General features: G+C 25.0%; 43 protein-coding genes, 3 tRNA genes and 1 pseudogene (1 of these 47 running past the window's edge). 19 read left to right on the plus strand and 28 right to left on the minus strand.

The features are described from left to right. Positions 1-355: 355 nt before the first annotated feature. The 8 genes and pseudogenes from AUT07_RS00005 to rluD all read right to left on the minus strand — a co-directional run bounded on the left by AUT07_RS00005 (position 356) and on the right by rluD (position 9,975). Positions 356-751, minus strand: a complete 396-nt coding sequence (locus AUT07_RS00005; RefSeq protein ID WP_066282482.1) for a YbgF trimerization domain-containing protein — start codon at positions 749-751, stop codon at positions 356-358. A 14-nt stretch (positions 752-765) separates the two neighbouring features. After that, entirely contained in the window at positions 766-1,239 is a 474-nt protein-coding gene (gene pal, locus AUT07_RS00010; RefSeq protein ID WP_066282488.1) for a peptidoglycan-associated lipoprotein Pal, read from the minus strand. Between the two features lie 47 nt (positions 1,240-1,286). Then, positions 1,287-2,579, minus strand: a complete 1,293-nt coding sequence (gene tolB / locus AUT07_RS00015) for a Tol-Pal system beta propeller repeat protein TolB (RefSeq protein ID WP_066282491.1) — start codon at positions 2,577-2,579, stop codon at positions 1,287-1,289. Positions 2,580-3,169: 590 nt separating this feature from the next. Next, entirely contained in the window at positions 3,170-3,280 is a 111-nt protein-coding gene (gene cydX, locus AUT07_RS00020; RefSeq protein WP_066282494.1) for a cytochrome bd-I oxidase subunit CydX, read from the minus strand. 15 nt (positions 3,281-3,295) lie between these two features. Then, entirely contained in the window at positions 3,296-4,435 is a 1,140-nt protein-coding gene (cydB, locus tag AUT07_RS00025) for a cytochrome d ubiquinol oxidase subunit II (protein ID WP_066282497.1), read from the minus strand. Positions 4,436-4,483: 48 nt separating this feature from the next. Beyond that, positions 4,484-5,995: a cytochrome ubiquinol oxidase subunit I gene (locus tag AUT07_RS00030; protein ID WP_066282502.1), complete on the minus strand. Its 1,512-nt coding sequence runs from the start codon at positions 5,993-5,995 to the stop codon at positions 4,484-4,486. Between the two features lie 489 nt (positions 5,996-6,484). Continuing rightward, positions 6,485-8,656, minus strand: a pseudogene (gene clpB, locus AUT07_RS00035) (ATP-dependent chaperone ClpB); the annotation flags it as partial. A 368-nt stretch (positions 8,657-9,024) separates the two neighbouring features. Then, entirely contained in the window at positions 9,025-9,975 is a 951-nt protein-coding gene (rluD, locus tag AUT07_RS00040; protein ID WP_066282504.1) for a 23S rRNA pseudouridine(1911/1915/1917) synthase RluD, read from the minus strand. Between the two features lie 132 nt (positions 9,976-10,107). On the opposite strand from rluD, the gene bamD reads away from it, so the two are divergent. Beyond that, on the plus strand, positions 10,108-10,857 hold the full coding sequence (bamD, locus tag AUT07_RS00045) for an outer membrane protein assembly factor BamD (protein WP_066282506.1): 750 nt from the start codon (positions 10,108-10,110) through the stop codon (positions 10,855-10,857). Positions 10,858-11,216: 359 nt separating this feature from the next. Here bamD and tilS read toward each other — a convergent pair whose 3' ends face one another. The 17 genes from tilS to rpsB form a co-directional block, all read right to left on the minus strand. Next, entirely contained in the window at positions 11,217-12,557 is a 1,341-nt protein-coding gene (tilS, locus tag AUT07_RS00050; RefSeq protein ID WP_066282510.1) for a tRNA lysidine(34) synthetase TilS, read from the minus strand. Positions 12,558-12,668: 111 nt separating this feature from the next. Next, entirely contained in the window at positions 12,669-13,628 is a 960-nt protein-coding gene (gene accA / locus AUT07_RS00055; RefSeq protein WP_066282512.1) for an acetyl-CoA carboxylase carboxyl transferase subunit alpha, read from the minus strand. Positions 13,629-13,639: 11 nt separating this feature from the next. Further along, on the minus strand, positions 13,640-17,122 hold the full coding sequence (gene dnaE, locus AUT07_RS00060; RefSeq protein WP_066282514.1) for a DNA polymerase III subunit alpha: 3,483 nt from the start codon (positions 17,120-17,122) through the stop codon (positions 13,640-13,642). A 371-nt stretch (positions 17,123-17,493) separates the two neighbouring features. Further along, positions 17,494-18,645, minus strand: coding sequence for a lipid-A-disaccharide synthase (gene lpxB, locus AUT07_RS00065; protein ID WP_066284130.1), 1,152 nt, complete (start codon positions 18,643-18,645; stop codon positions 17,494-17,496). Between the two features lie 50 nt (positions 18,646-18,695). Next, positions 18,696-19,493 (minus strand): acyl-ACP--UDP-N-acetylglucosamine O-acyltransferase, encoded by a 798-nt coding sequence (gene lpxA / locus AUT07_RS00070; protein WP_066284132.1) that lies wholly within the window; start codon positions 19,491-19,493, stop codon positions 18,696-18,698. A 14-nt stretch (positions 19,494-19,507) separates the two neighbouring features. Then, positions 19,508-19,960, minus strand: a complete 453-nt coding sequence (gene fabZ / locus AUT07_RS00075) for a 3-hydroxyacyl-ACP dehydratase FabZ (RefSeq protein ID WP_066282516.1) — start codon at positions 19,958-19,960, stop codon at positions 19,508-19,510. 112 nt (positions 19,961-20,072) lie between these two features. Next, a complete protein-coding gene (gene lpxD / locus AUT07_RS00080) occupies positions 20,073-21,104 on the minus strand; it encodes a UDP-3-O-(3-hydroxymyristoyl)glucosamine N-acyltransferase (protein ID WP_066282519.1) in 1,032 nt (343 codons plus the stop codon). A gap of 3 nt (positions 21,105-21,107) precedes the next feature. Next, on the minus strand, positions 21,108-21,599 hold the full coding sequence (locus AUT07_RS00085) for an OmpH family outer membrane protein (RefSeq protein WP_066282521.1): 492 nt from the start codon (positions 21,597-21,599) through the stop codon (positions 21,108-21,110). Positions 21,600-21,670: 71 nt separating this feature from the next. After that, on the minus strand, positions 21,671-24,079 hold the full coding sequence (gene bamA / locus AUT07_RS00090; protein WP_066282524.1) for an outer membrane protein assembly factor BamA: 2,409 nt from the start codon (positions 24,077-24,079) through the stop codon (positions 21,671-21,673). Between the two features lie 42 nt (positions 24,080-24,121). Beyond that, the gene (rseP, locus tag AUT07_RS00095) at positions 24,122-25,474 is read right to left on the minus strand and encodes a sigma E protease regulator RseP (RefSeq protein ID WP_204200687.1); all 1,353 of its coding nucleotides are present in this window, start codon (positions 25,472-25,474) and stop codon (positions 24,122-24,124) included. 13 nt (positions 25,475-25,487) lie between these two features. Then, on the minus strand, positions 25,488-26,360 hold the full coding sequence (locus AUT07_RS00100; RefSeq protein ID WP_066282528.1) for a phosphatidate cytidylyltransferase: 873 nt from the start codon (positions 26,358-26,360) through the stop codon (positions 25,488-25,490). Continuing rightward, the gene (gene uppS, locus AUT07_RS00105; protein WP_066282530.1) at positions 26,353-27,102 is read right to left on the minus strand and encodes a polyprenyl diphosphate synthase; all 750 of its coding nucleotides are present in this window, start codon (positions 27,100-27,102) and stop codon (positions 26,353-26,355) included. Before uppS ends, AUT07_RS00100 begins: the two co-directional genes overlap by 8 nt. 188 nt (positions 27,103-27,290) lie before the next feature. Beyond that, on the minus strand, positions 27,291-28,493 hold the full coding sequence (ispC, locus tag AUT07_RS00110) for a 1-deoxy-D-xylulose-5-phosphate reductoisomerase (protein WP_066282532.1): 1,203 nt from the start codon (positions 28,491-28,493) through the stop codon (positions 27,291-27,293). A 93-nt stretch (positions 28,494-28,586) separates the two neighbouring features. Beyond that, positions 28,587-29,144, minus strand: coding sequence for a ribosome recycling factor (gene frr, locus AUT07_RS00115; RefSeq protein WP_066282534.1), 558 nt, complete (start codon positions 29,142-29,144; stop codon positions 28,587-28,589). A gap of 173 nt (positions 29,145-29,317) precedes the next feature. Then, entirely contained in the window at positions 29,318-30,046 is a 729-nt protein-coding gene (pyrH, locus tag AUT07_RS00120) for a UMP kinase (protein ID WP_066282536.1), read from the minus strand. Positions 30,047-30,175: 129 nt separating this feature from the next. Beyond that, positions 30,176-30,991, minus strand: coding sequence for a translation elongation factor Ts (gene tsf, locus AUT07_RS00125; RefSeq protein ID WP_066282542.1), 816 nt, complete (start codon positions 30,989-30,991; stop codon positions 30,176-30,178). Between the two features lie 163 nt (positions 30,992-31,154). After that, entirely contained in the window at positions 31,155-31,838 is a 684-nt protein-coding gene (rpsB, locus tag AUT07_RS00130) for a 30S ribosomal protein S2 (protein ID WP_066282544.1), read from the minus strand. A gap of 471 nt (positions 31,839-32,309) precedes the next feature. Here rpsB and map point away from each other — a divergent pair, with 471 nt between their 5' ends. Both map and gpmA read left to right on the plus strand, forming a co-directional pair. After that, entirely contained in the window at positions 32,310-33,107 is a 798-nt protein-coding gene (gene map / locus AUT07_RS00135) for a type I methionyl aminopeptidase (RefSeq protein WP_066282547.1), read from the plus strand. A gap of 671 nt (positions 33,108-33,778) precedes the next feature. Next, positions 33,779-34,474 (plus strand): 2,3-diphosphoglycerate-dependent phosphoglycerate mutase, encoded by a 696-nt coding sequence (gene gpmA, locus AUT07_RS00140; protein WP_066282548.1) that lies wholly within the window; start codon positions 33,779-33,781, stop codon positions 34,472-34,474. Positions 34,475-34,859: 385 nt separating this feature from the next. On the opposite strand, the gene AUT07_RS00145 is transcribed toward gpmA, so the two are convergent. Beyond that, positions 34,860-34,932 (minus strand) — tRNA-Lys (locus AUT07_RS00145). 36 nt (positions 34,933-34,968) lie between these two features. Continuing rightward, a tRNA-Val gene (locus AUT07_RS00150) sits at positions 34,969-35,041 on the minus strand. 268 nt (positions 35,042-35,309) lie between these two features. Here AUT07_RS00150 and gltX point away from each other — a divergent pair. Then, positions 35,310-36,731, plus strand: a complete 1,422-nt coding sequence (gene gltX / locus AUT07_RS00155) for a glutamate--tRNA ligase (protein WP_066282551.1) — start codon at positions 35,310-35,312, stop codon at positions 36,729-36,731. Positions 36,732-36,879: 148 nt separating this feature from the next. Further along, positions 36,880-36,952: transfer RNA gene (locus AUT07_RS00160), tRNA-Ala, on the plus strand. A 621-nt stretch (positions 36,953-37,573) separates the two neighbouring features. Here the strand turns inward: AUT07_RS00160 and ligA are convergent. Further along, on the minus strand, positions 37,574-39,580 hold the full coding sequence (gene ligA, locus AUT07_RS00165) for an NAD-dependent DNA ligase LigA (RefSeq protein WP_066282553.1): 2,007 nt from the start codon (positions 39,578-39,580) through the stop codon (positions 37,574-37,576). Positions 39,581-41,529: 1,949 nt separating this feature from the next. Here ligA and ptsH point away from each other — a divergent pair. From ptsH to rsxC, 14 genes are all read left to right on the plus strand, one after another. After that, positions 41,530-41,793, plus strand: coding sequence for a phosphocarrier protein Hpr (gene ptsH / locus AUT07_RS00170; RefSeq protein WP_066282555.1), 264 nt, complete (start codon positions 41,530-41,532; stop codon positions 41,791-41,793). Between the two features lie 141 nt (positions 41,794-41,934). Next, complete coding sequence (gene ptsI, locus AUT07_RS00175) at positions 41,935-43,674, plus strand: phosphoenolpyruvate-protein phosphotransferase PtsI (protein ID WP_066282557.1); 1,740 nt, start codon at positions 41,935-41,937, stop codon at positions 43,672-43,674. A 39-nt stretch (positions 43,675-43,713) separates the two neighbouring features. Then, positions 43,714-44,223 carry a PTS glucose transporter subunit IIA gene (gene crr, locus AUT07_RS00180; protein WP_066282559.1) on the plus strand — a complete coding sequence of 170 codons (510 nt, stop codon included), beginning with the start codon at positions 43,714-43,716 and terminating at the stop codon, positions 44,221-44,223. A gap of 350 nt (positions 44,224-44,573) precedes the next feature. After that, positions 44,574-45,203 carry a pyridoxamine 5'-phosphate oxidase gene (pdxH, locus tag AUT07_RS00185; RefSeq protein WP_066282560.1) on the plus strand — a complete coding sequence of 210 codons (630 nt, stop codon included), beginning with the start codon at positions 44,574-44,576 and terminating at the stop codon, positions 45,201-45,203. A gap of 131 nt (positions 45,204-45,334) precedes the next feature. Beyond that, a complete protein-coding gene (tyrS, locus tag AUT07_RS00190) occupies positions 45,335-46,612 on the plus strand; it encodes a tyrosine--tRNA ligase (RefSeq protein ID WP_066282561.1) in 1,278 nt (425 codons plus the stop codon). Between the two features lie 259 nt (positions 46,613-46,871). Continuing rightward, positions 46,872-47,396, plus strand: coding sequence for a single-stranded DNA-binding protein (locus tag AUT07_RS00195; protein WP_066282566.1), 525 nt, complete (start codon positions 46,872-46,874; stop codon positions 47,394-47,396). A 146-nt stretch (positions 47,397-47,542) separates the two neighbouring features. After that, positions 47,543-48,901 (plus strand): NCS2 family permease, encoded by a 1,359-nt coding sequence (locus tag AUT07_RS00200; RefSeq protein ID WP_066282570.1) that lies wholly within the window; start codon positions 47,543-47,545, stop codon positions 48,899-48,901. Between the two features lie 1,948 nt (positions 48,902-50,849). Continuing rightward, the gene (locus AUT07_RS00205) at positions 50,850-52,079 is read left to right on the plus strand and encodes an MFS transporter (protein WP_066282572.1); all 1,230 of its coding nucleotides are present in this window, start codon (positions 50,850-50,852) and stop codon (positions 52,077-52,079) included. 521 nt (positions 52,080-52,600) lie between these two features. Further along, the gene (gene lolC / locus AUT07_RS00210; RefSeq protein WP_066282575.1) at positions 52,601-53,803 is read left to right on the plus strand and encodes a lipoprotein-releasing ABC transporter permease subunit LolC; all 1,203 of its coding nucleotides are present in this window, start codon (positions 52,601-52,603) and stop codon (positions 53,801-53,803) included. Further along, positions 53,796-54,476 carry a lipoprotein-releasing ABC transporter ATP-binding protein LolD gene (gene lolD, locus AUT07_RS00215; protein WP_066282579.1) on the plus strand — a complete coding sequence of 227 codons (681 nt, stop codon included), beginning with the start codon at positions 53,796-53,798 and terminating at the stop codon, positions 54,474-54,476. The genes lolC and lolD overlap by 8 nt, the downstream gene beginning before the upstream one ends. 30 nt (positions 54,477-54,506) lie before the next feature. Further along, positions 54,507-55,769 carry a lipoprotein-releasing ABC transporter permease subunit LolE gene (gene lolE / locus AUT07_RS00220; RefSeq protein WP_066282582.1) on the plus strand — a complete coding sequence of 421 codons (1,263 nt, stop codon included), beginning with the start codon at positions 54,507-54,509 and terminating at the stop codon, positions 55,767-55,769. Positions 55,770-55,978: 209 nt separating this feature from the next. Then, the gene (rsxA, locus tag AUT07_RS00225; RefSeq protein ID WP_066282585.1) at positions 55,979-56,563 is read left to right on the plus strand and encodes an electron transport complex subunit RsxA; all 585 of its coding nucleotides are present in this window, start codon (positions 55,979-55,981) and stop codon (positions 56,561-56,563) included. Then, complete coding sequence (gene rsxB, locus AUT07_RS00230; protein WP_066282588.1) at positions 56,560-57,126, plus strand: electron transport complex subunit RsxB; 567 nt, start codon at positions 56,560-56,562, stop codon at positions 57,124-57,126. The genes rsxA and rsxB overlap by 4 nt, the downstream gene beginning before the upstream one ends. Positions 57,127-57,166: 40 nt before the next feature. Continuing rightward, positions 57,167-57,671, plus strand: partial view of an electron transport complex subunit RsxC gene (gene rsxC / locus AUT07_RS00235; RefSeq protein WP_066282590.1) — the 5' portion only. The gene runs 1,115 nt beyond the window's last position; 505 of the gene's 1,620 nt are visible here — the first part of the coding sequence; it begins with the start codon at positions 57,167-57,169; its stop codon lies beyond the right edge, outside the window.

Raw genomic sequence — 57,671 nt, forward strand, 5'->3', positions numbered from 1 at the left:
ATATGTTTAAATTTTTACATAAAAAACTACTAATTATTTATTTGTTAATCAATCAATTTAAATATATTTAAATTGATTGATTATAGATTATAATTAGTTTATCAGTTTTTTCTTTTTATTATATTATTAAATATCTTTATAAAAGTTATTTAATAACTTTATTTAAGTTATGATAGTTTTTAATAAATTGCAAAATATAATTTTTTCTTATCTTTGTTTTCTATAATTATAATTTTTTTATCTAAAATAATAATTAGTAATTACTATTATCTTGGCAATTAAGATGTAGATAATCTTTCATAAAATTCTATGTGTCGCAAATCACAAATTTAATTGTTTGGTCATATTTCTTTTTTTATTTTTTTGATAACTTAGCAGTAGTATTATTAATCTCAATATTATTAGTTATAATATTATCTATTGTTTTATTTAAACGTATAGTTAGAGATTCCAATTCTATAGAAAATTCTTTTTGTTTATTAATAATTTTACTTAATTGATATTTATTTTCCTGAATATGACCACGTAATATGTCTATATCATGTTGAACGTCTAATAAATTTTGGTGCATTTGATATAATAAATTGCTTTTAAAATCAATTAGAGTTTTATTATTAATAATATAGAAATTTGTAATTTCTGAATTAATATTAGCAATTGATATTTGTTTTGTATCTACTATTAATTCAATTATAGCGATTGATAAAGTCAAAATCATTTTTAAACAAAGATTGTGAAATATATTATTCATTTTATATAATACCATTATAGTATTTGTAGTACTACGCGACGATTTTTTGCATATGATGTTTCATTATGCCCTAATACTGCTGGTTTTTCTTTGCCATAAGAAATAATAAAAATTTGATCACTATCCACACCATGGCATTGGAAGTATAATTTCACAATAGTAGCGCGTCGTTCACCAAGTGCAATATTATACTCTGGTGAACCTAGTTCATCAGTATGCCCCTGAATTTTAATATGAATAAAAGGGTGTTGTCTTAAAAAAAAGACATATCTATCTAATAGATTTATGTATTCTTGAGAAATATAATAATTATTAAAATCAAAGTAAATAATATTTTTATTTACTATTTCTTTTATATTATTATTTAATATTTCTCTTGAAATAAACGAACCATTATCTACAATATTTTTTTTATTAATTTTTTTAAAATTACATGCTGTAATAGTAATAATAGATAGTATAATAGTTATTATTTTATTTAATTGCATCTAATTATATTCCTTTTTTTAAATAAAAATTTTTTGAATATTTATGATTACAAATAAGGTGACCATGACGGGAAATATACTTGTTTTTCACTAGATACTAAATGTGCTTTAAAACATCCATCAGTTGAAACTAATTTCAATTCACTGCCTATACCTTGTAAAGTGCTATAAATTACCATAGTGCCATTAGGTGATATACTAGGTGTTTCATCTAAAAAGGTATCTGTTAAAAATTCAATTTTACCTGTTTCTAAATCTTGCTTAACAATTTGTTGTTTACCATTATTAGAGTTAACCATTATAATAAATTTACCATCTGGACTAACACTTGGATCCTGATTTTGAACACCAAACCAAGTAATACGTTCTGGTATACCATTATTAATATTTACTTTATATATTTGTGGACTACCAGATTGATCAGAAGTATATACAATGGTATTGTTATCTGGCATCCAATTTGGTTCAGTATTATTATTACGATTATTTGTTATTTGTTTAATTTTACCACTTAATAAATTTTTTATATAAATATTTAAACTACCTGTTTTTGATAAAACAAAAGCAAGTTGTGTTCCATCAGGGGAAAATATAGGTGCACCATTATGACAAGGAAAATTAATAATTTCACTTATATCACCTGTTGATAATGTTTGAATAACTATAGTTGCAGTCCCATTTTCAAATGTTACATAGGCTAATTGTTCCCCGTTAGCTGACCAAGCCGGAGACATAAGAGGTTCCGGTGAGCGATGAATAGTAAATTGATTATAACCATCATAATCTGAAACTCTTAATTCATAAGGATTTTTTTTATCACTTGTTTTTACTATGTAAGCTATTCTTGTACGAAATGCCCCTTTAATACCAGTTAATTTAGCAAAAACTTCATCACTAATAGTGTGTGCAGCATAACGTAACCATTTAGCTGTTACTTTTAATTTATTTTGAGTTAATACCATTCCAGGAGATTTAATTAAATCAACTAGTTGATATTTAATTATATACTGACCATCAGAAGCAGGTTGTATTTGACCCACAACAACTGAATTAACATTTAATATAGACCAAATACTTGGCGTAATTTCTGATGCAGTAGTCGGTTGTTGAGGCATATCTTTTATATTAATTGGATTAAATTTACCACTATTTCTTAAATCAGAAGAAGTAATTTGTCCTATATCGTAAGGTAATGTTCCTATTCCAATCCATTTAAAAGGTACTATAGCAATAGGTTGTGCTGTACTATTACTATAAGTAATTTCAATGCTAATTTCTGCATTAACATATGTCATTGACATCATAAGAAAAATTTTTAATAAATAAAACATTTGTTTCATTTTTATCTCCTATCATTAAGATAATTAATATATATATTAATTATTTAATTTTAAAATTAATAAATATACAAAACTATGTAATTAAAAATTTTATTTATTTTTTACATATTATAATTATATAATTTTAGAAAATATATTTAGTTATATTAATAATTAATATAATACCTGTGTTTATAACACATATCTAGCTTGCTTATTTTTTAGTAAAGTATACTCTCTGTATCAATATCAAAAAAATAGCTTGTAGTTTTGTTATATGTGTTTACAAGAAAATACTTGCAGTGTAGTTGTTTTAACATTAGAATAGAATTTAGGTTAATAGAAATATTAGTAATGTTTTTTATAGAAAGATCAATGATGTTTTGTATTTTTAAATGCAGAGTAAAAATTATTATTTTTTGTTAACTGAATATTAATACTTATGACTTATGAATTAATAAATATTGTCATTAAAAATAAGTAATGAATTAATAATAATATTATATAATAAATAAATTAATACAAAGTTTTCTACTAAATTTTATTATATTATATATAATTATATTATATATAAAACAATTTTTGTTGTTTTATCTTGATAATCTTTATTTTTAATCATCAGAATTATTTTTTCTGACTTCAATTTGATCAAGAGCTAATACTGTAATTATAGAAAAACTACAAGCAAATAGTGTTCCTAAAATCCAAGCAAGATACCACATATTAATTATTATTCCTTAATATAATGAATGACTATTATTTTGGATTTGTATTTTATCAATTTTACTAAACATTTTACGATAACACCAAATTGTATAAGTTAATATAATTGGCATAAAAATAATAACAATAACAGTCATTACTTTTAATGTTAACAAACTTGCAGTAGCATCCCAAACAGTCAAACTAGCATTAAATTGTATACTTGAAGGGAGAATGAATGGAAACATACTGACACCAAAGGTTAAAATAATACAAGAAATTGTTAATGATGAAAATAAAAATGCTAATCCTGATTTATTAATTTTAGTCATGAATATTATAAATATTGGAAATATTAAAGCTAATATAGGTAAAATTAATAATACCGGATTTTTATAAAAATTAGTTAACCATGCAAAAGATTCCCTTATTACAATTTTATGCAGTGGATTAGAAACTCCATTAGTATTAATTATACTTTTAATTACATAACCATCTATTCCATAAATTAACCACCAAATAGCTATAAAGAAACTAATAGAAGTACAAACTGCAGTAATATAAGTGATATTACATGTGCGTGTATATAGTTCTTCTGTAGTACGCATTTGTAAATATGTAGCTCCATGAGTAATAATTACTATTATAGAAATAATACCTATTAATATACTATAAGGATTAAGTATATTTAAAATTGATCCTGTATAATTTATAAAAAATTGATTATTAATTGTAAAAGAAATTCCCTGTAATAAATTACCAAAGATAATCCCACCCAGTAATGGAGGTGTAAAGCTCCCGATAAATATACCATAATCCCAAATTTTACGCCACTTTAGATTATCTAATTTAGAACGATAGTCAAAACCTACTGGTCTAAAAAAAAGAGACGATAAAATTAATATTATAATAATATAAAATCCTGATAATGCTGCTGCATAAACAATAGGCCAAGCGGCAAAAAGTGCTCCAACAGCAGTGACTAACCAGACTTGATTACCATCCCAATGTGGGGCTATTGCATTAATCATAATCCTACGTTCGATATTTGTTTTTCCTATAAATGGTAATAAAATACCTACCCCCATATCAAAACCATCAGTAATAGCAAAAATGATTATCAATAATCCAATAATTGACCACCAAATAAATCTCATAACTTCGTAATTAAACATTAATACATCCCTGGTTACTTAATTTAACTTATAACTATTTTTAATTTTTTAATAAATAGGCCCTTTACGTACAAATTTAAACATCAATAATAACTCAATAATGAAAAATATAGTATATAGACCACATATTAATATCATAGAAAAAATCAAATTTGAAATACTTAGTGATGAATGCGCTATTGCAGTAGGTAAAATTTCACCAATTGCCCATGGTTGTCTACCATATTCAGAAACAAACCAACCAGATTCCATAGCAATCCATGGTAAAGGAATACTAAACATAGCTAATTTTAATACCCATTTTTTTTCATTTATTTGATTACGAATAACTGACCAAAATGATAAACTGAAAATAAGTAACATTAATAAGCCACAAGCAACCATAATACGAAATGCATAAAATATAGGTCCAACTTTAGGAATACTATCTTTTACGGCTGCTTTAATATGTTCATCTTTTGCATCGATTATATTATTTGTATAATATTTTAGCAATAATCCATAACCAAGATCTTTTTTATACTTGTCAAAATTTTTTTGTATATCAGGATTGTTATCACCTGTCTGTAATTTTCTTAAAAAATAATAAGCTTTAATACCATTACGGATGCGTACTTCATGTTGTGCCATTAAATCCTTTAATCCTAAAACAGGTGTATCTATAGAACGTGTAGTAATAATACCCATTATCCATGGAATAGATATTACGAATTTATTTTCCATTTTTTCACTATTTGGTATTGCAATAAGATTTAATGATGCAGGAGGTGGTTGGGTTTCCCATTCTGCTTCAATAGCAGCTAATTTTGTTTTCTGAACATCCCCCATTGTATAACCAGATTCATCACCTAGCACAATTACAGAAAGTACTGAAGCTATTCCAAAACTTGCTGCTATTGCAAATGAACGTTTCGCAAAATCATATTCACGATTTTTAAGTAAATAATAACTGCTAATACCTAAAACAAACATAGAACCAGTACAATAACCAGCAGCAATAGTATGAACAAATTTAACTTGTGCTACTGGATTAAATATTAATTCTAAAAAACTACGCATTTCCATACGCATAGTTTCAAAATTAAAATCAGCTGCAATTGGATTTTGCATCCAACTATTAGCAATCAAAATCCATAAAGCAGAAAAATTAGAGCCTAAAGCAACTAACCATGTAGTAGTTAAATGTTGAATTTTATTAAGACGATCCCAACCAAAAAGAAATAAACCAACAAATGTTGATTCAAGAAAAAAAGCCATTAATCCCTCAATTGCTAATGGAGCACCAAAAATATCGCCTACATAATGTGAATAATATGACCAGTTAGTTCCAAATTGAAATTCCATGGTTAACCCTGTTGCAATACCTAAAGCAAAATTAATAGCAAATAACTTTCCCCAAAATTTTGTCATATTTTTATATATTTGATTACCAGAAATAACGTATACTGTTTCTATGATAGCTAACAAAAAAGACATTCCAAGTGTCAAGGGTACAAATAAGAAATGATACATTGCAGTTAATGCAAACTGTAATCTAGATAATTCGACAATATCAAACATCTTAACTCCTTTATAACAGTCAAGAACTAATTGACTATTATTTAACTTATACAGAAACTTAAAAAAATAATTCATTTTAATTAAATCATAATCACTGTATTAATAAAAATGTTAATAGTCTTTAACATTAAGATAATAATACAATACAACTAATTACTATTAAATTTTAATAATAATTATTTAAAAAATTATTATTTAATTATATATTATTGATTTTTAATATTTATTATAATTATAATGAAATTATTATATCAATTTTTTATTCTTAAAAAATTTTACTTTAACAATAAATTAGTAAAATAAAATCATGATTAATTAAATAGTTGAAAATTATTTAGTATTTACATACTAAATAATCATATACTACTATATAATTTATGATTATGGTATTAATGTTTACTTATATAATATTTACCATTATAGATTTATAAGTGAAATTTAATTTCAGCAATAAAAATTTATAAGTGATTTTTTCGAATAAATAATAATTTATTGTTCAGCAACAATAACACCGTTTTTAATGTCTAAAATTACTAGCTTACCAGGAACTAACTCACCTGATAATATTTTTTTAGCTAATAAATTTTCTATTTCTTTTTGAATTATACGTTTTAAAGGCCGTGCACCAAATACAGGATCAAATCCGATTTCACTAAGTTGTGTCAATATTGCTTTTTTTATTATTATTTGATAACCTTGATCTTCCATACGTTTATATAAACGTAACAATTGGATTTGTGTAATTTCTACAATTTGTTCCTTGTTAAGTGGATGAAATACTACAACATCATCAATACGATTAATAAATTCTGGCCTAAAATTACTATTTACAACATCCATAACTATCCCTTTTATATTATTATAATCAAAATTATCAAAACTAGCTTGGATTAAATCAGATCCTAAATTTGAGGTCATAATAATAACTGTATTACAAAAATTTACTGTTCTTCCATGACCATCAGTTAAACGACCATCATCTAAAACTTGTAATAAAATATTGAAAATGTCATGATGTGCTTTTTCAATTTCATCAAGAAGAATAACAGAATAAGGATGACGGCGAACTTCCTCAGTTAAATAACCACCTTCTTCATATCCGACATAACCTGGTGGGGCTCCTATTAATCTAGAAACAGTATGTTTCTCCATAAATTCAGACATATCAATACGTATCATAGCATTATCACTATCAAATAAAAAATTAGCTACAGCTTTAGAAAGTTCAGTTTTACCTACACCTGTAGGACCTAAAAATAAAAATGAACCAATAGGTCTATTAGGATCAGATAATCCAGCACGATTACGTCTAATAGCATTTGATACTGCATTAACAGCTTTATCTTGACCAATTACACGTTTATGAATATCTTGTTCCATATGAAGTAATTTTTCACGTTCGCTTTTCAGCATTTTTGAAACAGGTATACCTGTCCAACGAGACAATATCTCAGCAATTTCAATATCAGTGACTTTATTACGTAATAAATTCATATTGTTATTATTTATTTTAGTAGATATTTCAAGTTTTTTTTCTAATTCTGGAATTTTTCCATATTGTAATTCTGACATTTTAGCTAAATCGCCACTACGCCTAGCTTGTTCTAAACTAATACGTGCAGTTTCTAATTTAGCTTTTATATTTTGAGTACCTATTAGCTTTGTTTTTTCTGATTTCCATTTTTCTTCTAATTCTAAATATTCCCGTTCTTTTTCTATTAATTCCTCTTTTAATATTTCAAGACGTTTTTTACTTGCTGCATCAGATTCCTTTATAAGAGCTTGTTTTTCAAGTTTTAATTGAATAATTCGTCTTTCTAAACGATCTAGCGATTCTGGTTTAGAATCAATTTGTAGTCGTAAGCTAGCACCTGCTTCATCAATTAAATCTATAGCTTTATCCGGTAACATACGATCAGAGATATAACGGTTTGCTAAACTAGCGGCAGCAACAATAGCAGGATCAGTTATCTGTACATGATGATGTAGTTCATAACGTTCTTTAAGTCCTCTTAATATAGCTATTGTAGCTTCTACAGTAGGTTCAGCAACATAAACTTTTTGAAAACGACGTTCTAATGCTGCATCTTTTTCTATGTATTTACGATACTCATCTAGAGTTGTTGCACCAACACAATGTAATTCACCTCTAGCAAGTGCTGGTTTTAACATATTACCAGCATCTATTGCACCTTCAACTTTGCCAGCTCCAACAATAGTATGTAATTCATCAATAAATAAAATTATATTACCTTTTTGTTTAGTTAAATTATTCAAAAGTAATTTTAAACGTTCTTCAAAATCACCTCTATATTTTGCACCAGCTAATAAAGCACCAATATCTAAAGAAAGAACATGTTTATTTTTCAATCCTTCTGGTACTTCACCATTAACAATTCTTTGAGCTAAACCTTCTATAATAGCTGTTTTACCTACTCCTGGTTCTCCTATTAAAACTGGATTATTTTTTGTTCTTCTTTGTAAAACTTGTATTGTTCTACGAATTTCTTCATCTCTTCCAATAACAGGATCAAGTTTACCTTCTTCTGCTCTTTCAATTAAATTAACTGTATACTTTTTCAGTACCTGATTTTGTTCTTCAGCACTTTGATTATTAATATTGCTACTGGCACTCATTTGTTTTATCGCCTTTTCCTTATTTTTTATTTACTTATATTGCTTCAGTAGATAAAAATACTAAAATATTCTAGAAATATTTTAGTATTAGAAATTTACCTTTTAAAAATTAAAAAAAATATTTTTATAAAAAATTTAATTTAATAATTATACATATACATCACTATTATTATTTTTTTAAATTAATATTTACAATATTTTAAAATGCATATTTAGTTTAGATATATATAACTATATGATTATTTTAAATATTTAAAAATTTTTGTTATAGTAAATAAAATTTATCTTAAATTAAAGTATTATTAATATTGTACTTATATCAATATATATAATTTTAATTAATTATTATTTAATATATATAATTATTAATTAATATTCTATTATATATATCTTTATACATTATATTTAAGTACATTTATTAATGTTATCATATCTTCAGGAAGATCTATACACCATTCCATTTTTATTCCTGTACTCGGATGATATAAACTTAACATTTTAGCATGAAGTGCCTGACGATTAAATTGACTAATAATATAATTCAATTTTTTAGAAATATATTTTGATTTATTTAATCGTCTACCATATACAGGATCACCAATTAAAGGATGATTAATATATGCCATATGAACACGAATTTGATGTGTTCTACCTGATTCTAAACGTAATTTAAGTCTAGTATAATATTGAAAATTTTCAATAACTTTATAATGTGTAATAGCTGGCTTTCCAGTATGATGAATAATCATATGTGTTCTCTTGGTCGGATGACGAGCAATAGGTTTATCTATTTTGCCATTAATAGTTATGCAACCATTAACTAATGCTTCATATTCACGTATAATTTTTTTTGTTTTAAAAGCTTCCAATAAATAACGCTGTGCATTTATTGTTTTTACAATAACCATTAATCCTGTAGTATCTTTATCAAGACGATGGATAATGCCTGCACGAGGGATATTAATATTTTTTGGATAATGATATAAAATTGCATTTAGAATTGTTCCTTGAGGATTACCATAACCTGGATGAACTACTAAATTTGATGATTTATTTATAACTAATATTTCATCATCCTCATAAACAATATTTAATGGAATATTCTGAGGTCTCCACGATATCTCTTCTTTAATCAAAATATTAATATCAATTTGCTCATTGCCGAATACTTTTTTTTTAGGAATATTTATAATCTTATCATTTAATTTTACTCTGTCATCTAAGATCCATTTTTTTATTTGTGAACGAGAATAATTAGGAAACAGTTCAGCTAATACCTTATCTAAGCGAGTGCCTAGTTGTGATTTTAGAATTTTTGATTTAAGTTTTAATTGTTGATCCATAAAATTATTTATTAAAAAAATAATATTTTATATTATCAAAGTGATATTTTGATTTAAATATTTGTTATTGTAATTTTCATACTATTTAATATTTTTATAGATAAAAATATACAGTTTAAAGGAATTATTTACATGATTCGATTTATAAAATATTTATTAACAATATTTATATTTAGTTTATTTATTAATGGATGTTCAAGTCAGAAACTTTCTATATCAAAAAACTCTCCATCTATTCTATATATTAATAGTCAAAAAAAATTACAGAATGGCAATTACAAAGGAGCAATAACATTATTAGAAATTCTTAATAATGATTATCCCTTTGGACCTTATCATCATCAAGCTCAGCTAGATATGATTTTTGCTTATTATAAATCATCAGAACTAAAATTAGCAATAACATCTATTAATAGATTTATTCGTATGAATCCAACACATCCAAATATTGATTATGTGTTATATATAAGGGGTATTACAACACAAGAATTAGATGATGATATTTTGCAAAAATTTTTTTGTATCGATCGTTCAGATCGTGATCCTCAATATGCTATTATGGCTTTTAAAGATTTTAGCAATTTAGTTCGGTTTTACCCAAATAGTATCTATGCAACAGATGCTATTAAACGTTTATTTTTTTTAAAAGAACGTTTAGCAAAATATGAGTTAGCTATTATTAAATATTATAATAAACGTGGTGCTTATATTTCTGTTATTAATCATACAGAACAAATGTTAAAAAAATATCCAGATACTCAGTCTACATTTAAAGCACTAAAATATATGGCAAGGGCTTATAATGAATTAGGTTTAATTAAAGAAAAAAATAAGGTTACAAAATTAATATTATATAATCTCAGAATAACTAAAAGTAATTAATAGAAATAAATATAAAATTATACTAAGATAATAGTATTTTAATCTATTTAAACAGATAATCTAATTTGTTGATAATTTGAATTATAAATAAATAAAATTTTTATCTATAAATAGATACTATAATTATTATTATCAAATATTTATAAAAACTTAGAAATCACTTGAAAATATGATTTTAATCATACCAGATTATTTTAGTTGTTAAAATTCAGTAAAAATATTTTTTAAAATAAACCATATAGTTAGTTATTAATAGAAAAATATTTAATAAATATTAAATCTACTAATTTCCTTAAACAAAAATAAAATTTTCTATTTTTATTAAAATTAATTAACTATAAAAAATTTTATTTTTTATACTAAAAAAGTCTTTTATTTTTTGTCCATTTTATGCTTAATTCAGCGTGATCTTTGATACATCTTGCGGAATCTGTAATAAATACATCAACTGCTGTAATAAGTTCATTGTTATAATAAATCAAAGGAATTCTATTTCTTAACCATGGAGCAATACCTAATTCTTGCCAAATTTTTTTACTTCTTTTAGTATATTTATGTCCAATAATTTTAATATTTCCTTTTAATCCAAAACGAATAGTCACCTCTTCATTCGGAAGAGGAGCTCGGATTTTTTTCCCATGATTTACATTTGTAATCATCAGAGTACCTAGATTATCAGGTAATTTAATTTTTTTAGATAAATGCCATTGCAAACAAATTTTAGTGATATCATTAAATTTAGGTAACAACCACAGTTCTTTTTTATAACGCCTAATGACATTATCGGCCAAAATAAATTTTGGTTCTGCATCTGATCTTGCACAAATTACATCTTGCCAAATTTGTTTTAATTGCACTCTGGTAGGCATTAAAATTTTATATAACCTAAACCAACTACGTAATATTGCATTACGTTTTTTTTCAGAAAATTCTACTAAAGGATCAAGTTTTAAAGATCCATCAGTAGTTAATAACTTAGATAAATAATCTTCTAATAATTCATTTACTAATTTTTCTTGTTCTGCGCATAAATTGGCACTTCTAGCTACTGATTTTAAAAAATAAGGCCATCTTATATTAAAACAGGGCATGATAGTCAATCTTAAAAAATTACGATCATATATTTGATTATAGTTACTATCATCATCTATCCAAGTTAGATTGTTTTTTTGAGCATACATAGTCAATTCTTGACGACTAAATAATAATAGTGGTCTAACTAAATAGGTATGCCCAAATTCAATAGAAACAGGCATAGCAGATAACCCTGCTGGCCCACTGCCTCTTTTTAAAGCTAATAAAAAAGTTTCCGCTTGATCATTTAAATGTTGAGCAGTGACAATTATTTCATTCTGTAATAGAATTCTACGAAGTGTTTTATACCTTGCATCACGAGCAGCAGCCTCAATACCTTTTTTGGATTTATATATATGTATATCATAAGAACAAAATGCTACTTTTAAATTTAAACAAATATGCTTACAGTGTACCCCCCAGCTATTAGACTTATTATTAAGTCCGTGATTAATATAAGCTGCTCTAATGTTAAGATTTGGAATTGTTGTGTTCCGTAATACGGTTAGAGCATGTAACAAGACAGTTGAATCTAATCCACCACTAAAAGCTACTAATATCTTAAGGTTAGAACCAATTATTTTTGTAATTTGATTTAATATAACTGATTCATTAATATGTGTCATTATTTTAATACTGTTATAATTTATAAATTAGATTATTTTATTATTAATCATTAATATCATTTTTATTTAATTTATTATTTATTTTTTTGTTTTTAATTTTTTGTAATAAAATTAACAATAACCACAATCCATTAAACGTTGATAACGACGGTTTCTTAACTCTTCTGGATTAAATGAATCTATATCACTTAAATCATTTAAAATACGTTGTTTAAGATTATACGCAATTTGTTCATAATTTCGATGTGCCCCACCTAAAGGTTCTTCGACGATATTATCAATTAAGTTAAGTGATTTTAACCGTGCTGCTGTAATACCCATAGCTTCAGCAGCTAACGGTGCTTTATCTGTACTTTTCCACAGAATAGAAGCACATCCTTCTGGTGAAATAACAGAATAAGTACTATATTGCAACATATTAATTTTATCTCCAACTCCTATTGCTAACGCTCCTCCTGATCCCCCTTCGCCAATTATTGTACAAATAATAGGTACAGAGAGTCTAGACATTTCAAGTAAATTACGAGCAATTGCTGCAGCTTGCCCACTTTCTTCTGCCCCAATACCTGGATAAGCCCCTGGTGTATCGATAAAAGTAATAATAGGTAACTTAAAACGTTCAGCAATCTCCATTAATCGTAAAGCCTTACGATATCCCTCTGGCGATGGCATTCCAAAGTTACGATGGATTTTTTCTTTTGTTTCTCGTCCTTTTTGATGACCTATGATCATTACTGGTCTTCCATCTAATCTAGCTAATCCACTAACAATAGCCTTATCATCAGCATAAACACGATCACCTGATAATTCTTGAAAATGAGTAAAAATACGTTGTGTATAATCTAAAGTATAGGGTCGCATAGGATGACGGGCTAGTTGTGCTATTTGCCAAGCACCTAAGTTAGAAAAAATTTTTCTTGTTAAATCTAAACTCTTTTCGCGAAGTTTATTAACTTCTTCATCTAAATCAATATCTAATTTTGTATCTTGACGATTTACTGCTATTAATGAATCTATTTTTGCTTCTAATTCCGCAATTGGCTGCTCAAAATCTAAAAAACTATAACTCATAATATTCCTATTTAATCAAATTTTAAATTTACTTGATTATCACTTAATAAATTTCGTAATTCAGTTAAAAGACTATCTTTAGGAGTAACTCTCCAATCTACACTTAATTGTAATTTCGTTAAAGCAGATTTTTTTTGATAGTATAAATTAATTGGGACTATCCCTGAACTATAAGGTTTTAATATCCTACAAATATTATTTAATAATTGTTTATTAATTTGATTATTTGTCAATGTTATAGCAATACTTTTTACATATTTTTCACGAGCTTCATTAAGATCCATTAATTTAAAAACAGACATTCTATTATAACCATTAAAATTATTAAATATCATTGAACCTATGGCAATTAATATTTTATCTTTTTTTAATAAATGCTGATATTTTTCTATTGTATTAGAAAATAATATTATATCTAATCTTCCAGATCGATCATCTAAGGTACATATAATTATTTTGTTACCTTTTCTAGTTGTTATTGATTTAATAGTCAGTACTAAACCAACTGCAGTTATTATTTTTCCATTAACTGTAGTATTTATATCCTTTAATTGTAATCCATTAGAATAATGTTTAATTTCAGATAAATAAGTATTAATAGGATGACTGGTTAAATAAAGACCTAATGTTTCTCTTTCACCATCTAATAAAGTATTTTCAGGCCATATTTCTACATTAGCATAGGATTGTGCAATTTGTTCAGTAGTTTTTGTTAATACACCAAACATATCAGTTTGACCAATATATTTTGATTTAGCATATTGGGTTGCCGCTTTTAATGCATTATCTAATGAAACCATTAATGCTGCACGGTGAGGTGCTAAATAATCACAAGCACCAGACATAATTAATTTTTGCATCACTCTTCGATTTAATTTTTTTATATCTACTCTTAAACAAAGATCAAAAATATCTTTAAAATATCCACCTTTCTTACGCGATTCAATAATCGCATTTATTGATCCCTTACCAACACCTTTAATAGCACCAATACCATAAACAATTTCATTTTTATAATTAACGTGAAAATGATATAATCCACTATTAATATCTGGTGGTAATATTTTTAGACCTATACGGTAACATTCATCAACTAAACTAACCATTTTTTCAGTATTATCCATATCTGCTGTCATAACTGCTGCCATAAATTCAGCTGGATAATGAGTTTTTAACCAAAGAGTTTGATAAGAAACTAATGCGTAAGCAGTAGAATGTGATTTATTGAATCCATAACCAGCAAATTTTTCTACTAAGTCAAAAATTTTCATGCCTAATTTGCCGTTAATACCATTTTTAATAACTCCTGATTTAAAAACTGAGCGCTGTGCAGCCATTTCTTGCGTTTTTTTCTTACTCATTGCTATTCGTAATATATCTGCTTTACCTAGTGTATAACCAGCAAGTAATTGAGCAATTTTCATAACTTGCTCTTGATAAAGAATAATACCATAAGTTGATTCTAAAACTGACTTTAAAGATTCATGTTGCCATTCAACATCAGGATAAGAAATAATTTCACGACCATGTTTACGATCAATAAAGTTATCTACCATTCCTGACTGTAATGGTCCAGGACGGAAAAGTGCTATCAAAGCAACTATATCTTCAAAGCAATCAGGACGTAATCTCTTAATTAGATCCTTCATACCTCTAGATTCTAACTGAAATACCGCTGTCGTTTCTGATCTTTGCAATATATTAAAACATTTTTGATCATTCATAGGAATTGTTTTGATATCTATTGGAGCTAATTTTTTTTTTGCACGACGTTGATTAATCATATCTAATGCCAAATTAATGACTGTTAATGTCTTTAAGCCAAGAAAATCAAATTTTACTAAACCTATATATTCAACATCATTTTTATCAAGTTGAATTAGAGGATTTTTACCCTCATGATCACAATATAATGGTGCAAAATCTGTTATTTTTGTTGGTGCAATAACTACCCCACCAGAATGTTTACCTGGATTACGAATAACACCTTCTAATTTAAGAGCTATATCTATTAGTTCCTTAACTTCTTCATCAATATCATACATTTGTTTGAGTTGTGGTTCTATAATAAATACTTTTTTAAGTGTGATACCAGGATCCATTGGAATTAATTTTGAAATGCGATTAACAAATCCATATGGATGACCTAATACCCTTCCAACATCTCTAATAACAGCCCTTGCTGCCATAGTATTAAAGGTAATAATTTGTGATACTGTTTCACGACCATACATTTGAGTAACATGTTCAATAACCTGATCTCTTTTTTCCATACAAAAATCAATATCAAAATCAGGCATAGATACACGTTCAGGATTTAAAAACCGTTCAAATAGTAAATCAAATGCAAGCGGATCTAAATCAGTAATTTTTAATGCATAAGCAACTAAAGAACCAGCACCTGAACCTCGACCTGGTCCTACTGGAATATAGTTTTTTTTTGACCATTTAATAAATTCCATTACGATTAAAAAATAACCTGGGAAACCCATTTGATTGATCACTTGAAGTTCAGTATCTAATCGTTCATCATATTTTGCTCGATATTTATCTTTATCATTTTTATTTGGATAAATTATTTGTAAACGTTCTTCAAGACCATTTTTAGCGCATTTAATAAGAAAATTTTCTGTTGTCATATTCCCAGTAGGAAATTGCGGAAGAAAATATTCACCTAAACGAATCATTACATTACATCGTTTAGCTATTTCAACACTATTTTGAAGTGCTTCTGGAATATCAATAAATAATTTAACCATTTCCTGTTCATTTTTTAAATATTGTTGAGGAGTATAATGTTTAGGCCTTTTTGGATCAGAAAATGTAAAACCATTTTGAATTGCTACACGTATTTCGTGTGCTAAAAAATCTTTTTTATCAATAAAACGAACATTATTCGTAGCAACAACTGGTATATCTTTTACTTTTGCTAACTTAACTACTTTATTTATATAAATATTTTCATCAGAACTACCAGTTCTTACAAGTTCAAAATAATAGTTATCTAAAAAATGAGTTTGATAAAAATTCAGACATTTATCAGCTAATTGTTGATTTCCACGTAATAAAATTTTTCCTATATCTCCCATACAACCACCAGATAGTAGTAATAATCCATTTTTATGTGTTACTAACCATTCTTGTTTTATTGTTGGACCTATAGCACCGTAACCTTTTTTATAGGCTTTTGAAATAAGTAATATTAAATTATGATAACCTGCATTATTTTTAGCAAGTATTGTTAAATGTGCTATTTCGTTATTTAATAATTGATTTTCCAAATAAAAATCAGCACCAATGATAGGTTTTACACCTGCTGTATTGGCAGCATCATAAAATTTTATTAATCCATATAGATTAGTAAAATCAGTTATTGCTAATGCCGGCATACCTAATTCTATAATTTTATTAACTAATGTGTTAATCTTTGCCATGCCATCAATAACAGAATAATCACTATGTACACGCAAGTGTATAAAACGTGGTTCAGCCATTTTTTAATTATTCTCTTTCATATAATTTATTTAAATTAATTTATTAATAACAAAAATTATATTATATAAAATGTTTTTTGAATTAAACTTTATTAAATAATTTTATTATTTAGCTATTATTAAATGATATATGAATTTTTTTTAATATTTAAGAATGTATTATTTAAAGTATAATAAAATATGAAGTTATTACTAATAATAATAAAATTAAGACTGATCATTATCATAATGATAAGTATCATATTTATTATTTTCTATAATTATCAATATTTATTTGATATATTTAATAAATAATTAAAAAACTTTATTTTTTGTAATCTGAATTATTTTTTAATTTTTCAAAATAAATAATATAAATTATAGATTATAAATTATTTATTTTTATTAAATTTTAAGATCTCCTTTGCTGCCTTTTGATCAGCATTACAACGAATACTTTGATGTAATTGAAAAAAAATTTGTTTTAGATATTTAACTTTTTTTTTATTAGTTAATAAATCCTTCAGTGATTGTGCTAATTTTTTAGGTTGACAATCTTTCTGAATAAATTCATTGATTAATTTTTTATTTGCCAATAAATTTGGTAATGAAATAAAAGAAAGTTTTATAAAACGTTTAACTAACCAATAAGTTATTGGGTGAATTTTGTATCCAACTACCATAGGACATTTTGCTAACATACATTCTAATGTAGCTGTTCCTGAAGCCAATAAGGTTACATCAGCTGTTATCATTGCTGTAAGTGATTGCCTATCTAAAATTTTCAATGGCAAATTCAAAGAAATATCTTTATAAATCTTTTCAAATTGTTGTCTTCTTTTTTTATTAACTACAGGAACTAAAATTTGCAAATTTGGGAAATCTTTTGTTAAAATTTTTGCTGCTTGCAAAAATTTTACACTTAACATCTTAACTTCATAATAACGGCTACCAGGTAAAATAGTTAAACATTTAACATCATTATTGATATTCAGTTGTATTCTAGCAGCTTGTTTATTAGGTTTTAATGGTACAATATCTGCTATTGTATGACCTACAAAACGACATGAAATGTTATAGCTATCATATATTTTTTTTTCAAAAGGGTATAAAGTTAGTACTAAATCTGTAGCTGATCTTATTGTAAAAATACGATTTTGCCTCCATGCCCAAATAGAAGGACTTACATAATGAATAGTTTTTATACCTGTTTGTTTTAATTTTTTCTCAAGAAAAAGATTAAAATCAGGCGCATCTATACCAATAAATACATCAGGTTGCAATTTAGTAAATCTCTTTATCAAATTAAATCTAATTTGTAATAATCGTGGTAATTTTCTTAAAACTTCAATAATACCCATACAAGAGATTTCTTCTATATCATACAAAGTTTCACATCCTTCTTTTTTCATTAAAGGTCCAGTTACACCAATAAAATAAGCATTAGGGACTATTTGTTTTAGCGAACGAATAAGCCCTGCACCTAATATATCACCTGATGTTTCTCCAGCAACAAAACCGACCGTAAAAGGGCGTTGTTGAATTTTAATTTGATGATTATAAATCAAGTATTTTTCCTATTAAAATTATTTAATTATCTAATAATTCCACGATTAGATTTTGCTGATTTTTCTAAAAAATCACTTATTATTTTGATGTGTTGATTATTTTTGCCCAATGAAATTAATTCTTGTCTAGCCTCATTAAATGTTTTACCATAACGATAAAGAATTTTATATGCTTTTTTAATCATATCTAATGATTTTTTATTAAACCCACGTCGTTTTAATCCTTCAGTATTTACTCCATAAGCAGTAGCATGATTTCCTTGCGCAATAACATAAGGTGGGACATCTTTAGTTACCCCAGAACAACCTCCAACCATAACATGAGCACCTATCTGACAAAATTGATGTACCGCACTCATTCCGCCTATAATAGCATAATCATCTAATTTAACGTGTCCACCAAGTGTCCCATTATTAGCAATAATACAATAATTACCTAAAAAACAATCGTGTGCTATATGTGTATTAACCATTAATAAATTATCATTACCTATTTTTGTCAACCCACCACCTTGCCTAGTACCTCTATGAATAGTGCAACTTTCCCTAATAAGATTACGATCACCAATTTCAACTCTAGATTGTTCTCCTTTGTATTTAAGATCTTGATTTATTTCACCTATAGTGACAAACTGAAATATCTTATTATTACATCCAATTTTTGTTATACCATTTATTACCACATGGGATTTTAATGTGGTATCTGCACCAATTTCTACTTGAGAACCAATATAGCAAAATGGTCCTATACGAACATGAACATTGATAATCGCGCCTTCTTCAATAATAGAAGAAGGATGAATAATCGCTGTCTTATTAATCATTGATGCCCTCATTTTCAAGATTCTTGATTACGTGCACACATCATGGTAGCTTCACAAACAACTTTTTTATCTACTTTTGCACTACCCTTAAAACGTGTCAAACCTCGTTTAGTTTTAATAAATGTTATCTCAAAAATCATCTGATCTCCTGGTTTTACTGGATGTTTAAATCTAGCTTCATCAATACCAGCAAAATAATACAATTCGCCAGGTTTTAATTTTCCGACACTTTTAAATGCTAAAATACCAGCAGCCTGGGCCATGGCCTCAAGAATTAATACACCAGGGAAAATTGGTTTACCAGGGAAATGACCTTGGAAAAAAGGTTCATTAAAAGAGACATTTTTTATTGCACGTAAAAATTTACCTTCTTCAAAATCTAATACACGATCTACTAACAAAAAAGGATAGCTGTGGGGTAATAACCCTAAAATTTCTTCTATATCCAGAGTATATTTATCACTCATAGAAAAGACTCTTCTTGTTAAAATTAAAAATTATATATGAATAATACGGCCTGCTTTAACCTTAAATAAGGTTATTTTGCAGGCCGTATTAACAAATTTATACAGTGCTTTCTTATTTAATTATTTTACCTAATACTTTACGTTCTATAATTTTCAGACGCTTAGCAATTTCGTTAATATTTAAGATTAAAGCTGCTGTTTTACGCCAAACTTTATTTGGTTGTAATGGAATACCAGAAGAGTATATTCCAGGCTTATTAATTGGTCGCATCACCATACCCATACCAGTTATGGTAACTTTATCACAAATTTTTATATGCCCATTAATTACACAAGCACCACCAATCATACAATATTGACCTATTTTTAAACTACCAGCCATAATAACCCCACCAGCAACAGCAGTATGATCTCCTATGATTACATTATGCGCAATCTGACATTGATTATCAATTATAACACCATTACCAATAATTGTATTATCTAATGCACCGCGATCAATAGTGGTACAGGCACCAATTTCAACATTATTACTAATAATAACTGTACCTAATTGGGGAATTTTTACCCATTGACCTTTTTCATTTGCGTAACCAAAACCATCAGAACCAATTACTGTTCCTGATTGAATCAAACATTTTTCACCTATTTCTACATCATGATAAATAGAAACATTTGCCCATAAACGAGTATTTTTACCAATTTTGACATTTTTACCAATAAAACAACCTGCACCAATAATAACTTGGTTACCTAATATTACTCCAGACTCAATAACAGCATTAGCCCCAATAGCAACATTCTTTCCAAGTTTGACGTTTTCTGAAATAATAGAAGAAGGATGAATATTTTGTGCTGGTTGAGGTGTTGTATCTAAAATTTGAGCTAATCTAGCATAAGCTAGATAAGGATCTTTAACAACTAATGCTACTATATCACTATTTGGTAAATCTTGTTGTTTTAATATCACAGCGGTAGCTTTACATTTTTTTAATTGAGTAAGATATCTACTATCAGATAAAAAAGTAATTTGCCCTTTTTTAGCTAAATGCATAGGTGCGATACTGGTAACGATGGCATTACCATCACCATATAATTCCGCATCTAATTTTTGGGCTAAATCAGATAATTTAATGGAAACCATCTATTATTTAACCTTATTAATAACTAAATCGGCAATATTTTTAAAATTGGAAATATTTTCAGGATAAAAAATAGCACTTACATCAACTACAATATCGTAATGTTCTTTCTCAGCTACTGCTTTAGTTGCATTTTTTATAGTTTGTAAAATTCTGTTATGTTCTTCTTTATGACGAAGTTGATTATCTTTTTGAAATTGGTTTATTTTTTTTAAAAAATCTGCTTTTTTAGCTTCAAATGATTGAAGATCTTTATCTTTATTATTAATTATATTTTCTTTTAATTTTTTTTCTTGAATCTGTAAATCTTTTTCTATATTTTGTAATTCATTTAATCGTCCTTTAAATTCCATTTCTAATTGCTTCAATACAGCTTGTTTTGTAACTATTTTTTGAAAAATTTCATTAACATTAATAACTGCAATTTTTTCTGCATAATTAGGAGTAGGTATGAATAAAATTAAACTTAATCCTATTATATACAACACATTTTTCACATTGAACTCCTTGACTGCTGCTTATAATTTTATGAATGAGAGATATCATAAAAATAAATTGAATTAATTACTTACCAAATTTTACCTATATTAAATTGAAATTCTTCAGATTGATCACCTTTGTATTTTTTTAATAATTTACTGTAAGAAAAAACTAACGGTCCAATTGGTGATATCCATTGGAATGATATTCCTGTTGACACTCTGATATTAGATGCTTTGCCATAATTAGGCATTCCTATTATCCAACTTTTTGGAGTATAATGCCAATTAGAATCCCAAACAGTACCTGCATCAATAAAAAAAGAAGTTCTAACTGAATTTTTATATTTTTTATTAATAAGTGGATTTGGTGTAATTAATTCTAATGAAGCTATTACCATAATATTGCCACCAATAGCATCAGTAGATGGACTACCAGATTGAGGATTTATTTTTCCAGTAATCTTGTTTTGTTCAATATAAATGGCTTTAGGACCAATATTATTAGAACGGAAACCACGTATAGTATTACTTCCACCAACATAAAAGTTTTCATAAAATGGTAATTCTTTGCCAGTAAAACCATTACTATAACCTAATTGTGTTCTATTTAATAAAATCCATTCTTTATTTTCATCAATTGGATAATATTGTGATGTATCAATACGAATTTTATGATATTGGTTTTTTGAACCAGGAATAGTAATTTTACTATTAATTAAAGTTTTATTTCCTAATGTTGGAAATAAACTACTATCCAAGTTATTATAACTCCAACCAAAATTAAGAGTAAGATCATTCACGTTATAGCATATTTTGTCATTAAAATTTAAAATTTTACCCATACTTTTTAAATAACGCCACATCCCAACTTGTGGTTTCATATCTGATAAAGCATTATGAATAAAACCATATCCAAGGCTGAAAAAAAAATTTTCACTTAAAGGAAAACTTAAGGTACTATTAATTCCATAAGTCTTATTATTATAGCGTGAAAGATAGGCATCTTTAGCACTAAAATCATTATAAAACAAATTCCCATTTAAGTTTACTGAATTTATATTAAGGTAGGGATTTGTTAAAGATAGTTCAGAGCGAATCGAAGAATTATTTTTGCTTGCACTAATACCAAAAGAATTACCTGTGCCTAGCCAATTTTCTTGTTGAATACCAACTTTAAAACTAATACCACTTTCGCTACCAAAACCAAAACCAAAATTCATAGAACCAGTATTACGTTCTTTAACTTTATATATAACATCAATTTGATCAGAAGTGCCAGGTACAGGTAACTTTTTTATATCAACTGACTCAAAAAAACCAGTACGATTTAATCTTACTTTACCTAAATTAATTAAATTATCAGATAACAAGGAACCTTCCATTTGTCTTATTTCACGACGTAAAACAGAATCTTTACTAATATGATTGCCTGAAAAATAAATTTGACGCACATAAAATCGGTTACCTGGATCAATGATAAATCGTAATTTAACCATTTTATTTTTATCATCTATGTCATGATTTATAATTATACTAGGATATGCATAACCATGAAAACTAAAAAAATTTTTAATTTTATTTTCTACTTTAGTGATTGCATTTACGTTATAAATTGAATACGGTTTGATAGTTATCAATTTATTAATTTCATCATAAAATTTATCTATTTTTCCATTCAACTCAACATTAGATATGATATATCTATCTCCTTCTGTAATATTGATAGTAATGTAAATATTTTTTTTATTAGGTGTTAAACTAATATTAGTAGAATTTATATTAAATTTAGCATAACCACGGTTTAAATAAAAATTACTTAGTGCTTTTAAATCATCAATTAATTTTTGTTTTTGATATTTTTTATCAAAAATAAAATTCGACCAAGATATATTATCACTTAATTGAAAATTCCTTACTAGTTCTCTAGTAGAGAATACTTTATTACCAATAATATTAATTTGTTGAATTTTAGTTGAAACACCTTCAATAAAGATTAATCTTAAATCTACACGATTATAAGGTAATAAAGTAATTACAGTTTTCACTGTAGCATTATATTTGCCTATACTATAATAAAAATCTTCAAAATATTTTTTTATTTTTATCAAATTTTTATTATTAAGAAATTCACCTACTTGGATGTTTAGGGACTGAAGATTTTGATTTAATAAATCTTTTGTAATTAATTTATTACCAGAATATGTAATATTAGCAATAATTGGTTTTTCTTTTAATTTAATTATCAACGTATTTTTGTCACGTAAAATCTTAATATTCTCGAAATTTCCTATTGAAAATATGGATTTAATAGCATTACTGATATCTTTGTTATCTATTTTATCTCCTATAAGAAAAGGTAGATTTAATAATACTGTATCAACAGAAATACGCTGAAGACCCTCAAAATGAATATCTTTTACTATAAATCCTTCTTTACTATATATATTATAGCTATGTAATAACAGCAATGTTATAAGAATTTTTTTTATTAACATAGTTATAAATATTCCTAAATAATGTATTATTACTAATAAAATTTAAAGACGGGAAAAATCATTAAAAATTGCAAGCATCATTAATAATATCAATATAATAGCACCAATACGATAACTAATATCTAGTATACGATTAGATATAGGAGATCCTTTGATTTTTTCTATTAATAAAAAAAGTAAATGACCACCATCTAATGTTGGTAATGGAATTAAATTAATAATTCCTAAATTAATACTAATTAATCCAACAAACATAAAGTAATATACTAACCCAGACTCTGCAGAAATTCCTGCTCCTTTAGCAAAGGAAATAGGCCCACTTAAATTAGTTAATTTAATATCACCAGTAATAAGTTTGCTTATCATACTTAATGTAAATTTTATCATTTGCCAAGTTTTATTAAGTGCATGATAAAAAGCAGAAAACAAATTATATTGCTGTGTAATTTTATATTCATCTGGATATGGAATTATTGATAACTCAAGACCTGCAAATCCAATTTGCTTATTTTTTGTTATATTTTTCGCTATAGGTGTTAATATTATTTGATGAATTTCACCTTGTCTATCAATAGACAATAATAAGGGAATATTAGGATTTTGTTTAATAAAACAGGATACCGGATGCCAAGTATCTATAATTTGTTCATTTATTTTTATAATTTTATCTCCTATTTGTAATCCAGATAATTCTGCTGCTGAACCATCTTGTATTTTATGTATAATAGGGTCTTGTTTAAGACTAATAGGCATAATGCCTAAAGATAAGATAGGATCTTGGGTATCTGGATCAAAATTCCATGACCTTAGGTCAATTGTTTTTTTTATCGGTTTTGAATGTCCAATTGGTAAAACTTTCATGATTAACTCTTTATTACCAATTTTACTAATTAAAGCTATTCTAGCAGAATTCCAATCATGAATTTCAATATCATCTATTGATTTTAATTCCATCCCCGGTTCAAAGCTTGCTTGAGCAGCTAGTGAATACTCTTGAATATCTGAAATTATAGGTTTAACTGAATTTACACCAAGAATAAAAACTAACCAATAAAGTAGCATGGATAATAAAAAATTAGCTATAGGTCCTGCACTAATCACTGCAATACGCTGACCGATTGTTTTATTATTGAAAGCTAAATGCATGTTTTCTGGTGTTATAATAGATACACGTTCATCTAGCATTTTTATATAGCCACCTAATGGAATAAGTGAGATAACAAATTCTGTGCCGTATCGGTTTACACGCCATAAAATTTTTCCAAATCCAATTGAAAAACGTTCAACATGAATACCACAAAGCCTGGCTACATAAAAATGGCCAAATTCATGTACAATGACTAGTAAACTGGATGTAATAATAAATGCAGTTAGACTCCAAAGAAATTCCATTATATCCCTTAAATTTTTAAAAAAATAATAATGATAATCCTGCAACAGGTATAGCTGCTGTCAAACTATCAATTCGATCTAATATTCCACCATGTCCTGGAATCAAATTACTACTGTCCTTTATACCAGATTGACGTTTAAACATACTTTCAGTTAAATCACCAAAAATAGAAATAATTACAACAATTATAGAACAAAATAGTATATTTTTAGATATCATCAAGAAAGGAAAACACATATTAAATATCCATGCAACAAAATATGTCGTCAATATACCACCTATCGCACCCTCTAACGTTTTGCTAGGAGAAATTTTTACAGCTAATTTATGTTTGCCAAATAAATAACCAAAAAAATAAGATCCAGTATCTACACTCCAAACTATTAACATTATATAAAGCACCCACCAAGCACCGATAAAATTATCAATATAATAATCAATTGTTTTAATGACTAAAATTCCACAATAAAAAGGTAAAATAGTTAAAATACCAAATAATATTTTTAATGCTACTGATTTAGACCATAATTTAGCAGAATTCGGAAAAGTTACTACTAATATTATTGCAAATAACCACCAAATTAATCCAGCTAATAAAATATAAAAAATTATAGGATTTTTTGTTAATTGATTTAAATTTTTAAATGATAATTGCAAAAGCAATAAACAAAATCCAAAAAAAATAGCAGATATAATACGTGTAATTTGTGTTGTTAAGTTAATAAATTGACTCCATTCCCAGAATGCTATTGAGCAAATAATAATAATAACATAACCAAACCAGTTTAATGGTAAAAAAAATAGTATAACAATAACTAATGGAACAAATGTGATAGCTGTAATTATACGGTAATTTAAGTTTAATAAAAACAGTTTCCTATTATTCATGGATATCATCAGGAATAGTATTACCAAAACGTCGATCACGTTGATTAAATGATAAAATAGCACTTTTGAACACTGCCTCATCAAAATCAGGCCAAAGAACATCTGTAAAATAAAATTCAGAATAAGCAATCTGCCATAAAAGAAAATTACTAATACGATATTCTTTCCCAGTTCTAATAACTAAATCGACGGTTGGCTGATCGTGTAAGCTAATAAATTCATTTACACTATCTTCATTAATATGTTCTGGTAACAACAGACCGGATTTAATTTTTTCAGCAATAAGTTGTATTGCATTAGTAATATCCCATCTACCACCATAGTTAGCAGCAATATTAAGTTGTAATCCAGTATTATGGATAGTTAAATTAATGGCATGTTTAATTCTATTTTGTAATTTAGGTTTAAATCTACTGATATCACCAATAATATTTAATTTCACATTATGAATGTTTAAATTTTCTACTTCATCATTTAAAAATAAAGCAAATATTTCCATTAAATTACTAACCTCATTATCTGTTCTACTCCAATTTTCACTACTAAAAGCATATAAAGTCAAAGACTGAATTTCATTTTTAATAGCAAATTGAACAGCTTTTTGTACAGCTTCGGTACCTGCTAAATGACCCTTAATTCTTAACTTTCCATGTTTTTTTGCCCAACGTCCATTACCATCCATAATAATAGCAACATGCTTTGGTATCCTGTGTTGTGAACTATTATCATACATAAATTTCATGCCAAAAAATTCCTTTACTATAACTTAATAGTATAGCTAATTTTTATAAAATATTTTAATAAAAAATTATTTAATACAATAAAAATGATTTTTTTATGCTTTATAGATACTTCTTAACACATTTTATTGCATAAATTTAAATAGGATACATTATATAAAATAAACAATTAGATATCAAAATCACTTGATTAATAAAATATTGTTAATGTTTTAATATAATTAATTGCCATTTGACGTGCTTCATTATCAATTTCTAATACTGTATCAATACTATCAGGTTCAGATATATTTAACTTCTCTACTATATTTAAATTAACTTGTGCGATGTCAGTAAATCGGAGTTTTCCGGATAAAAATGCAGCAACAGATACCTCATTTGCAGCATTTAAAATTGTAGTTGCTGCTTGTCCATATCGACAGGCCTCAATTGCCAATTTTAAGCATGGATATCTTTGATAATCTGGGGCAATAAACGTTAATGAGGATACTTTTTTAAAATCAAGAAAATCAGCACCTGAAGGAATACGATCTGGGTAAGCCATACTATAAGAAATAGGAGTTCTCATATCTGGCATTCCTAATTGAGCTATAATACTTCCATCTCGATATTTTACCATAGAGTGAATAATAGATTGAGGATGAATAATTAATTCAATTTGTTCTGCTGACGCATTGAAAAAATACTTTGCCTCGATATATTCAAGACCTTTATTCATCATAGTTGCTGAATCAACAGAAATCTTACGTCCCATAGACCAATTAGGATGCTGACATGCATCATTAACAGTCATATATTTAAGAGAAGAAAGTGGGATTTCACGGAATGGACCTCCAGATCCTGTTAATACAATGCATTTTATTCCATATTGTTTAAGATTTACAAAACCTAAATTACACTGAATCTCAGTAGGTAAACTTTGAAATATAGCATTATGTTCACTATCAATAGGAAGTACTTGAGCTTTATATTTTTTTATTGCATCGAAAAATAGTTGACCACTAGTAATTAGTGATTCTTTATTAGCTAATAAAATTCTTTTTCCTTTCTTTATAGCAGCTAATGTTGGTACTAAACCAGCAATTCCAGTTATTGCTGACATTACTTGATCGACATTCTCTAATGAAGCTAGTTCATAAATTCCATTTTTACCAGATAAAACTTCAGTTTGGCATCCATGTTTTTTTAATATGCTTCTAAGATTATTAGCTGATTTTTCATCTGACATTGCAGCATATTTTGGATAAAATTCCAAGCATTGTTTAACCATAGTAGCCACATTTTTATTTGCAACTAATGCAATAATTTTAAATTTTTCTGGATTTTCTTTAACTACTGATAGTGTGGTTTTACCAATTGAACCCGTCGATCCTAAAATTGTCAGACGTATCATCGTGATATATTATATGCTCTTTTTTATTTTTAAAAAGGATTATACTTTACTTAATATTGAATACTACAAATAAATTGAATAATATAACAAAATTTAAAATATCATTAATTCTTTTTCTTTTTCTTCACTAATATGACCAATTATTTTAATAAAATTATTAGTTAATTTTTGAATTTCATCTTGTGCACATCGTTCATTATCTTCACTAATTTCTTTATTTTTTAATAGTATTTTTAGTTTTATATTTGCATCACGTCGTAACCTACGAATAGATATTCGTCTTTTTTCAGCATCATTATGCAATATTTTTATTAAATTTTTTCGTCTTTCTTCTGTTAATGGTGGGAATGATACACGTATCAAAGATCTTTTAGAAAAAGGATTAAGGCCTAAACATGATGACATAATAGCTTTTTCTACTGCTGGAACTAAAGTAGGATCAAAAACAGTAATAGCTAGTGTACGTGAATCCTCAGTAATGATATTTGCTAACTGATGTAATTTTTTTGTACTACCATAACATTTTATCATTAAACCATATAACAAATTTGGTGAGGCTCTATTAGTGCGCATTTTATTGATTTGATTTTTAAATGCTTCAATGTCTTTTTCCATACTTTCTTGAGTATATTGTTTTATTGCAGTAATCACACGTAAATCCTTAATAAATTAGTTATATAGTTAAAAATAAAATATTTACTTACTTAATTTTAAACTAAGATAGTCTTAATTAATTTTTAAAATTTAATAAGTTGATAACTTAATACTGTTATAAACTAACACAATACACAGATATTTTATATTATCTCTATAACTCAAATTAATTAATCCCGAACAATTAATGTTCCTTTATTTTCACCTATTATAATTTTACCTAATGTACCAGGTTTATTTATATTAAAAATACGAATAGGTAAATTATGATCACGAGCTAAAGTAAATGATGTTAAGTCCATTACTTTTAATTTACGGTTTAACACTTCCTGATAAGTTAGTTTTTTATAAAGAATTGCATCTGTACTTTTTGAAGGATCAGAAGAATAAACACCATCAACTTTAGTTCCTTTTAAAACAATATCAGCTTTAATTTCTATACCACGTAGACAAGCAGCTAAATCTGTTGTAAAATAAGCATTGCCAGTGCCAGCAGAAAAAATAACAACTTTGCCATCACGCAGCAACTTTATAGCATCAATCCAACTATAACTGTCACATATGCCATTTAATGGCACTGCTGACATAAGGTTAGCATTTACATATAAACGATGTAAGGCATCACGCATTGCTAACCCGTTTATTATTGTTGCCAACATGCCCATATGATCACTAATCACCTGATTCATACCATTATTAGCTAAATCTGAACCACGAAATAAATTTCCACCTCCGATAACTACACCTACTTGTATAGATAATTTTATCAAATCTTTAATTTCTTGAGCTATACGATTTAAATTATTTGCATCGATATTAATACCGTCTGAGCCTTGTAAGGCTTCACCACTAATTTTAAGTAAAATACGTTTATATGATCTTCGTTTATCTATTATCATCAAATTTTACCCTAAAAAATCACTAAAATTTAGTTTAAAATTTATATATAATAACTTAGGTATTATAATAAAATAGTAATCTTAAAATTAATTATAATTTTATTTCTATCTTTGAAAATAATATTATTATTATCTTTGATCTTTGATACCTTCACCAAGTTCAAAATTAATAAAATTAATTACTCTTGCATTTTGTTCTGTCAATAATAAACCAACTGTTTTCTTTTGATCCATAATAAATTGTTGGCTAGTTAAACAAATATTGTTTATAAATTTATTCATACGTCCAATAACTATTTTTTCTGCTATTTCATTAGTTTTTCCAGATTTCATTGCAATATCTAATTGAATTTGATGTTCATGAGAAATTACACTTTCTGGAATATCTGATGGTGTAATGTATTCTGGTTTACTTGCAGCTATATGCATAGCAATTTTTTTAACTAACTCATCATCAGCATTTTCAGCAGAAACTAGTACTCCAATACGAAACCTATGTAAATAACAACCAATTTTTTCACCTTCTAATATTTCAATTCGTCGAATATTAATATTTTCACCAGTTTTTGCGATCATTTCTATACGTTGTTCTTCGAATTGTTTTTTTAATTCACTTATTTTAAATATTTTATTCAAAATAACAAATTTTAGTATTTCATGACCAAATGATAAAAAATTACTATTTTTAGCCATAAAATCAGTTTCACAATTTAACTCAATCAATGCACCTAGTTTTCTATCCATAGAAACTTCTCCTATAACTACTCCTTCCGTAACAAGTCGAATAGCTTTTTTAGCGGCACTTGTTTGACCTAATTTTCGCATATTATTAATAGCTAATTTAATATCTCCATTAGCTTCAATTAATGCTTTTTTACATTTTATAACACCTACACCAGTAAGTTCACGTAATGTTTTAACTAAATCAGTAGTAATTTTAAACATTTAACTTATTCCTTAATTCATAAAATTATAAAAATTTTATCTTCAATAAAAAGGAATTTATTATACTAATAAAAAATAAGCAAATATAACATTATATATATTTTTTTAGTTAATATATTCAAAGTATTATATGAATAATATGAAATTATTTTAATAAAATTTTTTATTGAGTATAACCTTCATGAATAGCTTTAACTACAGCATCAAGATATAATTTTACTGCACGAATTGCATCATCATTACCTGGAATAATATAATCAATCCCATCCGGATTAGCATTAGTATCTACAATTGCAAATACAGGTATCCCTAAATTATTCGCCTCTTTTATAGCAATATGTTCATATTCAGCATCTATAACAAATAAAGAATCTGGCAATCCTCCCATATCTTTAATACCACCCAAACTATTTTCTAATTTATTAAGTTCCCGAGTACGTATTAATGCTTCTTTTTTTGTTAATTTATTAAATGTACCATTTTTAGATTGTTCTTCTAAATCCTTTAGACGCTTAATAGATTGACGAACAGTCTTCCAATTGGTCAACATACCACCTAACCAACGATGATTAACAAAATACTGATCACAACTATTAGCAGCTTCTTTTATAGCTTCACTTGCTGCACGTTTAGTGCCAACAAATAAAATTTTTCCTTTTCTTGAAGCAATTTTAGTCAATTCAGATAATATCTTATTAAACATTACTACAGTTTTTTCTAAATTAATAATATGTACTTTATTACGTACACCAAATATATAAGGTTTCATCTTTGGATTCCAATAACGAGTTTGATGACCAAAGTGAACACCTGCCTTCAGCATATCGCGTATGGAAATAGTTACCATCTAAACCTCTATAAAATATGTTAGTAAATTATGCTTATTTCTAAGCTGATTGTATGTATTCTTAATAATTTTTAATATTAATAATAGGATAAAAATGTTTTTACATTATAAATAAAATTAATTTTCTTTTAAATTTATTTACTTAATCTTTTTTTAAATTACATTTTTTAATTACATACAAAAAAGTATTCTTTATCATAAAATATGATAGTATACTACATATAAAATTATGTATAGTTATCTTTTTATGTAGCATGTAGCTAATGAATAATACAACACCTATTAAAACTTTAAAAGTTATAAATACATATATAAAATATTTTTAGTTTCATTACTGTTTTTATAAAAAAATTAGATATTTTTAAATAACAATACATAATTATTATAATATGTAACTCTAAATATCTAATTAATAATTTCATTTAATAATTTCATTAGCCTAGGCATTAGCCTAGGATAAAATAATATGGTATGGCTATTTCAATTAAAACTGAAGATGATATTCAAAAAATGCGAATTGCTGGATATTTAGCAGCAGAAGTTTTAGAAATGATTGAACCTTACATAAAACCTGGTATTTCTACCGGTGAAATTGATCGTATCTGTCATTCACATATTGTAAAAAAACAAAAAGCTATTCCAGCTTGTTTAAATTATCACGGATTCCCTAAATCTATCTGTACCTCAGTTAACGATGTTATTTGTCATGGTATTCCTAGTGATGAAAAAATTTTAAAAGAAGGAGATATTATTAATATTGATGTCACCGTTATCAAAAATGGATTTCATGGCGATACATCTAAGATGTTTATTGTTGGTAAACCAACCATTCAAGGTGAGAGATTGTGTAAAATAACACAAGAAAGCTTATATATTGCTTTAAAAATAGTTAAACCTGGTATTCGTTTAAGAATGATAGGCAGAGTAATTCAGCAATTTATTAAAAACCATAAATTTTCTATTGTACGTGAGTATTGTGGACATGGTATAGGCAAATTTTTTCATGAAGAACCTCAAGTATTACATTATGATGCTTATGATGGAGGAGTTATTTTACAAAAAAATATGACCTTTACTATAGAACCAATGATTAATACAGGAGATCATCGTGTTAGAGTAATGAAAGATGGCTGGACAGTAAAAACAAAAGATAGAGGTTTGTCAGCACAATACGAGCATACTTTAGCTGTTACTAATAATGGATGTGAAATTTTCACTTTACGAAAAGAAGAAGAACAATTTATTTCAGCTATTATGAATAATAAATAATGTAATATATAAATAATAAATATTAAAATGATGTATTTAATCTGGATTTATAACTGGTCAATTATTTATAAATTTAAATATAAAACTTTTAATATTTTATTATATCAATAATACAATGCGCTAATTATAATTTCAATTAATTAAATTAATTATTCAATTTAAATATATTTTTTATATTAAATAGATTTAATATAATTGTTGTTTACATGCATTTTGTTATCAACAACTATTAGAACTACTAGTTCTAATGGATTTTTTTACTTTTAAAATATATTTAAACATAAAAATAATCATACATAACTTGTTATAAACAAATTATATTATCAAGTTATATAATACAAATAGTTAAAAAAATATAAAAATTTTAGCAGTATGCTATATATTTTTTACATAATTATAAAAATTTTTTCAAAATATATAATCTTATTTATTATCGATATTAATCGTAAGTAATTATGTAATATTAATAAAGTTGCACTCTATACTAATTTTGTATTTATTTTAAATAGTAATAATTTTATAGTTTTAAAATTTTATTTTAATAAAAATACTAATAATTTAATAGCATTTAGTAACTATAAAAAATGACAATTATCTTTTAAATAGTTAATTTAATATTAGTATTAATTTAAAAATTGATTATACATACACCATATAATGGAAATATAATTATGAAAGTAACAGAATTAATTTTAATAAGACATGGAGAAAGTGAGTGGAATAAGGAAAATAGATTTACTGGTTGGACTGATATTAATCTTTCTTATAAAGGAAGAAAAGAAGCAATATCTGCAGGTAAATTATTTAAAAAAAAAGGATTTATTTTTAATTATGCCTATACGTCATTTTTAAAACGTGCTATTCACACTTTATGGTATATTTTAGATCAAATAGATCAACAATGGATTCCATGTGAAAAAAATTGGAGATTAAATGAACGTCATTATGGTGCATTACAAGGTTTAAATAAAACAGAAATAGCAAAAAAATATGGTGATAACCAAGTTAAACTATGGAGACGAAGCTTTAAAATTACACCACCAGCATTAACTATAGATGATTTTCGTTATCCTGGTCATGATATTCGTTATTCAAATTTAAAACCAACAGAAATTCCTGTTACTGAAAGTCTTGCTAATACAATAACACGAGTGGTCCCATTTTGGGAAACAGTAATTAAACCTAGAATTGCAAAAAATGAAAAAATTATTATTGTTGCTCATGGCAATTCATTAAGAGCATTAATTACACATTTAAATAAAATGACAGAAGAAGAAATTATCGAGTTAAATATTCCTACTGCTATGCCAATAGTATATGAATTTGATAAAAATATTCAACCAATTAATAATTTTTATCTTATATAATTAATTTTGCAATAGTAAATAAAAAATAAAACTGTTCCAAAAAACTAATATATTTTATGCTTATTTTTAATTTATCAAGGTAAAAAAATATTTTTTAATATAAAACACTTTTATTTATTATTTATGATTATTATGAAAATAAAAAAATTAAAGATTAAAAAAGAAAATTAAGAATGTCACATAAGTTTAAAATTACTAATTAATTAGTAGCTAAATTATTAGTAGCTAAATTATTACTTTTATCTAATTTTAATAAAAAGATATATTTTTATTTGTTTTTGAATATAATTAGAATTAATTAATAATAATTTAAATTATATTCAGTAATGAGATATTACTAAAGAATTTTTTAAACAATTAATTATTAATTTACATCATTCATAATTGGGTCGTACAGGATTCGAACCTGTGACCAATTGATTAAAAGTCAACTGCTCTACCAACTGAGCTAACGACCCCAAAATATTAAATAAAAAATAAAATTTAATTAATAATGGGCGATATCAGATTTGAACTGATGACATCCTCCTTGTAGGGGAGACGCTCTACCAACTGAGCTAATCGCCCAATACTCTTCAATAACTATTTTATAAAGATATATTATAAGGATAGTTCTATACGAGTCAAGGTTTAAAAAAATGTTTGTAACATGAAATTTAAGAAAATAAACAAAAATATTTTTTTAAATTTGCTTTTAAAATTCTAGTAATATTAATAATATTTTGATTTTTATATTAAAAAACAAAATATTAACTGTTTTTAACAAAATTTATTATTTTTTATAAATTATTATTTATTAATATAAATGAATAAATAATAATTCAGGTAATTTTATATGAATAAAATAAGAACCAGATTTGCACCAAGTCCAACAGGTTATCTCCATATTGGTAGTGTTAGAACTGCACTTTTTTCATGGCTTTATAGCAAACATAATAATGGTAAGTTTATTTTACGTATTGAAGATACAGATCTTGAACGTTCTACTCAAAAATCAATTGACAACATAATAGATGGAATGCATTGGTTAAATTTAAATTGGGATGAAGGACCTTATTATCAAAGTAAACGATTAAAAAGATATAATTCAGTTATAGAACAAATGATTAAAAAAGGAATTGCATATCGTTGTTACTGTTCTAAAGCAAGATTAGATAATTTACGTAAAAAACAAATTGCTAGAGGTGAAAAACCTCGTTATGATGGTTTTTGTCGTAATAATATTCATAATTATAAATATAATGAATCTCATGTAGTACGGTTTCGTAATCCTCAAGAAGGTGATGTTATTTTTGAAGATCAAATACGAGGTTTAATTAAATTTAGTAATATTGAGCTAGATGATCTCATTATACGTCGTACTGATGGGTTGCCTACTTATAATTTTTGTGTTGTTATTGATGATTGGGATATGAAAATAACACATGTTATTCGCGGTGAGGATCATATCAATAACACTCCAAGACAAATTAATATATTAAATGCTCTTGGTGCACCTATACCTGTATATGCTCATATTTCAATAATTTTAGGAGAAGATGGTAAGAAATTGTCTAAACGACATGGAGCAGTAAGTATTATGCAATACCGTGATGACGGTTATTTGCCAGAATCTTTATTAAACTATTTAGTTCGTTTAGGTTGGTCTCATGGAAACCAAGAAATTTTTAGTATAGATCAAATGATTAATAATTTCTCATTGCATGCGATTAATAAATCTGCGAGTACTTTTAATATAGATAAATTATTATGGCTAAATCATTATTATATTAATTCATTACCTGCTGAATATGTTACTACTCATTTATCATGGCATATAGAACAACAGGGTATAAATATAAATAAAGGACCAAGCTTATTAAATATACTAAGCCTATTTAGTAAACAATCTAAAACTTTAAAAGATATAGTTAATTCATGCAATTATTTTTATAAGGATTGTATTCCATTTAATAATACATTGATAAAAAAGTATTTATATCCAATGGCTATTTTACCATTAAAAATAGCAAGAAAAAAATTAGAAAAAATTAATCATTGGACATATGAAAATATACGTCAAGTAATTAAATCAACTGCTACAGAACTGAATGTTGATATTGGAAAGGTTGGAATGCCCATTAGAATCGCCATAACTGGGATCAGTCAATCACCTAATATTTACGAAATTATATATATATTAGGTAAAAATAGATCATTAAAACGTATTGATGAAGCTTTAATGTATATAAAGAATAATAAAAATTATTTAAGTTAATTGAACTAACTAATTTAGTTATGCTAAAATATGTTTATAAAATATATTAGTAATAATAGCAGTAGGATTTTTTATAAAAATGTTTTAATTATTTTTATTTAAAATTTAAATGTTTTTATATTTCATATAATAATTTTATTTGATTATTGGGGCTATAACTCAGATGGTAGAGTACTTGTATGGCATACAAGTGGTCAGCGGTTCGATTCCGCTTAGCTCCATTAATTTCTTTGCTTTACATCATTCATATATTACATTTGATACGTGTTATTAACATATTTTTTGATTATTTTTATTTTAAAGTAATCGAAATATAAGTATATTATATATATATATTATTTTATTAGCCATAAGATAATAAACATAAAATATATAAATATTTTAAATTTAAAAACTTATATATATTTTTAATATTTTAAGCATGTAAAAAATACAATAATTTAAGTTTAATAAAATCATTTGTACTATTTTTTATAATTCTAGATATAATTTTTTATTTTAAAATTATTAAATAATTTATCAATTGATATCTTTATTTCTTAATTTCTTATTTCATTTTATATTTACTAATTTTTTATTTAATAGACAATTAATAATATTGTAAATTATTACAATCATGATCATTATAAAAATTTTTTTCAATTATGAAAAAATATTAAAAATATTCAATCAATATTTAGCTAAATACAATATTTTTTTAATATTTTGCTTTAAATCAATATGATTAGATCATTTTTTTAACAAAAAATTCATATGATTAAATATTTTAAATTATTAATTTTATAAATCTAATTAAAAAATTTACTAACTTATTAATAGATAATATTTTTATATAATAAATATTATAATAATTTCATTAAATGATCTTCATTAATTATTTCTATTCCTAATTTCTTTGCCTTTAATAATTTAGTCTTTGAACCAAAATTACCCGAGATCAATAAATTAGTTTTTTTAGAAATATTATTTGTAACTTTTGCTCCAAATGATATTAATTTATCTTTTATTTCATTTCTAGTTAAACAACTTAGTCTTCCAGTTAAAGCTATTGTTTTATTGATAAATTTATTATCCTTTTTTTTATCTGGTATTGTTTGTAAATTAATGCCAATTTCATTAATTAGTTTATTGATAATATCTATATTATATTTATCATTAAAAAAATTAATAATGTAACTAGCAATTTTTTCACCAACATGTTGTATTTCTTTTAAAGATTCTATATCTGTATTCATTAGCGAATTTAAATTAGCATAATTGATTGATAAATTGATAGATGTTGTTTCTCCAACTTCTCTAATACCTAATGCATAAATAAATTTTGCTAATGTGATTTCTTTTGATTTATTAATAGAATTAATTAAATTACGCGCTAATTTATATCCTATGCGATTTAAGCTAGTTAAAATATCAACTTTTAACAAATAAAGATCAGCTACTGTCATTACATATTTTTTGTCTACTAATTGATCAATAATTTTATTTCCTAAGCCTTCAATATTCATTGCACGTTTAGAAACAAAATGCATCAAGGTTCTTTTAAGTTGAGCTGCACAAATCAAACCACTAGTACAACGTATTACAACTCCATTATCAATACATTTAATATTTGAACCACAAACTGGACAATATCTAGGCAATTGAATTTTAAGACTATTGATAGGCCTTTTATTTATAACTACATTAATAATTTGTGGTATGACATTTCCAGCTCTATGAATAACGACAGTATCTCCTATATGTAATCCTAAACGTCTAATTTCATCAAAATTGTGTAATGTTGCATTACTTATGGTAACACCTTCAATTATAATAGGTTCTAATTTAGCAACAGGTGTAATTATACCTGTACGACCCACTTGAAATTTGATATCTTTTAGTAAAGTAATATGTTCTTGATTAGTAAATTTAAATGCTACAGCCCAACGTGGTGCTCTAGTGATAAATCCTATTTTTTTTTGTAGTAGTAATGAATCTACTTTAATAACAATACCATCAATATCAAAACCTAAACTTAAACGATTCTCTTTAATTTCATTATAATAAGATAAAATTTGTTCCCTATTTTGACAACGTTTTATTTTATCACTAACTGGTAAACCCCATTTCTTAAACTGTATTAAACATTTATATTGACTATCTGGTAAATTTTTACCATAGCTTGATCCAAAGCCGTAACAAAAGAAGGATAACGATCTCTTAGCAGTGATACTAGGGTCAAGATTTCTTAATGAACCAGCTGCTACATTACGTGGATTAGAAAAAATTTTTCCATTATTACGTTTTGAATTTTCATTCAACTTTTTAAAATTTTTATGAGTCATAAATACTTCACCACGAATTTCAATACGTTCAGGAATATTATCACCAAATAAACGTAAGGGGATATCTCGAATAGTACGAATATTAGTAGTAATATTTTCACCTATTTTACCATCTCCACGAGTAGCAGCTCGGATTAATACACCATTTTCATATAATAAACTTACCGCCACCCCGTCTACTTTAAGTTCACAACAAAACATTAATGTTTCGTTGTTTTTTAAAATTTTATGAACTCGTTTATCAAAAGATAAATAATTAGCTTTATCAAAAATATTATCTAATGATAACATCGGTGTATCATGATACACTTGATCAAAAATTTTTAATGGCAAGCCACCAACTCGTTGTGTTGGGGAATCATTAGTAATTAATGCTGGATATTTCTCTTCTAAATTTTTTAATTCTTGCATCATTAGATCATATTCTAAATCAGATATTACAGGTGTATCTAGCACATGATATTGATATTCATGATATCGCAATTGCTGTTTTAGTTGTGTAAGGTAACTTTGTTTTTCTTTCATTTTTTATAAATCTAAAGTATAATATGATATAAGTTAATAACTAATTATTTTAAAATTATAATTCTGATGTTTCATTATATAGTTTTTCATTCATAATGAAAGATATTGTTATTTTTATATGACAAATAAGTAATATATTTTAAAATTTAAAGTATTAAATTTATATTTACTTTTGATAAAAATATACTTTTGATAAAAATATATTTAAATTATAAAGATAGTTATTTTTTTAATTAAAATTTAATTTTTAATTTAAATATAAAAATATTCAATATTATTGAATAAGCTAAATAGCTCTGTAAAACTAAAAATATTAACAAAAATACAGTCTGCTTTTTTTTATTCAGATTAAAGCCATATTTCAAAATATGGCTAATAATAAGGTATGCTTTACTTATAATATATCTATCGTAAAATTTTAAAAATATATTTTTTATTAGCAAATAATAGCTAATTTTCTGCTTAATTTTACAATTTTATATAATCTAAGTATTTAGTATTATAAATTATTTTAGTTAAAAATTATATACGTAAATATATATTTAATTTTTGAATTTATTGAAAGTAAGTAAAGTATATTCTAGTTTTAGCTAATTTTCTTTATTTTACATTATTTAAAAGAGTCTATATTGCTATCGCTAATTAATTTATATCTTGGTATATAAATTTACTTTTTAAAAATTAAAATACACTAAATTATTTAGTGACCTGTGAAATAACATAAAAATTGACCAAATACTATTAGTATTCTCTATAACGACATCAACGACATCTAATTATAGACAATTGGAATATTTAGCATTTTAATTTTAAGTAAATGATTACTTTAGAATAAATATGTTACGTAATGTTAATGAAGCATTAATTAAAATTTACATAAGATAAATATAACTAGTCTTCCTAAAACTTTGCATATATATTACATCATTTTAATTATCTATTTTTAATTTTTTATTATATCAAAGATATATTACTTAATTTTATTAGTGTGCAATTTATTTTATTATTAAGTCACTTAAGATATTAATTATTAATATATTATTTTTATGGAATAAAAATATCCCACAAATTATAATATCAATCTTAATAAAATAATAAACTTGTGTTAATATTTTTTATTATAAATTCTATTTGTTAATGATTTTAATTATTTGCGTTTATTGCTTATTGATATTTTTGCAAAAAATTAATTTACTTATTATATATTTAATGTAAATATAAATATATATAATGCAATAATAAAATAATGTACATTGTAAATATTATTTAAATAATTTCAGTAATTTTAAAATTTAATTTTAGTTTAGTAAACTATTTAATAATGATTAAATATAGAGAATTAAGAGAATTAAATTTAAACAAACAAAGAAATAACATAATTATTTTTGAAATAACTTTAGTGTAAAGAAAAATTGTTTTTATATTAATATTAAAACATTACTAAATAATAATTTTATTTTAAATATGCCAGTATTATATGCCAGTATTTTCTTCTTACATATTTTTGAAAAATAAAGTACGCAAAAATAATATATCTTAGTAATTACATAATTGATATATAATAAATTATTTATCTTTTTTATAAGATATATTATCATTTTGAATATACTTTTATATCCTTTGATAAAGAATATTTTAGCATATTTAATTTAAAAATTATTTTTTGTGTTATAGATCAAAATTTAATATGTATTGAGATGATTTATTTAAATGAGTTTAGTATTTAAGCTATTGAGTGTTCAATAATCAAAATTTAATTTTAAATAAGTAGTAAAAATTTATGTGAGTTATGTTACAGGATATAAGTCATAATATGTGAATATATTGACTATTTTTATATTTAAATAAACTATTTTTACAAAGAAAAAAATAATGGTATTATCTTAAATAATACAGCAAAGTATTTTTGAATATTACTGAAAGTAATTAAATTTATTGAGGTAAATGATATGTTCCAACAAGAAGTCACCATCACAGCAGCTAATGGTCTTCATACTCGTCCTGCAGCACAATTTGTTAAAGAGGCAAAAAATTTTTCCTCAGAAATAACACTTACCTATAATGGTAATGGTAAATCTGCTAGTGCTAAAAGTTTATTTAAACTACAAACCCTTGGATTAACTCAAGGGACTGTCGTAACTATTTCTGCGGAAGGTGAAGATGAAAAAAAAGCAGTAGAACATCTTGTTAAATTAATGTCCGAATTGGAGTAATGAAATTACATCATAAATAATTTTTATTTATCATATATCCCTAAATATAAAATAAGGGATATTTATTTTAGTTATTACAATATAAAAGCAATAATCCTATAAGTTAATTATTATTTTTTGCCCAGTAGTAAGGTAACATTTATGATTTCAGGAATTCCAGTCTCACCAGGTATCGCCTTTGGTAGGGTATTAATACTTAAAGAAACATCAATTATTGTGAATTATAAAAAAATTTCTAATGATCAAATTAGTAGTGAAATTAATCGTTTTATTGTTGGCCGTAAAAAAACAGTAAACCAATTACAATCGATAAAAAAAACTGCTAAAAAAAATCTTGGTGAAAAAAAAGCAGAAATATTTGAAGGGCATATAATGCTCATTGAAGATGAAGAATTTGAAAAAGAAATTCTTTCTTGTATAAAAAAAGAATATAAAACAGCAGATGCTGCAGTTCAAAAAATGATAAAAAAACAAACTACAGCATTAGAAGAATTAAATGATGAATATTTCAAAGAACGAATCACTGATGTTATAGATATAGGTAAACGATTATTAAAAAATATTTTAGGAATACCCATTGTTGACCTTAGTTTAATTACAGAAAAAATAATTTTAGTTGCAGTTGATCTTACTCCATCTGAAACAGCACAATTAAATTTAAATAAAGTACTAGGTTTTATTACTGATTTAGGTGGCCGTACTTCTCATACTTCAATTATGGCTAGATCATTGGAAATCCCAGCTATTGTTGGTACAAGAAACGCAACAAAAAATATACACAAAAATGATTATATTATATTAGATGCAATTAATAATTGTATTTATCAAAAACCATCTAATTATGAAATTAATAGACTTCAATCAATCAAAAAAGAATATTTAAGTAAAAAAATAGAATTAGCAAAATTAAAAAATTTACCGGCAATAACTTTAGATGGACACCAAGTTGAAATTTGTGCAAATATTGGTACTTTACATGATTTAGAAATAGCTAAGTGTAATGGTGCTGAGGGTATAGGTTTATATCGTACTGAGTTCTTGTTTATGGATCGTAATAACTTACCTAGTGAAGAAGAACAATTTCAAGCATATAAAATGATTGCAGGGGCTATGGAACAACAATCCATCATTGTGCGTACAATAGATATTGGTGGAGATAAAGATCTTCCATATATGAATTTTCCAAAAGAAACTAATCCATTTCTTGGATGGAGGGCAATTCGTATTTCTCTTGATCGTAAAGAAATACTACATGCTCAATTACGTGCTATTCTTAGAGCATCTATCTTTGGTAAGTTGAGAATTATGTTTCCTATGGTTATTTCTGTAGAAGAAATTCGTACCCTAAAAGAAGAACTAACATTACTAAAAAAACAATTAATCAAAGAAAAATATGATTTTGATAAATCTATTGAAATTGGAATAATGATTGAAACACCATCTGCAGCAATTATTGCTCATCATTTAGTAAAAGAAGTAGATTTTTTTAGTATTGGTACAAATGATCTTACACAGTATACATTAGCAGTTGATCGTGGAAATGATCTTATTTCTCATCTTTATAATCCTATGTCTCCTTCAGTATTAAGACTTATTAAACAAGTTATTGATATTTCCCATGCAGAAAACAAATGGACAGGTATGTGTGGGGAGCTAGCTGGGGATGAGCGTGCTACAATATTATTACTTGGTATGGGATTAGATGAATTTAGTATGAGTGCAATTTCTATTCCAAATATTAAAAAAATTATCAGGAATGTAAGATTTAATGATGCAAAAATTTTAGCAGAAGAAGCTCTTAATCAACCTACAGTAAGAGAATTGATGGATTTAATTAATTCTTTTATTAAAAAAAACAATTTTACTAAAGTTATTAGCTAATAATTTACTCCATAAAAATAATTGATAAGGAAAAATCTTATGGGTTTATTTCATAAATTAAAATCATGGATTTTAAATAATAATAACAATGTCTTTAATATTGATATTAAAGCTCCAGTTTCTGGTAATATTGTTAACATAGAAGATGTTCCTGACATTGTTTTTGCAGAAAAAATTGTTGGAGATGGTGTTGCTATAAAGCCAACTGGTAATAAAATAGTTGCACCAATCAATGGAACTATTGGAAAAATATTTGATACAAATCATGCATTTTCTATTATATCAGATAATGGTATTGAATTATTTGTACATTTTGGAATTGATACAGTAAAATTAAATAGTGAAGGATTTAAACGTATAGCAAAGACAGGACAAAAAGTAAAAACAGGCGATTTAATATTGACATTTGATTTAAATGTTTTAGAAAAAAAAGCAAAATCTATATTAACACCTGTTGTTATTTCTAATATGGATGAAATAAAAGAACTGGCAAAATTTACTGGTTCCGTGATTGTTGGAGAAACAGTTATTATGCAAATAAGAAAATAAATTAATATAATTTATAAAAATACATTATGTTTTATTTTTTGTGTTAAAGCTATAAATTACTTTAATTATCACAATATATATAATTATGATTTATATTAGTAAAATTTATTATATAGTATAATTTATTATATTTTTAATATTTGTTATTTTTATAGTTATTTATTATGATAATTAATAAAATTAATTAATATTTATTGCTATTTTTTAATAAAAGAAAAATAGAGAATATTTATTCCTACTTAGTTAATTTTTACTATTCATAATATAAGATTTTATTCATTAAGTATATAATAAAAAGTATTCTTACTATAGGGTAATAAGGTCATAATGATAAAAAAAAAGAGTTAAATATTGCTAATTTAAGAAGGGAATATACTAAAGGTATTTTAAGACGTAAAGATTTAACTAATGAGCCGTTAGTTTTATTTGAACGTTGGTTAAAGGAGGCTTATATTTTTAAGTTGATTGATCCAACAGCTATGTGTGTTACAACAGTAGATATTAATGGACAGCCATATCAAAGAATGGTCTTGCTTAAACATTATGATAAAAAAGGACTCGTGTTCTATACGAATTTATCTAGTCGTAAAGCACAACATATCACTCATAATAATAAAATAAGTTTATTATTTCCTTGGTATCAGGTTGATCGTCAAGTTTGTTTTCTGGGAAAGGCGGAAAAACTTTCCACAATTGAGGTTATAAAATATTTTCAAAGTCGGCCAAAAGATAGTCAAATAACAGCTTATATTTCACATCAATCTACAAAAATTACAACTAGAGATATATTAGAAAATAAATTTTTTGAATTAAAACAAAAAATGAGAAGAGGTAAAATACCATTACCTAGCTTTTGGGGAGGATATCGAGTTAAATTTGATAGCGTAGAATTTTGGCAAGGTAGATCTAATCGACTACACGATAGATTTTTATATCAATGGAAATATGATCACTGGCAAATTGATCGATTAGCTCCATAAACTGAAATAATTATTTATAAATAACAAACTTACTTGTTATTACTATTTAATAAGTTAATTTATTAAAATTGTATTAATTTTTATATAATTTTATCCATAAAATTAATAAGATAAATTATATGGAGATATTAATGTTTAATGAAAATCCAATAAAAATACTGCAAGAAAGAGATTTAATTATAAAATCGACTAATGAAAAATTATTAATAAAAAAATTATCTAAAGAATCAATAACGCTTTATTGTGGATTTGATCCTACCACTGATAGTTTACATTTAGGACATTTAATTCCATTATTATGTTTAAATCGTTTTCAACAGATTGGACATAAACCAATAGTGTTGATTGGTGGAGCTACAGGTTTAATAGGTGATCCTAGTTTTAAATCTGCCAAACGGAAATTAAATACTAGTGAAAATATCCAGAAATGGGCAGAAAAAATATGTAATCAGATTTCATTATTTCTTGATTTTAATTGTGGTAAAAATAGTGCTAAGATAGTTAATAATTACGAATGGTTTAGCAAAATGCAAGTATTGACATTCCTGCGTGATATTGGTAAATATTTCTCGGTTAATCAAATGATTAATAAAGAAGCTATTAAACAACGTATTCAAAGGGATTATTTTGGTATCTCATTTACTGAATTTTCATACAATATATTTCAATCTTATGATTTTGCTAATCTTTATTATGAATATGATGTTCAATTACAAATAGGTGGCTCTGATCAATGGGGGAATATTACGTCAGGTATTGATTTAACTCGTCGGTTATATAAAAAACTAGTTTTTGGATTAACAGTACCACTAATTATTAAATCTGATGGAACTAAATTTGGTAAAACAGAATCTGATGTAATATGGTTAGATCCAAAAAAAACTAGTCCATATAAATTTTATCAATTTTGGATCAATACGTCAGACAACGATATTTACCGTTTTCTTAAATTTTTTACATTTATACCAATTGCAGAAATTAATGCAATGCAACAAGAAGAAGTTCAAAATACAGGATTAATACCTAAATCTAAATATATATTAGCAGAAAAAGTTACCAAATTAGTACATGGTCTAGATGGTTTAAAATCTGCTCAGAGAATTACAAACAGTTTATTTTCCAATACTGTTTTAAATTTAACACAAAAAGATTTTTTGCAATTAGAACAAGATGGTATTCCAATGACCAAGTTAAATACTGGGATAAACATACAACAGGCATTAGTAGATGCAAAATTAGCTACTTCTCGTAGTCAAGCTAGAAATTTAGTAATATCAAAATCTATAACTGTTAATGGTGAAAAATTAATTAATCCAGAATATATTTTTACTACTAAAGATCGGTTATTTAGTCGTTATTCTTTGCTTAAACGTGGAAAAAAAAATTACTGTTTAATTAATTGGCAATAATTATTTTAAAAAATAAAATCATCTTTTACTTAAAAAAGATAGATATATTATATAGTGATTTACTTTATTACAATTTACTATTTACTTAAATAGTCACTAATAAATTTAAGATAATGTTGTAATATTTTTATCAACTTCTATAAATTGATAAAAATCACTATAAATAATATATTATTTTCATATTTTATCTTTAATAATGTAAATTTGTTTATTTTATATATTTTAAAATAATTTTATATTTCATTAGGAAACAAACATAATGACTAGTAAAGGTGTAAATAAGGTTATACTTATAGGTAATTTAGGACAAAACCCTGAAATTCGTTATATGCCAAATGGTGGTATTGTTGCAAATTTCCCCTTAGCTACTTCTGAAAGTTGGCGTGATAAACAAAGTGGAGAAATAAGAGAAAAAACAGAATGGCATCGTATTGTAATTTTTGGTAAATTGGCTGAAATAGCAGAAGAATATTTACGTAAGGGTTCACAAGTATATATAGAAGGATCATTGCAAACACGTAAATGGCAAGATCAAAATGGGTTAGATCGATACACTACAGAAGTTATAGTTAACATCGGTGGTACTATGCAAATGTTAGGTTCTAGAAATGTATCGCAAGAAAGCATAACACAAAATAATATTTCTGGAAATTTTGATAAACCACAAAAACCACAGCAACCTAAACAGCATAGTGATGCTAATTTAAATATAGATTCTAATAAAGAGAATACTGATATACTTACTGAGTCGATAATTAATTTTGATGATGATATTCCATTTTAATAAATATAATTGGTATTATTTAAATAATAGTATTGAAACATTAAATGAAAAACATTTAGAAAAATGTTTTTCATTTAAATTTCGTTAAAAAATAAATTAATGATATAATGACAATATTATAAACAAAATTTTAAAAAGTAATTAACATGTTTATTAAAAATATTTACTCAGATAGTAATAATAAATTGAATGATTTTTTTAAAATACAGCAACGCCATTCCACAACTTGTCGTGAAATTATTGCTGGTTTTACTGTTTTTTTATCAATGGTATACTCTGTGATAGTTATACCAAATATGTTAGGTCAAGCTGGTTTTCCAAAAACAACAGTTTTTATTGCTACTTGTATGATCTCTGGATTTGGATCATTATTAATGGGATTATGGGCTAATTTGCCAATGGCTATAGGTTGTGCTATTTCATTAACTGCATTAATAGCATTTAACTTAATTATTAGTCAAGGATTAAGTATTCCTATTATTTTAGGTGCCATTTTTTTAATGGGATGTTGTTTTACATTAATCTCTATTACTAATATACGTAGTTTTATATTACGAAATACGCCGATGGGGATTTCTCAGGGTATAGGAATTGGTATAGGATTATTTTTAATATTAATAGCTGCTAACAGCATTGGGTTAGTAATCAAAAATAATCAAGATGGGTTACCAATATCTCTTGGACAATTTAGTTCTTTTCCTGTGATTATATCTCTTATTGGTTTAGCTGTTATTTCCGGTTTAGAAAAAAGAAAGATACCTGGTGGGGTATTAATAGTTATCATTACAATTTCTATTTTAGGTTTGATATTTGATCCAAAAGTAAAATATTATGGTTTATTTAAACTGCCAACTATTGGTGTAAATGGTTTATCATTATTATTTAATATGGATATTATTGGTGCATTGGATCCAGTTGTTTTACCTAATTTATTTGCATTAATTATTACAGCTATTTTTGATGCTACCGGGACAATTAGGGCAGTAGCTAGTCAAGCCAATCTTTTAGATGAAAAAAATCAAATTATTAATGGTGATAAAGCGATAATATCAGATTCAATAAGTAGCATCTTTGCTGGTATCCTTGGTACTTCTCCAGCAGCAGTATATATTGAATCTGCAGCAGGTACTGCAGTTGGTGGTAAAACTGGATTAACTGCAGTAGTAGTTGGCTTATTATTTTTATTGATCATATTTTTATCACCTATATCTTATTTAGTGCCAGCTTATGCAACAGCTCCAGCATTAATGTATGTAGGTTTATTAATGTTAAGTAATATTAAAAAACTAAATTTTAATGATTTGATTGATACTATTTCTGGTTTACTTTGTGGAGTTTTTATTTTATTAACTTGTAATATTGTAACTGGTATTATGATTGGGTTTGCTTGCTTAGTTATTGGTCGTTTTTGTGCTGGGGAATGGCATAAATTAACTTTAGGTGCTATTTTAATAGCAGTGATATTAATCACATTTTACATTAGTGGTTTAGCTATAGTGGTTTAGCTATTTAATAGCAAAAAAAATTATATAAATAATAATAAATTTTTTATAATTTTTTTTTAAATTTCTTAAATTCATTAACTGTAGGGGATTTTTTTTACTAAAAAACTAATATTCATTGCAATAATCTTAAGGATTATACTTTTATATTTATTAAATATTAAAATAAAATTTCACTATTTTATAAGTTAAAAAATTATATATTTTATTTTTTCTTTTATCTAAGCATTAATAGTAATAAAAATTCTAATTTACTAATTAATTTTTTTGTAAGATTATTAATAATAAATTAACTTATTATATTTTATAATATTAATAACTAATATTATTTATAAAATATTTTTTAATTTTATTTAAATATTCAAAAATGAATCAAAAAATAATTTAAACAAACGCTTACTACTCTACTACTCTAATATATATCAGTATCTGATATATATTAGTATAATACTTTATGTTTTACAATAAATTCACTTAAAAAGTTATTTTGTTTTTTTATATTTTAAAAAGTAGAACTATTATTAATAGTAGTATATTTTATTTATTTAAAATACTAATTTTTTTGGAAGTAATTTTAAAAATCACTATTATAAATATAGGTTATGCTGTTTATCTAATGCTGTATTATTAGCTTAATATTATGGAGTAGTTGCATTATATATTATTACTGAAATAGTAATATTATTAAATAATAGGTAATCATCTTTAATTGTTAAAAAAATTGAATTATTTGTAATCGAAAAAACTTAATTTTAGTAAAATTGCAAATAAATTTTCAATTTTACTAAAATAGTAATAATAATTATATTATGGTCTAGCAACTACTTAATATAATAATCCATTATTTAAATATGGCAACCATTATTTCTTTAAAGAAACAGAATAGTTATTAGTTAACTGTAATAATATTCCAAATTATTTGATTTGTGCAATTATGTAATAAAACAAAATACGTAAAATTATGTTGTAAAAAATTATTAATTAAAATACAAAAAAATAGTCTATAGATTAGTAATAAAATTAGGATTAAATAACTTTAGAGATTCTGTAGTATAGTAGGTAATGAAGCCTATCAAAAAAATATTTAGGCGATAATATTAAACCTATTTTGCAAAACAGTAATTTTTTCTTAATTCCAAAGTAATTCATACTTTAGATAATTTAAAAAATCAACGTGATCGTGATATTGTTTCAGCTAATCGTTTAATTACTGAATTGAAAAACATCAAAATTATATTTTTACCTATAATCTATTTAATTATAATTAATTTTAATAATCATAGTATTTAAACCATAATTATTAAAATAAATATATTAAATATAAATTAATTCATAGCAATAAGTTTATAACCTTATTTACAAAAACAAATTAAAAATATAATGTTTAACAACAATATCTTCATAAAGATATATTTTGATAATAGATCATATCACGTAATACACTTTTATATATTATTTTATTCTAAAAAATATAAAGGTATATTATACTTAGTAAATTTGATTTCCATTAATAAACTTTATAAAATATAAAAACAAGATGCATTTCTTTTATTAATCTCTTGATATTAATATCTTGATAAATAAAGATTAATAAGATCTAAATATAATTTTTTTAAAACAAATATAATAAAAGCATTTTTCTTATAAAAGTTTTATTACTTAACTACAAAATTTTAAATTTTTTTATCATAAAATCAATAAAAATTATTTTTTTAGTTTTAAAAAAAATTAAAAAAGTTATATTATATAATAATATATACAATAACATAGATTGTATGCTAATCTTCTAGCATTATTACTGAATATAAAATTCCTTTTTAGGTCAAAAAAAGATATTAAAAGATTAACAATAAAATAAATTAAATTAAGTATTTATTTTCTATTTTTAAGAAATTACTGGTTATAAATTCTACTCATAATACATATAATATACCATTATAAGAATTAACTTATGCATATAAACTATTTATCAAAGTATGATCATATACTTTTTCCATTAAGCTTAGTGTTATTTGAATTTACTGTGTATATAGCTAATGATATGATTCAACCTGCTATGTTAGAAATTGTAAAAAGTTTTCATGTTGGGGTAGAATGGGTACCAACTTCTCTAACAGCATATTTGGCTGGAGGAATATTTCTACAATGGTTATTTGGTCCTTTATCAGATAAAAAAGGACGACGCCCAGTAATGCTTTTAGGTGTTCTTTTTTTTATTTTTAGCTGTTTAAGCATTTTATTTGTTTCAAATATTAAACAATTTATATTTATGCGATTTCTTCAAGGAATAGGATTATGTTTTATTGGTACTATTGGTTATGCAACGATACAAGAATCTTTTACTGAAACTATTTGCGTTAAAATTATTGCACTGATGGCTAATATTGCTTTAATAGCACCATTGTTAGGTCCATTAATAGGTGCAACATTAATTAATATTCTGTCTTGGCAAACGATGTTTATCATTTTTGCTATTTTAGCTCTAACCTCATTTATAGGTTTATTTTTTTTTATGCCAGAAACAGTCCTTAGAAAAGGAGAAAAATTATCTATTTATATGTTATGGTGTGATTATAAACTAGTATTTAAAAATTTACTATTTATTTATGGTGCATTTGCAATTGGTTTTGTAAATTTACCTCTACTTTCATGGATTGCACTCTCTCCACTTATTCTAATAAATAAAGAAAACCTTCAAATTTTTACTTATGCTTTATTACAAATACCTGTATTTGGAGGATTAATTATAGGGAATATAACATTAAGTTATTTAACAAAAAAATTGACATTAATTCAACTAATAAAATTAGGTGGTAACCCAATAGTTATTGGTTTATTAATTTCTTTATTTTCAGTATTTTATCCATCAGTAACTTATTTATCGATTACTGTTGGATTAAGTTTATATTCATTCGGTCTAGGCATAATAAATTCCTGTTTAACAAGATTAACGTTATTTTCTAGTAATATTAGTAAGGGAACAGTTTCCGCTGCCATGGGGATCATAAGTATGATAATATTCGTTTTTGGGTTAGAAATTTCTAAAAAAGTGTATCTATTAGGAGATACAGATGCTTTCAATCTATTAAATTTATTAAGTGGATTATGTTGGTTAATTTTAATAATATTATTTATTAAAAAATTTCTATATAAGAAAAACATATCTAATATAAAAGACTGATAAAACATTTTAAATAAAATATAAGGCTTTTATTTAATCAAATATCTTGCAAATAATATTTTTTTAATCTTAAAGAGCATTCAAAAGATATTTTTAATTTTATATAAAAAATAATATATGTAATCTTAAAATATAATACATTAACTATATATAATTTTTTATTTTCATGAAGCTAAATAACATATTTTAACTCTCAGAAAATTTTATTTATAGATTAAAATTACATAAAAATAACACTAAAATATTTTATAATATTACCAATAGATATAATTATATCTACCATCAGTAAGTATAATAAAAATTAATAATTTTAATAATTGATAATTTTAATATTATTAAATAATACGAAATATAAAAACATCAATTTTTGATATTTAAAATTAATTTAGAAAATCTAATATATCTAATTAATATAGAAAAGTTGAAAAATATTTATATATTTTCTTTAGTTAAAGAAAAGAAATTTTACATTATTTACAAGTTAAATGATTTATTTCAACAATAAAAGGTACATCTTATTTATGTTGCATTCTACTATCTTGTATATTAGTTTACGATATATTTGTGGACAAATGGGTAATATATTTTACCGATTAATATCAAATTTATCTACTATTGGCATTTCAATTGGTGTTATGTCATTAACTGTAGTTACTGCTATTACAAATGGTTTTGAATCATTATTACAAAAAAATATTTTAGAATATATACCACATGTTATTTTAACAACTCATTATGGGAATCTTAATCCAAATAAATATCCAGTAAAAAATATAAGTCACCTACAAGGGATAGATCGAGTAGATTCAATTGTAAAAAGTGACATTATCTTACAGAGCCAGTTAAATATAGGATTAGCAATTATGATTGGTATTAATATAAATTCATCAGATCCATTATTAAATTATCTAGAATACATTAATCCTGAAGTATTAAATACTGGTAGTTATAATGTTATTTTAGGTATAAAGTTGGCTGAACAACTAGGGGTAAATAAAGGAGATAAATTAAGATTAATTGTACCTGGTGTTAATAAATTTACTCCTATAGGAAGAATTCCAAATCAACGTTTATTTACCGTAGTTGGAACTTTTAATACTAATGGAGATACTGATAGTAATACATTATTAGTTAATCAAGAGGATGCTGCACGATTAATGGATTATCCTTTAGGTAACATCACTGGTTGGCGTCTTTATCTTAAAAAACCTTTAAATATTGATCAATTAAGCCAACAAACGTTACCAACAGATATAATATGGAAGGATTGGAGAGAACAGAAGGGTGAATTTTTTCAAGCAGTTAAAATGGAAAATAATATGATGAAATTGTTATTAAGTCTTATTATTATTGTAGCTGAATTTAATATTGCTATTTCACTATCATTATTAGTTATGGAAAAACAATCTGAAGTAGCTATTTTGCAAACATTAGGTTTAAATAGATTTAGAATCATGATTATTTTTATGTTACAGGGAATATTTATAGGAATTATTGGTAGTTTTATTGGAGTATTATTAGGTTTATTTATTGCAAAACATATTAATATAATAATGAAAATATTAGGTTTATTAGATAATAATATAGAATTACCGATATATATAGATTTTGTTCATGTGATTCTAATATATATATCAACTGTTGGTATTTCATTATTAGCTACACTTTATCCATCTTGGCGTGCAGCAACCATCCAACCAGCAGAAATTTTACGTTATGAATAATTTACCACTATTAGTTTGTCAAAATATTTGTAAAAACTATAAAGATGGAAATAACTTTATTAGTATACTTAAAAATATTTCTTTTTCTATAAAAAGAAAAGAAATGATAGCTATAATTGGTAATTCAGGTTCTGGTAAAAGTACATTATTACATCTATTAGGAGGATTAGATATACCAACTAAGGGTAATATTATCTTTAATGGTATAAAAATTAATTCTCTTTCAAATAGCAAAAGAGCAGAATTACGTAATCAAAAATTAGGTTTTATTTATCAATTCCATCATTTATTACCAGATTTTACTGCATTAGAAAATGTTATGATGCCTTTATTGATTAAAGGATTATTGAATAAAATTGCACAAAAAATAGCCAGTGAAATGTTAAAAGAAGTAGAATTATTACATAGAGCAAATCATAAACCTAGTGAATTATCTGGAGGAGAACGTCAAAGAGTTGCTATTGCTAGAGCACTAGTTAATAAACCAGATTTAATATTAGCAGATGAACCCACAGGTAATTTAGATTTATCTAATACGGATATAATTTTTAATTTATTGTTAAAATTGAATCAACAAAATGGCACTACATGTTTAATAGTAACACATGATTTATATCTTGCTAGTAGATTATCTTGCACATTAGAAATGCATGATGGTTATTTACAAAATTAATATATCTAAATTAAGAGTATAAATATTATTATGTCATTATTCTACACCTTAGTTATTGCGTTTCGTTTTATTCAAAGTACAAAAAAAAATAGTTTAATTTCATTAATATCAATTATTTCTATATTATGTATAGTTTTAGGTATTACAACATTAATTATAGGTTTAAGTGCAATAAATGGTTTTGAATACGAATTAAAAAATCGCATACTTTCAATTATTCCTCATGGAGAAATTACAGCTATTAATCAACCTTATTTGAATTGGAATAACGATTTAATTAAAATTCAGAAAACACCAGGTGTTGTTGCTGTATCACCTTATATTAATTTTATTGGATTACTTGAAAAGAAAAATATATTGAAAATTATAAAAATAATTGGTGTAGATTTATCATCAGAAAAAACAGTAAGTTCCTTACCTAATTTTATATTAGGTGATGCTTGGAAAGAATTTAAACAAAAAAATAATGAAATTATTTTAGGTCATGGTATTGCGAAAGAATTACAAATTTTACCAGGAGATTATATCTATATCTTAAACATCAATAATACATATGATAAAGATAAATTATATTTTCAACAACTACATAAAAATTTAGTTAAAGTGATTGGCGTATTTAAGCTAAATGGTATGTTGGATAATCAATTAGCAATAGTTCCACTGCAAGATGCACAGAATTATTTAGGATATAATAATGGTATTAATGGGTTTAAAATCAAAGTTAATAATATTTTTAAGGCAAATAAAATAGTATATAATGCAGGTATTAACACTGGTAATTTTATTACTATAAAAAGTTGGATAACAGATTATGGTTATATGTATAACGATATCAGAATGGTACGTGGTATAATTTATATTGCAATGATATTATTAATTAGTGTTGCTTGTTTTAATATTATATCTACACTATTAACGATATTAAAAAATAAAAGTATTGATATTGCAATATTAAAAACATATGGGGCTAAGAATTATTTTATTTATGCTATTTTTTTATGGTATGGATTAATCATCGGTATAATTGGATGTTTTTTTGGATTATTAATAGGTATTTCCATATCATTAAATTTAACAGATATTACTAAATATATAGAAAATATTATTGGTCATCCTATTTTATCAAGTGATATTTATTTTATTGATTTTTTACCTTCTAAGGTTAGAATTATAGACATATTATTTATAATTTCAATAACATTAATTTTAAGTATATTATCTAGTTTATATCCAGCTAAAAAAGCAATAACAATAGCTCCAGCAAGAATTTTAAATGGTAGTAATAATTATTAATTCTTAACGTAAAATTTTAACAATTATTAATCAAATAATTATTTTTATTCTTATAAAAAGAATTAAATAAATTAACTTAATTTCCATATAAATATGTAATCATTAAAATAAATTTTCTAATTAATTGATAATTGTTTTATCAACTTTGTTATTTTTTTAAAAGTATTAATTCATCAAAACAGATTTTAAATAAAATTTATGGATTTAAAATGAAAGATTATTTTTCAATATTTATTACTACTATTTTTACAAATAATGTTGTTCTAGTAAAATTTCTTGGTTTATGTCCTATTATAGCTGTATCTAAAAAATTAGAAACTACTATCGGTATGACATTTACAATGATATTTGTAATAACCTTATCATCAATATGCTCATGGATTATAGATAATCTTATTTTAATACCATTAAATTTAATATATTTACGTATATTTATTTTTATATTAATCACCTCTGTAGTTGTCCAATGTACTGAAATTATGCTATATAAAACCAATAAAATACTATATAGAAAATTAGGTATATTTTTACCATTAATGACTACAAACTGTACAATTCTTAGTGTAATTCTGTTAAATACACATCAATCACATAGTTTTTTAGAAGCTGCAGTGTATGGATTTTCTACAGCAATAAGTTTTTCTTTAATTATGATATTATTTTCAGCTATCAAAGAACGTATATCCTTAGCAAATATTCCTGCTCCATTTAAAGGGGCACCAATTGCTCTAATTACTATAGGTTTAATGTCTTTAGCATTTATAGGATTTAATGATTTTACAAAATTAAAATGAAACAAGTATTAATTGTAATTATTGTTGTTACTGCATTATTTTTTATCTTTGGATGTATTTTAAAAATTTTTTCTTTATTGATTAAAACAAAAGATAATCAAATAATAAAGAAAATAAATTATATTTTACCTCAAAGTCAATGTCGTAAATGTGGTCATCAAAATTGCCAATCATATGCAGAAGCGATAGTGATGGAGGGAAATGAAATAAATAAATGTAATCCAGGTGGGAAGTTAGTTGTTTTAAAAATTGCAGAATTACTTAATATAAAACCATTAGAAATTAATCTGAATAAATTTAAAAAAGAAAAACAAGTAGCTTTTATTGATGAAAATAATTGTATTGGTTGTTCAAAGTGTATCCAAAATTGTCCAGTAGATGTTATTATTGGAACAAAACATTCTATGCATACCATTTTAGAACAATTTTGTACTGGTTGCGAACTTTGTGTAACTCATTGTCCAACAAATTGTATTACTATGATTCCTACAAGAAATCATAATAACAATAAAAAATGGAATGGAATTACTATTCCAATACAAAGTATTAAAATACAAACCTAAAATATAAAAATAGTTGTCTTCTTTGTAAAAAAATTTAATTATGTTTAATATTTTTCAAAAATTTAAATTTAATAAAAAAAAGTTATTTGATATTTTAAATAAAATTTATCCATTTAAAATAAAAAAAAAAATAAATTTAGCTCCATTACGAATTCTTCCACTAGCTGATGAATTTATTATTCCTATCCAACAACATGTAGGTACGTCAGGAGATATTATTGTTAAGCCAGGTGATTATGTATTAAAAGGCCAACCCTTAACCATAGGTTGTAAATATAAAATTCCTGTGCATGCAACTACTTCAGGAACTATTATTGAAATAGTAGAATATATAACAGAACAATATTCTGGTCCAAAGGAACTTTGTATTAGACTAAAACCAGATAATAAAGATAAATGGTGTGAACTGAAACCTTTAACTAATTATTCACAATACTCTATTAAAGTTGTATTATCACATATTGAACAAGCTGGAATCGTTGAATTAGGTAATTTATGTTTTCCTACTGCAATAAAACTAAAAAATAATAACAAAGTAATTAGTA

The organism is Candidatus Arsenophonus lipoptenae (assembly GCF_001534665.1).
Taxonomy (GTDB): Bacteria; Pseudomonadota; Gammaproteobacteria; order Enterobacterales; family Enterobacteriaceae; genus Arsenophonus; species Arsenophonus lipoptenae.

Bases quoted from the DNA above. Each gene is read 5' to 3' on its own strand.
- AUT07_RS00005 (WP_066282482.1), bottom strand. From the start codon at position 751: ATGAATAATATATTTCACAATCTTTGTTTAAAAATGATTTTGACTTTA.
- pal (WP_066282488.1), bottom strand. From the start codon at position 1,239: ATGCAATTAAATAAAATAATAACTATTATACTATCTATTATTACTATT.
- tolB (WP_066282491.1), bottom strand. From the start codon at position 2,579: ATGAAACAAATGTTTTATTTATTAAAAATTTTTCTTATGATGTCAATG.
- cydX (WP_066282494.1), bottom strand. From the start codon at position 3,280: ATGTGGTATCTTGCTTGGATTTTAGGAACACTATTTGCTTGTAGTTTT.
- cydB (WP_066282497.1), bottom strand. From the start codon at position 4,435: ATGTTTAATTACGAAGTTATGAGATTTATTTGGTGGTCAATTATTGGA.
- AUT07_RS00030 (WP_066282502.1), bottom strand. From the start codon at position 5,995: ATGTTTGATATTGTCGAATTATCTAGATTACAGTTTGCATTAACTGCA.
- rluD (WP_066282504.1), bottom strand. From the start codon at position 9,975: ATGGATCAACAATTAAAACTTAAATCAAAAATTCTAAAATCACAACTA.
- bamD (WP_066282506.1), top strand. From the start codon at position 10,108: ATGATTCGATTTATAAAATATTTATTAACAATATTTATATTTAGTTTA.
- tilS (WP_066282510.1), bottom strand. From the start codon at position 12,557: ATGACACATATTAATGAATCAGTTATATTAAATCAAATTACAAAAATA.
- accA (WP_066282512.1), bottom strand. From the start codon at position 13,628: ATGAGTTATAGTTTTTTAGATTTTGAGCAGCCAATTGCGGAATTAGAA.
- dnaE (WP_066282514.1), bottom strand. From the start codon at position 17,122: ATGGCTGAACCACGTTTTATACACTTGCGTGTACATAGTGATTATTCT.
- lpxA (WP_066284132.1), bottom strand. From the start codon at position 19,493: ATGATTAATAAGACAGCGATTATTCATCCTTCTTCTATTATTGAAGAA.
- fabZ (WP_066282516.1), bottom strand. From the start codon at position 19,960: ATGAGTGATAAATATACTCTGGATATAGAAGAAATTTTAGGGTTATTA.
- lpxD (WP_066282519.1), bottom strand. From the start codon at position 21,104: ATGGTTTCCATTAAATTATCTGATTTAGCCCAAAAATTAGATGCGGAA.
- bamA (WP_066282524.1), bottom strand. From the start codon at position 24,079: ATGTTAATAAAAAAAATTCTTATAACATTGCTGTTATTACATAGCTAT.
- AUT07_RS00100 (WP_066282528.1), bottom strand. From the start codon at position 26,360: ATGAATAATAGGAAACTGTTTTTATTAAACTTAAATTACCGTATAATT.
- uppS (WP_066282530.1), bottom strand. From the start codon at position 27,102: ATGAAATTTATGTATGATAATAGTTCACAACACAGGATACCAAAGCAT.
- ispC (WP_066282532.1), bottom strand. From the start codon at position 28,493: ATGATACGTCTGACAATTTTAGGATCGACGGGTTCAATTGGTAAAACC.
- pyrH (WP_066282536.1), bottom strand. From the start codon at position 30,046: ATGATAATAGATAAACGAAGATCATATAAACGTATTTTACTTAAAATT.
- tsf (WP_066282542.1), bottom strand. From the start codon at position 30,991: ATGTTTAAAATTACTACTGATTTAGTTAAAACATTACGTGAACTTACT.
- rpsB (WP_066282544.1), bottom strand. From the start codon at position 31,838: ATGGTAACTATTTCCATACGCGATATGCTGAAGGCAGGTGTTCACTTT.
- map (WP_066282547.1), top strand. From the start codon at position 32,310: ATGGCTATTTCAATTAAAACTGAAGATGATATTCAAAAAATGCGAATT.
- gpmA (WP_066282548.1), top strand. From the start codon at position 33,779: ATGAAAGTAACAGAATTAATTTTAATAAGACATGGAGAAAGTGAGTGG.
- gltX (WP_066282551.1), top strand. From the start codon at position 35,310: ATGAATAAAATAAGAACCAGATTTGCACCAAGTCCAACAGGTTATCTC.
- ligA (WP_066282553.1), bottom strand. From the start codon at position 39,580: ATGAAAGAAAAACAAAGTTACCTTACACAACTAAAACAGCAATTGCGA.
- ptsH (WP_066282555.1), top strand. From the start codon at position 41,530: ATGTTCCAACAAGAAGTCACCATCACAGCAGCTAATGGTCTTCATACT.
- ptsI (WP_066282557.1), top strand. From the start codon at position 41,935: ATGATTTCAGGAATTCCAGTCTCACCAGGTATCGCCTTTGGTAGGGTA.
- crr (WP_066282559.1), top strand. From the start codon at position 43,714: ATGGGTTTATTTCATAAATTAAAATCATGGATTTTAAATAATAATAAC.
- tyrS (WP_066282561.1), top strand. From the start codon at position 45,335: ATGTTTAATGAAAATCCAATAAAAATACTGCAAGAAAGAGATTTAATT.
- AUT07_RS00195 (WP_066282566.1), top strand. From the start codon at position 46,872: ATGACTAGTAAAGGTGTAAATAAGGTTATACTTATAGGTAATTTAGGA.
- AUT07_RS00200 (WP_066282570.1), top strand. From the start codon at position 47,543: ATGTTTATTAAAAATATTTACTCAGATAGTAATAATAAATTGAATGAT.
- AUT07_RS00205 (WP_066282572.1), top strand. From the start codon at position 50,850: ATGCATATAAACTATTTATCAAAGTATGATCATATACTTTTTCCATTA.
- lolC (WP_066282575.1), top strand. From the start codon at position 52,601: ATGTTGCATTCTACTATCTTGTATATTAGTTTACGATATATTTGTGGA.
- lolD (WP_066282579.1), top strand. From the start codon at position 53,796: ATGAATAATTTACCACTATTAGTTTGTCAAAATATTTGTAAAAACTAT.
- lolE (WP_066282582.1), top strand. From the start codon at position 54,507: ATGTCATTATTCTACACCTTAGTTATTGCGTTTCGTTTTATTCAAAGT.
- rsxA (WP_066282585.1), top strand. From the start codon at position 55,979: ATGAAAGATTATTTTTCAATATTTATTACTACTATTTTTACAAATAAT.
- rsxB (WP_066282588.1), top strand. From the start codon at position 56,560: ATGAAACAAGTATTAATTGTAATTATTGTTGTTACTGCATTATTTTTT.